Raw genomic sequence first — 57671 nt, 5'->3', positions numbered from 1 at the left:
ATGAAGAACAGCTGGTCCTTCCTGGCCCGCACGGCGAGACGGGAGTAGGCCCAGGCTGCCGGGACTCCCAGCACGGTGGCCAGCACCGTGGAGACTCCGGCGACCACGGCGGAGTTGAGGAACGCGACGGACAGCGCCGAGCGACCCCCGTCGGGGCCGACGAACACGTCCTTGAAGTGGTCCATGGTGACCGTGAAGCCGAAGAACTCGGCCGGGACGGCGTAAACGTCCCGGTTCTCCTTGATGGACGTCTCGATCATCCACAGCACGGGGAAGAGCATCACCACGGCCAGCACGGTCAGCAGCGCGACCTCCACCGCGGCGCGGCCCCGGCCGCCGAGGCGGCGCGCGGGACGCGGGCGGTCCCGGGCGGGACCTGTGGACACGGCCTCGTCGACGGAGACGGCCATCAGCCCTCCTTGAGCTTGTTCAGGTAGCGCAGGTAGAGCTGCGTGAGGACGATGACGACGAGGACCATGAGGATCCCGTACGCCGACGCGGTTCCGGTGTTGAAGCCCAGGAACGCGACCTTGTAGACGTGGAACGACAACGTCTCGGTGGAGACCCCCGGGCCGCCGTTGGTGAGGATGTAGACGAGGTCGAACAGGCGGAAGGCCTCGATGGCCCGGAACAGCACGGCGATGAGCAGCAGCGGCCACACCAGCGGAAGTGTGATGGTGCGGAACCGGAACCACTCGGACGCCCGGTCGATCGAGGCGGCCTCGTACAGGTACTTGGGCACGGCGGTGAGGCCGGCGAGGGCGATGAGCATGATGAACGGCGTCCACTGCCAGGTGTCGACCACGATCAGGGAGATCAACGCCGTGCGCTGCCGGGTGAGCCACTCCACCTGTCCCAGGCCGAGCGAGCCGAGCATGCTGTTGATCACGCCGAACTGCGCGTCGAGCATGAATCGCCAGAACAGCCCGACCACCACCGGCGACAGCATCATCGGCACCAGGAACAGGGTGGTCAGCATTCCTCGCCCGTGTGTGCGCCGCGAGATCAGGTAGGCGATGCCGAAACCGAGCACGGTCTGCAGGGTGACCGCGCCGACCACGTAGATCAATGTCGTCAGGGCCCGCTGGTGGACCTGCGCCGATGTCAGGATGGCGGTGTAGTTCCCGAACCCGACGGAACGGGCGGGCCCGCCACGGGTGGCCGAGTAGTCGGTGAAGGACAGGTACAACGCCCACAGCAGCGGAAACACCGACATCGCGAGCAACAGCAGCAGCGCCGGGGAGATGAAGGCCACGGCGAGCCAGCGGTCGCTCAGCCGGCGGGACCGACCCGGTGCAGGTGGCGTCGCGGACGCCACCTGCCCGGGGTGGTCGGTCGTCACAGGTACGGCGTCACTCACAGTCCGCCGCCGCCCCTGCGGCTGCTGGAGTCGAGCACGGCCTGCTGCTCCTTGGCGATGTCGTCGAGCGCATCCTTCGGTGCCTTCGCGCCGTTGAGAGCCGCGTTCACGTTGGTGTTCTCGATGTCGACGAGGCGGGCGTACTCCGGCACGTTCCACATGTCCCGCATCCGCGGCACCGAGTCGGCGTACACCTGGTTGAACGGACCGGCATTGAGGAACTCGGGCGACTCCAGGGCGTCGGTACGCGACGGCACACCACCGGCCGCGGCCCACTTCTTCTGGATGTCCGCCCGCTGGAACCACTTCATGAAGTTCAGGGCCTCAACCTGGTTCGCCTCGGCCGAGTAGGCCGACACGTGCATCCCCATGCCGCCGAGCGGGACCAGGTTGGTCTTCTGGCTCGGCAGGGTGGCGAAACCCAGCTTGTCGAGAATCTGCTCGCGGGTGGAGCCGAGCGTCGACTGCTTCGGATCGAGCAGGCCGCCGCTCGCCGCGATCCAGTTGAACGCGATGCACGCCTTGCCCTGGGCGACCGCCGCGTTCACCTCGTCGATGAACCAGTTGCCGGATCCCCTGGCGGTCAGCGGCTTCATCCTGTTGACCAGGACGTCCATCGCCTCCTGGCCCGCGGCGTCGTTGAGGACACCCTCGATCTTGCGCGTCTTGGGGTCCCAGAGGTTGCCGCCGTAGACGCCGTTGACCGTGTTGTAGGTGACGGCCGCGGCGTCGGAGCCGTTGGCCTGGTGGAAGGCCAGCCCGCTGACGCCGGGGTTGTCCGCCTGGCACTTCTCGGCGACTGAGATCATTTCATCCCAGGTCTGCGGTGGCTGGTCGCCGATCAGGTCCTTGCGATAGATCATCGTCCAGGTGTCGCCGAGCAGCGGCAGCCCGTACAGGCTGGCGTTCTCGTCGCGCTTGCCGGTCTCCGCCTGGGGGAACTGGCCGTACGCGGCCAGGAGGTACGGGTTGTAGGCCGCGACGTCGATGTTGCTCTTGACGAAGTCGGTGATGTCGAGGATGTTGCCGTTCGTCACGGCCTCGCCGATGTGCTGCGAGTCCAGGATCGCGATGTCGAAGTCGGTCTTGCGGGCGGCGAACTGGGTGAACATCGCGTCGTGCCAGTTCGCGTTCGGCACGGTGTTGACCTTGATCGTCGCGTTCGGCCGCTCCTTCTTGTACTCCGCGTTCGCGAAGTCCTCAAGTGCCTGGGCGGGCGGCCAGTCGAACCAGATGAAGCTGAGGGTCAGCGGGTCGTTGGTGAGCTCCGGGATGGTCGCCGGTGCCTTGGGGGCGCTCGCCTGGCCGTCGTCGTCCTGGCCATCGCCGCAGGCCACCATGGTCGTGGCCACCAGCAGCATGGCCGCCGTCGCCAGCTGCACCCTTCGACCGGGAACGGATGGTCGTCCTATTCGCTGTTGAAAGCGCATCTTCTCGCCTGCTTTCCGGATGAGAGCTTCGGGACCGTCGCCCTGTGCTTCGCCGAGCAGTTGCTGGGTTCTTTCCGGCGGTTCGGCGGGCTGTCGCGGGACCGACCCGCGGACCGGCGTCACGAGTACGTCGTGATGTACTGGATCTTCGTGCCGTCGAGCGGCCCTCCGGTCCAGCTGCGGCCCGGAGGCGGACCGAGCAGGACGTCGAGCACGCTCATGGGCGCTCCAGGTGATCGGAGTAGAGCGATCGCGGGTGGCTCCGCGACGGTGGTGGATGGCGGTGGTTCGCCATTTTTCCTATACGATCCGGCTGGGGCGTCAGCATGTCGCAGAGTTGTGACTGATGTCAACAGGTTCCGGAAGACGCAAAGAAGGGCCGCACGTCACGATGGACGACGAAGGAACGATCGGGCGGGGCCGTCGAGTCGTGGCGGGCGGAACGTCGTCGGGAAGATCTGGCGGGCGGCTCGCCGACGAGGTGTACGACACGCTGCTCGGCCAGCTGATGTCGCTCCGGATCGAGCCCGGCTCCCGCGTCACGATCGACGTTCTGGCGCGCGAGCTGGGGGTCTCGCAGACGCCGATCCGGGACGCCCTGAACCGGATGGAGGCCGAGGGCCTGGTCGTGCGGGTGCCCCACGCCGGTTACCGCATACCGCCGCAGATCACCCGTCGCCGCTTCGAGGACATGCTGGAGGTCCGCCTGCTCCTCGAGCCGGCGGCGGCGCGCAGGTCGGCCGAACGCGCGTCCCTGGCCCAGGTGGCCGGTCTGCGGGCGATGCTGGGAGAGATGGCGGAGTTGGAGGGGGGCAGCGGGCCTGCGGCCTACGGCGCCTTCGGTCTGCGCGACGCCGCCTTCCACGATCTCGTCGCCCTGAGCGCCGAGAACCAGGTCATCCGGGAGGCGCTGGCGCGTCTGCACAGCCATGTGCACCTCTTCCGGCTGCACCACGACACCCAGGTCACCCACCTGGCCATGGCCGAGCACGAGCAGATCGTGGCCGCGATCGCCGCGCGTGACCCCGACGCCGCCGCGTACGCGATGCGCCGGCACATCCTGCGCTCCGGCGAGCGGTTCCGGCGGTTGTTCGACGAGGCCAAGGACGCCGACGCGGTGGCGCTGGAGGCTTGACGGGCGGGCTGGGCCGGGGAATGCTAACTGAATCGGATCGGATTGGATCTACCTACCCGCCCCCGGACGCGAGGAGAAGCAGGTGCCCAGAGCGCTGCTCCTGACCGGCGACGCCGCCGAGGAACTCGACACCATGTATCCCTACTACCGCGTGCAGGAGGGCGGCTGGGACGTTGACGTCTCGTCACGGACGAGGCGTGACGTGCAACTGGTCATCCACGAGTTCGACCCCAACTCCGACGCCTACGTGGAGAAGAACGGCCGGAAGCTGCCGGTCGACGTGCCCTGGGCCGAGGTCGACGTCGAGCGCTACGACGCCCTGATCATCCCCGGGGGACGCGCTCCCGAGTGGATCCGGGTCGACGCCGACGTCCGGCGCATAACCGAGCACTTCTTCGCACGCAACCTCCCCATCGCCCTGGTGTGCCACGGCGCGCAGGTGCCAGCGGTGTACGGGCTGCTGAAGGGCCGGAAGACGGCGTGCTTCCCACCCATCACCGGGGACATGGAGAACGCGGGCGCGACGGTCATCGACGCCCCCGACGTGGTGGACGGCAACCTCGTCTCCTGCCGGGGCTGGCCGGACATGCCGCAGTTCGGCAGGGCCATGATGGAGCTGTTCTCGAAGTCCGTCGGCTCCGCGTCGGCGTGACCACACCTGGCCCCCCCGGTGACGACGCTTCGCACCGTCACGGTGGACGGCTCGCCCGTCCACGTCCTGGAGAGCGGCACCGGGCCCGCGGTACTGATGCTGCACGGCTCCGGACCCGGCACGACCGGGACCGGAGCCTGGGCACCGACGGCCGAGGCGCTCGGCACGTCCTGGCACCTGGTGGCTCCGGACCAGGCGGGGTTCGGTCGTACGCCGGTCCCGACGGGTTCCCGCAGCCTGCTCCGACTGTGGTCGGAGCAGGCTGCGGACCTGATGGATGCCCTCGGTATCGACCGCTACGCCGTGGTGGGTCACTCCATGGGCGGTGCCGTGGCGTTGGCGTTGGCGGCCGCGCGGCCCCAGCGGGTCACCCGGGTCGTGGCCGTCTCGACGATGGGCGCCCCCGGGGCACCGCTGTCGGCCGGGCTCGATGCGATCTGGGCCGCCCCCGCCGACGCCCTCGGGGCACGGGACATGCTGAGTCGCCTCGTCCACGACCAGGCGCTGGTGACCGACTCGGCCGTCGATGCCCGGGCAGCGGCGATGCGAGCCGGGGCGGCCGCGTACGCGTCGTTGTTCCCGCCACCCAGGGCGCGATGGGTCGACGAGCTCACCCTCTCGGCGCAGGCGTTGGCAGCGGTCCGCGCGCCGGTGCTGCTCGTGCACGGCGCCGAGGACCGGATCACCCCGCTCGAGACGGCAGCCCTTCCCCTCCTGGATCACCTGGCCGATGTCCGTCTGCACGTGCTCGGCCGGTGCGGGCACGTGCCGGCAGTCGAGCATCCGCACGAGTTCAGGAATCTGCTGTCGTGCTTCCTGCGCCGGGACCGCCGTCACTGAATCGCGGCGGCAGGTCCGTGGCCCGTGCCCTGCCGCTGATGGTGGCTCGGACTTCCGCCGACCTGATGCCGCCATCGTCGGAGTCCGGAAAGCTCGTCCCAGGTCTGCTGTCCGGGTAGCCCGGTCGCCGAGCATCCTGGTCGCTGCGCGCCACGAGGATCCCGGACGTAAGGTCTGGGTCATGGCGCCCACGTTCAACGCGATCGGCCTCGCGGTGGCCGACATGGCAGCGTCCCTCGCCTTCTATCGGCGGCTGGGCCTTGAGTTCCCGGCCGGTGCCGAGCAGGAGCCGCACGTCGAGACGACGGTCGCGGGCGGTATCCGCCTCATGTGGGACACGCACGCCTCGTTGCGGTCCTTCGATCCGGGTTACCGGCCGGCACCGCCCTCCGGTGGCTGGGCCTTCCTCTGCTCCGATGCCGCCGAGGTGGACCGATGCCACGCTGACCTGGTCGCCGCCGGCTACTCCTCGGTCAACGCGCCCTGGGACGCACCGTGGGGGCAGCGTTACGCACAGGTGCGCGATCCGGACGGCAACGTCGTCGACCTGTTCGCCTGGACCGGGCCACCGCCAGGGTAGAGGTCAGCGGGTCGGCCCGATCGCGTCATCCTGACCTTCCCGACCGATGTCATCGCCTAGGTCGGCGGCACGGCAGCTGATCGGACGGGACTGTTCTCCGTCGCCCAGGCGCAGATGGCGGCGAGCGGCTCCTGAAGGGTCTTGCCGAGGTCGGTCAAGGCGTACTCGACGTGCTGCGGCGGTGCCTCCCTGAGCACCCGTCGCTGCACCAGCCCGTCGTGCCCCATCTCGCGCAGTGTCTCGGTCAGGACCTTCTGGGTGATCCCCGCGACGCGGCGACGCAGCTCGGCGTGCCGTTGGGGACCGGCGAGCAGCGCGTAGATGATCAGAATCCGCCATTTGGAGGCGAGCCGCTCGATCGCCTGCCGCGTCGTGCAGCCCTCGTCGAGCACGTCCGGAATCACCAGCGACATGAGCACCCCCGGGTGTTGGACCGCGCGTCGAAGGGCACCGGAAAGTGCCTTCTGTTCGGCGAGCACCGTGCGACCTAGCGTCGAGCCAACAGTAGACGCCGAAGGGAACCCCGCCGCCATGTCCGACCGCACGTCCGAGCACCGCACCCACACCTACCCCGGTGGCGGCATGAACTCCGAGCGTGTCACATTCACCGCCGACGGTCTCACGCTGGTCGGCAACCTCGCCGTGGCCGCCGACGGCGCGCCCGCTGTCGTGCTCACCGGGCCGTTCACCGGCGTGAAAGAGCAGGTCGTCGGCACGTACGCCGCTCGGCTGCACGAACACGGTCTGACCACACTCGCCTTCGACCACCGCGGCTTCGGCGAGAGCGGCGGTCGCCGTGCCCACGAGGACAGCCAGGGCAAGCTTGCCGACCTGCGCGCGGCGGTGAGCCTGCTCGCCGCGCACCCGGCCGTGGACGCCGCTCGGGTGGCCGCCGTCGGGATCTGTCTCGGCGGCGGCTACGCGGTCCGCGCGGCCGCCACCGACCCGAGGATCCGCGCGGTCGTGGGCATCGCCGGCGGTTACAACAGCCCCGTGCGCTTCAGTGCGGGCGACCCCGACGGATACCGCCAGGCGCTGGTCTCATTCGTGGAGCGCTACGACGACGAGTTGCCGGCGGTGGCCGCCGACAGCGCACCCGCGGCGATGGGCGGCGACGAGCCGTTCGCCTACTACGGCACCGAGCGGTCGGCGGCGGCGCACTGGGAGAACCGGGTCACCTACGGCTCGCTACACGCGCTGATGACCTTCGACGCGCTTGGCGCGGCGCCGTTGCTCGCCGCCACCCCGCTGCTGGTCGTGCATGGCCGGACCGACGCCTACTGCGCACCAGAACTCGCCGCGGCGCTCCACGCCGAGGCGGCCGGACCGAAGGAGATTCGCTGGCTCGACGCCGAGCAGCACATCGACCTCTACGACGTGGAGCCGTACGTCAGTCAGGCCGCCGACGCCGCCGCGACCTTCCTGCGCCACCACCTCGGCGGCGTGACGTGATGGACGTGCTCTGTCAGGATCGGCGCATGGCGAACGTCTGGTCCGGTGTGACGATCGACTGCCTCGACCCCGAGCGGGTTGCCGGTTTCTGGAGCGCGCTGCTCGGTCGCGAGCCCGGCTCGTCGCAGGAGGGCTGGGTCTACCTGGGCGAGCGAGGTGACCCGCAGCCTCGGTTGGTGTTCCAACCGGTGCCAGAGCGTCGAGTCGGCAAGGTGCGGATCCACCTCGACATCTCCGTTGACGATGTCGACGAGGCCGTGACGGAGGTCATCAAGCTCGGTGGCCGGTCCACCGGTGAGCGGCACGACTACGAACAGGGTGTCGTCGTCGTCATGGCCGATCCGGAGGGCCACGAGTTCTGCCTGGTCGAGTACTACGGCTGACGGCGGCGCACGGACCCACGGCTGGCGTGCCGCGCGTGCGGCTTGCGCTACCGCGTGAAGTACGCGGCGCTCTCCGCGTCCGCGGGGTAGTAGGACTCGATCGCGACTTCGTCGATCGTGATGTCCATCGGCGTACCGAAGGTCGTGATGGTCGAGAACAGTCGCAGTTCTCGTCCGCCGACGTTGAGGATCATCGGGATCACGACATCGCCGTCGATCCGTTTGTCTGACGTCTCGTCGGGTCCGGGCACCAGGAGTTCGTCGTAGAGCGCGGTGAGTTCGGGGTCGGGGGCGGTGGCGAGCTGGCGTGCGATCCGAGTGCGGAACACCGCGCGCACGTCGGCCAGGTTGACGACCAGGCGCCCGAGCCCTCGGGGGTTCAGCCCCAGCCGCACCAGGTTGACCGGTGGCCGCAGCAGGTCGGGAGCCACCTGTGCGAAGAACGGGTCGACGGCGCGATTGGTCATCACGATGTTCCACCGGCGGTCGAACACCACCGCTGGATACGGCTCGTGTGCGCGAAGCACCCGGCTTATCGCGTCGTGGACGGCCGACAGTGCATCGTCGTCGAGTGGACGCTCGGTGTACCGGGGTGCGAAGCCGCCGGCCAGCAGGAGCCGGTTGCGATCACGTAGCGGCACGTGGAGCTGAGCGGCGAGCCGGAGGATCATGTCGGCGCTCGGCCTGGATCTGCCGGTCTCGACCAGGCTGACGTGACGAGCCGATACGTCGGTGGCGATCGCGAGATCCAGTTGGCTGAGCCCTCGGCGTCGCCGCCACTGCCGCAGGAGTTCCCCGACCGTGTGCACGATCATGAAGAGTACTCATCCCCGAGCCGGACGCCATGAAATCCGATGTCATCGACAATGCCCGCGGGCGCGGAAACACTGCGTCCGTGACCATGGAAAACAAGAACATCGTCCAACGTGCGCTGGCCGGGTTGATCGAGACGGGTGACGTCGATGCGCTCGCCCAGTCGCTGAGTGACGACTTCGTACACCACCGGCCGGGTCCGATCAGCTCGACCAAGAGGGAGTGGCTCGCCGCCGTCCGCGCCGCGCTGGTGCCGCTCGCCGGCATGCGGGTGGAGATTCATCAGATACTGGCCGACGGTGATCACGTCGTCGTGTACTCGCGGCGCTGGCTGCCGGACACGGGCCCTGAGATCGCGGTCGTCGACATCTGGCGCGTCGCCGGTGGACTGATCGCCGAGGGCTGGGAGATCATCGAGCCGGTCGCCCAGGTCGCCGCCAACCTGGTGTGGTGGGATCGCGCTCAGCGTTGACCGTGGGGGAGTCACCTGCGAGGAATGTGTACGTGCCCCCGGGCTGTCCGACGACGAGCTGCGCGGTCGCGCGGCACGTCGCGCTTTGTGATCACGCGCTAACGTGACGGAGTCGGGCTGGAGTGGGGAGCCGGGTATGGCGTTGGGTGATCTTGTGCGCCGGGTGTTCGCGCGGCAGTCGGAGGGCATCATCGCTCGACCGGTGCCCACACTGGACGGGCCCACCGACGCCGCGCCGTTCGTGGCCGACGAGGTCTACCTGGTGATCAGGGTCAGCCAGTTGTGGCTGGCCAACGAGCGCGAGTTGTGGCGGGAGTTCCTGCCCTTCGGTGCCGTGGTGACCGAGTTCCTGCGCGATGGCAACCAGGTCGCGGTGCCGTACCTGATCGGTGCGAGCGAGCTGAGTCGCCGGCTGCAGGTCACCGGCGAGCGCGACGCGGTGGAGATCTCGAACCTGCGGGTGGCCGGACCGGTGCCCTACGAGGGCGACGACGTGAGTCTGTTGCTGGCGCTGTTTCGCGCCAAGACATCGGACACGTTGCAGCGGTCGCTGAACCTGATCGAGAACGTGAGCAGCGCAATCGGCTTCGCCGGGCTACTGGGTTCCGCCAGGGTCGCCAAGGCGCTCATCGACGGTATCGAGTCCTTCGTGGACTCGGCGGCACTGGAGTTGCGCGTGGGCGTACACCAGTCGTGGTCCGCTCCGACCGGTCCGGCCGGCACGGCCCGTGGTCCGACGGAGCTGGCGCCCACCCACTTCGTGATCATCCGCCGGCCGGCAGGGGAGGCGACCCAGGCGGAGTTGGCGTCGCTCGGGGTGGCCGGTGGTCGGCTCTGCCGGGTGGCCGCGGACGGCACGACCGTGCCCTACACGGAGCACGACTTCATCCTGGTCCGGGTCGAGGCGACCCGGCACCGCGACGACTACCGCCAGCTGGCCTTCTTCCAGCTCTGGCGGCGGACCCGCCAGCACCTCGCGGACGGTGACCTGGGGGCGGCCCAGGTGCTGTGGCGGCAGACCGCCGGGGCGCTCTGCACCGACGAGTTGATCCGCCCGCAGCAGGAGGCCCTGTTCGAGGAGTACCAACGCCAGTACGTCGCGCTGGTGGAGCGTGCCTCCGCCCCGGCCGGCACGGTGCGCGGTGGGGAACACCGCGACGACGACGGGCCCGGCGGCGACGGCGCGACGGAGTTCGAAGACGACCCGGAGATCCTGCTGCGACGATTGGGGCGTTGAGGCCATGCCGATCTTCCGTCGACGCCGATCCGGCTCCGATGCCCCGGTCGACACGGGCCGGTCGACCGGGCCGGGCGAAGGCGACGAGGTCACCGAGGAGATGTTGCTGGGCGCCGCCAACTGGGCGCACGAACTCGTCAGCACCGGCCAGCTGGCGGAGGCGGACCGGGTGTTGCGGGGACTGGTCGGGCATGCCCAGGCCCTTTCGCCCAGTTCCGCCAGCTTCCTGGTCTTCCGGCTGCTCGGCCAGTGCGCGCGGGTCGCCGGTCGGCTCGACGACGCCCGGCGGGCCTACGTGATGGCCTTCGAGGTGGCCGCCGCGATGCCGGAGAGCAACGGGGAGCGGGCGGTGGATCTGCGGGTCGCGGCGATCACGGGTCTGGCCACCGTGGAGATCGCCGACGATCGTCTGGAGCAGGCGGTCAAGCTCTTCGGCATGGCGACCCAGCTCGCGGAGCTGGTCACCGACAAGACCGGCCTGGTCTCCGTCCTCTCCGGGCACGCGGAGGTGTTGCACCGGCAGGGCAAGACCGGTGCCGAGGGGCTCTACCGGCGGGCGCTGGCCCAGCCTGGCGTGGCCGGGCCCCGACGGGGGATCCTGTTGGACAACATGGCCCGGGAGTTCTTCCGGCAGGGCCGGCACGACGAGGCGATCGAGGCAGCGGCTGAGGGCGTTCGGTTGCTGGCCGACTCGCCGGCCCGGTACGACGCCTACAAGGCGATGATCAACCTGGCGACGATACGCCGGGAGGCGAACCGCGGCTCCACCGGTGAGGCGTTCACCGCCGCCCACGACCTCATCCACGACCTGCACTCCGAGGTGGACGCCGCGCACTACACGACCGGCTTCCGGGCCCGGGTCGAGCGCATCGAGGCGGCGACCCGGGAGCGGATGGGCGATGACCCGCTGGCCCTGGCCCACCCGGCCTTCCGGGAGATGGTCGCGAAGCTGGGCGACCCACGGATACGCCAGGACCTCACGATCGGTGCGCCGGCGTATTTCGCCAAGCGCGCGAGTGAGGAAGGTCAGCGGCATCTGATGGAGCACCGCTACGGCGAGGCGGAGCGCTCCCTGCGCACGGCCGAGGACCTGTGGAACCAGCTCGGCGCCGCACACGCGCTGCCGGCGGTCTGGTCGTCCCTCGGCCTGCTCTACGCCATTGTCGGTCGCCACGACGAGGCGCTGGCACTGCTGGAGCAGGCCCGACGGACGGCACACGAGATCGGCGACGCCCGCGCCGAGTTCACCGCTTTGATCAACCTGTGTACGCTGCTCTCCCGCGACCCGGCCCGTACCGGATTGAACCTGTTGGAGCTGGCAGCGCAGGCTCGGGCGCTCTTCACCTTCCTGAACGGGCAGTTCCCCGTCGAGACCACCGGCGACCTGGGCATCCTGGACTCCATCATGGCGGGGGTGGCCCGCGACCACGGCGCGACGGCGCTCGCCGATCGCTACCTGCTGGCCTCGATCGAGACGGTGCAGCGCGCACACGACCGGCACGGTGCGGAGCTGCCCTTCGCCGGCCTGGACCGGCTGGCGCTTCGACTCGGCACGCTGGTGCTCGACTGGACGCGCTCGGGTAGGGCGGAGCAGGCCGCGCCCTTCCGGGCCCGACTTGTCGCGTTGCGCGGCGCGGCGACAGCCGCGGCCGTGCGCTACCCGGCGGACGCGGCGCTGGGTCTCGCCGCGCTGGCCGCCGGTGAGCGCACCGAACAGACGCTGCGGGTGCTCCGCGACGCCTGCGACGGTTACGACGAGCTGCGCCAGGGCATCGCCGACCTGAGCGGGGCGGCGGGCTACGGTGCGATCTTCACGCCGCCTTTTGTCGAGGCCGCGGACCTGGCGGTGGAGCTGGGCCGGGTCGAGGAGGCGTTCGCGCTGCTGGAACGGGCGAAGTCGCGGGCGCTGCTGGAGGCGATGCGGGACCGGGAGACCGGCGTCGACCCGGCTGACCCGCTGGTGGCCCGGGAGGCCGCGCTCTGGGCCGAGCTGCGGCGGCTGCGCGCCTCGGGCATGGACGTCGACAGGTCCGTCGACACCGAGGAGCGTCGGCGGCTGTTGGTGCGTCGGATGTCGGCCTCCGAGGAGCAGTCGAGGGTACGCGGTGAGCTGCATGACCTGTGGCAGCAGATGGCCGCGACCCACCCGACGATGCGCGCCCACCGGATGGCCGAGCCGATCACTGCCGACGAAGTGGCCCCGTTACTGGCCGACGCGGGAGACGCCGTCCTGGTGGAGTACCTGACCGGCCCGTTCGGCGTGTGGGCGTTCACGTTGAGCGGCACCGATCTCACCGCGCGACGTCTGCTGGGGCCGCACGGCCCCGGCGCGGTGGCCGCCACCGACGTCGACGGCTGGGCGGACCTGCTCGCCTCGGCCGACGACGACCGGCTTCGTGAGCTGGTCGAGCATCCGGTGCACGCCGCGCTCACCGCGCCCATCGCCGACGTGCCGCCCAGCCGGCCCGTCTACGTGGTGCCGCACGGCACCCTGCACCTGGTTCCCCTGCACGTGCTGCCACCGGCCAGGACCGCCGACGATGCCGGTGGAGCCGCCCCGTCCGACATCGCGGAGATCAGGGTCCGGCCCAGGACGTACCTGCTGCCGAGCGCCTCGCTGCTGCGGGCACACCGGTCAGTCCCGGCACGCACCAACCCGCGCGGCGGCGAACCCGACCGGCGCTCCGCACCGGCCGGCCGCGTCCTCGTGTGCGGCGATACCCTCGGTGACCTGCCGTACGCGCGTGCCGAGTGCGCCTACGTGGCGGCCCGGCTCGGCGGCACGGAGCGGACCGGCGCGGCGGTCACCTCGGCCTGGCTCGCCGACGCCCTCGCCGGGCCCGAACGCCCCCGGTTGGTGCATCTGGCCTGCCACGCGGTCTTCGATCGGCGGCGTCCCGAGCGCAGCGGACTGGTGCTGGCCGCCGCGCCGACACCCGGTGCGCCGCGGAACCTGGATGAGGTCGTGCGAGGACGGCATCTCGACGGCGACATCCGACGCGGCGAACCGCTGGATCCGCGCGCCGCCGAGCCGGACTCGGGCGCCGATCTGGTGAGCCTGGCCCGACTGGCGCAGTGGAACTGGAGCGGCGTGCTTGTCGTACTGAGCGCCTGCGACAGCGGTCGGCATGAGGTGCGCGACGGAGACGAACTCGTCGGGCTGGGCCGGACCCTGCTGGCGGCTGGCGCCAGCGGCCTGGTGACGGCGATCCGGCCGGTCCCCGACCTGGCGACGGCGCTGCTGATGGGTTGGTTCTACGACGGGCTGGACCCGGCGGATCAGCTCGGCCTGGCGCAGGTCGGCCCGGTCCTCGGCCAGGCGCAGCGACAGTTGCGCGAGGCGAGTGCGGCCGACCTGGTGGAGCGGGGCGTCCACCTGGTGGCGGCGGGGGGCGACCAGGCCGTGCTGGGGTGCCGCACCATCGCGGTGGCGCACCGGACGGCGGGCGAGATGGAGGCGTTCGTGACCTGGCAGCGCCATCTGAGCAGGCTCGCGGAGGGTCAGCCACTACCGGCGGGGGCGACGTCCCGACACGTGTCCACGGGCGCGCCGGCGTACCGGACGGTCCGTCCGTTCGCCGGACTGGCCGACTGGGTCTCGTTCACCGTCTACGGCGCCGCGCCGGTCGGAAGTTAGGTTTCTGCCGACCGTCCGGCGCGGGCGACGATGACGACCGGCGGCCGTCTACGGTTTGCGGGCAAGTAGCCCGACGAAGGTGTGGTAGGTGTCGGTCTGCTTCGGCGCGGGCGTGTCCGGATCCGGACGCCACTCGGCCAGCGGCACCAGCCCCGGCTCCAGCAGCGTCAGCCCGTCGGCGAAGGAGAGGATCTCCTCGTCGGTACGCCAGCGACCGGTACCCAGCGACTCGTTGAAGACCCGCTCGACCTCGCGGGCCTTACGGGAGCCTTCCGGATCCCGCTCACCCGGATCACGGAAGTGTGAGATCGCCACGTAGCTGCCCGACGGCAGCGCGTCGATCAGCTCGGCCGACACCGCCCGCGGCTGCTCGTCGTCGCCGAGATGGTGCAGGATCGCGAAGAGCAGCAGCCCGATCGGCCGGTCGAGGTCGAGGAACCGACCGACGTCCGGATGGCCGAGGATCTCCTGCGGTCGACGGATGTCGGCCTGGATCACCGTGGCCCGGCCTTCCGCGGCGAGCAGCGCCCGCCCGTGCGTCAGCACGATCGGGTCGTTGTCCACGTAGACCACCCGGGCGCTCGGGTTGTGCTCGGCGGCGACCTCGTGCACGTTACCCTGGGTGGGCAGTCCCGACCCGATGTCGAGGAACTGGTCGATGCCGGCCTCGGTGGCGAGGAAGCGGATCACCCGGCGCAGGAAGGCCCGGTTCGCCTGGCCGGCGGCGGGTCCGTCGGGAGTGATCCGCAAGGCGTGCTCGGCGACCTTCCGGTCGACCTCGAAGTTGTCCTTACCGCCCAGAAAGTAGTCGTAGACCCGGGCCACGCTGGGAACGGTGAGGTCGATTCCGGGGGGTGCGGCCTCGTCGCGGGTCACCATGGCATCTCCATCCGAATCTGATCGACGCACCGGTTTCCGTGGGCGGCGTCGGACCTTGGTGGGAAGTGTAGCGATCGGACGGTGCGGATCGTCGCCCCGCTGGTATCGCTCCCACCAGACCGGCCCCGCGACCAGGCAGCATGCCGAACGGCGGAGCCCGGCACCCACTGTCAGCCGGTCAGCACCAGGGCGTGTGGCGTGACGGCGATCGTGGCGGCCACGGCGCTGCCGACCCGTACCGTCGCCTGTGGTGCCTCGACGAGGGTCAACGCCGAGCGTGCCACGCCCTTCGAGGCGGTCAGGATCTGTTTGCCGCCCACCTCGACACCGCCGGTGGCCTCGCCCGTGGCGGTCACGGTCACCAGCGCCGCGGCGATGCGGTCCACCGGAACGTCCGCGAGCGAATCCGTGGTGCCCAGGGTGACCTCGACGTCGGACCGTGCACCGACGCGTACCGGCTCGGGCGCCTGTGGCGCAACGGGCACCACCAGGCCCTCGGTGGACTCGGGTGCGCCCGCGCCGGTGACGTAGCCGACCAGGTCGGCCCGCAGCTCCGTACCCGCTTCGTACCGCAGGTGAACGGACCCGTCACGCACCGGAACGACCATGAGCCCGCTGCGGGTGCGGTCGCTGCCGCTGGTGGCCGACCAGTAGACGGTCTGGTTCAGGTCGCCGGCGCGTGTCCCCGCGGCGACGTACCCGCCGTGCGATCCGACGTCGGCGGAGACCTGCAGGATCACCGCCGAGATCGGGCCCGCGTCGGCGAGTGGTCGAATCTTGGCGAGCGGGATTCTGGCTTTCTTCCCGTCGGTCCGCGGCACCAGGGTCACCACCCGGGTGGGGGGCACCGCCACGATGCGTCCGGCGTCGGAGCGTTGTGCCGGTTCGAACACACCGACCAGACGTACCAGCAGATCGCCGCCGCCGGAGGTGCTGGCCCGCAGGTCGCCGTCGGGGGCGAGGTGCGCGACCACGGTGGCGGACAGTTGCGCGCCGGCCTTCGGTGCCCGCAACACGACCGTCCGGTCGGTGCCCTGGCCGACGGTGACCTCGCCCGGGCCCTTGGCGTTCAGGATCGAGACCTCGACAAGCACCACACGGGTGTCGGCGGCCGCCTCGGGCATCGGCACCGTCACGTCCACACCGGCGGGCAGCGAGCCGACCTCGCGCGAGTCGAGCAGCACCCGGGGCCGCACCGGGACCAGGCGCGCGGAGCCGGCGACCGTCCGGTCCGTGGGAGCTGCCGAGGCGTCGCCGAACGAACGGGCGTCGAGTGCGGTCGCCGGGACGGTCCCGGGCTCGCCGACCCAGGCGCTCACCGCGTACCTCGAGCCCACCAGCACGGTAGCGGAGGTGAGGACCCAGGCCAGCGCGATGATGAGCCATCGGGCCACCGGTGACAGGGGCCGCCGCTCGCCGGTGGCGACGGTGACCTTCACACCTTTCGTCGGGATACGCATGGCGTCTCCTCCGTCTGCTGCTCGCGCTCACCGGACGCGCTCACGCGCTGCACCGCCCACCCGGTCTCCGCTGTGCTGCTGTCCCATTGTCCGGCATCACTGCCGGCGTCGTCACGGTCTGTCGGCCGGTCCCCGCGTCCGGGACTGTCCAGCTCGGCGAAGGTGCTGAGGGCCGCGGCCGTCGCCCACCCGGGCGCCTCCTGCGCGATCGCTCCGACGAGTCGTCGGTCGACGGTTATCCCGACCCGCAGACCGACGTCGCTCCGCAGGCGGGCGAGCTGCGCCGGTGCCCGCACCGCGGTCGGTAGGAATCCCGCGCGGGCGAGCAGCGCGGCGAACTCCGGCCGCGACGTCGTCGGTCCGTCCGGAGCGTGCCGACCGCCGGCTCCACCCGGATCGCCGGGCTGACCGGGTACGTCCACGATGGCCGTCGGGCACCAGCGGGGCAGGCCGAGTTGCCGCCGTGCCCGGGTCAGCCGCCGCGACAGCGGCCTCGCCCTCGTCGGGCTGCCGGCGACCTCGGCGACCGCGGCCAGCCGCACCGGATCGTCGCGGACCACCGCGACCACGACACCGTGCGCGGTCAGGCACACCCCCACCCCGTACGCCGATCGACTGCTCATCGTGCCTCCCCGGCGAACACCCCGACCGGCACGGCCAGCGGTGCGCCCGGTGACGGCGGGGCCACGAAGGCGACCTGGACCTGGGCGAGCCCGCCGGCCTCCACCAGATAGCCGCGTCCCGGCAGCGGCCGGGGCGGGGCCTCGCGCGGCAGCCGCACCCGGAGCACCTCGCCGTCGTCCGGCGCCGGGCGTAGCAGCAGTCCGGTCCGCGACATGGTGACCGCCCGCTGCCAGGGTTGCATGCCGCGGAAGGCGTCGGGCCGGCCGGCGACGACAACGTGGACGCCGGCCGGTAGGCCCGGCAGCAGCCGGTCCAGGGCCGGCCCGGCGTCGGGCAGCGACTCGATCCCGTCGACCAGCAGAAGTGCCCGTCCCGTGCTCGGCTGGCTGGTCAACCCGCTGAAGGAGCCGCTCACCTCGGTGCCCTGGGTGCCGGTCCAGGCGTCCGGGTCGGCGGCCACCACGAGTACGCGGGCGTCGGGTGCGCTGGCGCGGGCGGCGGTGGCGAGCAGCCGGAGCGTACCCGTGCGACCGCTGCCGGCGGGACCAGCCACCACCGCGTGCATGCCCGGGCCGAGCGCGAGCGTGGCGACGCTGAGGTCGCGGTAGTGCCGGCCGATGCCGAGCCGCCAGACCGGCCCGCCCGCCGCGGACGAGGACAGCACCTCACCGGCGGGCACCAGTTCGGGCAGCACCGTGACGGTGGGCGCGGGAACCGCGTCCGGGTAGTCGGCGACGACCCGGGCCACCGCGTCGGCGAGCGCCCCCGGCCGGGCGTCGCAGTGCCGCCCGATCTGGACCTCGCGCCGGGTCTGCAGGTCGATGGCCCGCAGGCCGGTCAGCTCGGGCACATCCCGGGCACGCAGACCCAGCCCCGTGTACGAGTTGGCGTCGGCCAGGCGTAGACACAGCTTCGTGGGCAGTTGGGCGAGCACCCGACCGGGTACGCCGCGGTCGTGCGACGCCGAGATGAGCAGCCGGATCCCGACGGGTGCGCCGTCGCGCAGCAGCCGCTCCAGTCGTGCGCCGACCTCACCGACGCCGGTCCGTTCGGCCCCTTCGACAAGCGCGTCCCAGCCGGCCACCACGAGCAGGACGTCGGGTGAGGCCGCCCGGCTCACCCGCCGGCGGGCGATCTCGGCATCCATTTGGTCGAGTACCCGGGCGAGGCGCTCGCTGTCGTCGACGCCGACTGCCGCGCTCACGTGCGGCAGGCCGGCCAGCGCCCCCAGGCCGGTGCCGAGTCCCTCCAGCACGAAGATCCGCTGCCGGTCGGGGGCGCGGTGGCGGGCGAGGGAGAGGCAGGCGGTGGCGAGCACCGCGCCGGTGGCGGTCGCGTCGGCACCGAGCACCAACGTCCCACCCGCCTCGGGCGCCCAGCACCACACGTCGGAGCGTTGTTCGTCGGGCAGGTCCACCAGGCCGAGCGGAACCGGAAGCGGACCATCCGCGGTGGCGCCGATGTCGGCGGCCAGGCTCCAGGCGTCCACCTGCTGCGGCAGCGGTGGCGGGCAGGGCACCCGCGGCCGGGGGTAACCACCCCGCTCGGCGGCCTGCGTCAGCACGCTCACCAACCTTTCGAGATCTGTCGGTACGCCGTCGGGCTGGTCCTCCCGCACGTCCGTCACCTGCTCGGTCAGCAGTGCGAACGGGGCGACCTCGATGCGTGCGCGTGGTCCTCGTCGAGTCGCTGCGGAGACCAACGCGGTCTGCACCCCGACCACCTCGCCGGCGCCGAGCCGGACGTAGGCGCGGCCCGGCCGGTGCCGGTCGATGTCGGCCGCCTGCCGGGTGCCCAGCACGTCACGGGAGTCCGCCTCGTCCTGGACGCGCAACGCCACCCGCAGGTTCGTGTTGGCCCGGATCTTGCCGTCCACCACGCCCTGCGGTCGCTGGGTCGCGAGCAGCAGGTGGATGCCGAGACTGCGACCCCGCTGCGCCACGTCGACCAGCGCGCCGAGGAAGCCGGGCAGTTCCACCGCGAGCGTGGCGAACTCGTCGATCACGATGAGCAGCCGCGGCAGCGGCGGGTCCGGAGCCACCAGGTCATCGATGTCGCTGACGCCGGCTTCGCGCAGGCGTCGCTCCCGGTGCCGCAGCTCGGCCCGTAGGCAGCGCAGCGCCCGCGCGGCGAGGTGTTCGTCGAGATCGGTGACCAGCCCGACGGTGTGCGGCAGCGCGGCGCAGGCGTCGAAGGCGCCGCCGCCCTTGAAGTCGACGAGCAGGAAGGTGAGCGCGTCCGGCGAGTGCGCGCACGCCAGCGAGGCCACCACCGTACGCAGGAACTCGCTCTTGCCCGCGCCCGTGGTGCCCACCACCAGACCGTGCGGTCCGTCGCGGTGCAGGTCCACCGTCAGCGGACCGTGTTCGGTGAGCCCGATGGTGGCCTGCATCCCGCAGGTGCCGCGTCGCCACCACTCACCCACCGACAGCGGGTCGAGGTCCTCGACCGGCTGTCCCAGCCCGTCGGGGCCCGACATCACGGTCCGCAGCAGGTCCACCAGGCGGGCGTGGGACGGCAGCATGGCCGCCGCGACCGCCTGCTCCGGGTCGGTCCAGCGGGCCAGCGCCCGGGACGCCGGAGCGCAGACCTGGTCGGCGGCCCGCACCGCGAGCAGGCCCGGCGTCCGCTCGCCGGTGACCGCGTCGGTCAGGTCGGCGGTGCCGTCCTGCGTCAGTTCGAGGAAGCACTGGCACACCGAGGGCAGGCGTTCGGTGTGTCCGCTCACCACGAGTGTCCGGCCGCTGCCGCGGGCGAGCCGGCCCAGCATCGACGCGACGCGCCCGGTCACCAGGTCGTCGCCGTCGACCACGACGACGGTGTGCGTGGCACCGGTCCGCTCCGTGCCGGCCCCACCCGCGATGAGTGCGGTGCGCGACGGCGGTGCGGTGTCGGCGGCCAGCCGGGTGAGTAGTTGTTCGGTGGTGGCCGGGTCGGCGGCGACCCGCAGCGTCCCGTCGTCACCGCTGAGGTGCGGCAGCCACTTCAGCCAGTCCCAGCGGGCCAGCCGGTCCGGCTGCACGACCAGAGCCACCGCCAGGTCGGCCGGTCCGTGCCGGGTGACCAGATCCAGCACGACCGCGGCGGCGGCGCGGTGCGCGGCGGTGCCCACGACGCCCAGTCCGGTGCGGTCACGCAGGTTGACGTGGATCGGTACGTCCGGCAACCGGGACCGTTCGGCGAGCGCCTCGCCCAGCTCCGGTCGGCCGGTCAGTTCCTCGGTGCCGCGGCGGCCCAGCTCCGGAAACCAGGGTCGGGCACCCACGCCGATGACCACCCGCAGCTCGTCCGCGTCGCCCGGGCGCACCTCCCACAGCCCTCGACCCGACACCGCCCGGCGCACCAGGCCGGCCAGCCCCGGGTAGGCCGCGCGGGCCGCTGCCGCCACGGCGGTGCGGGTGGCGTCCAGGTCGGTGCCGAACCGCTGGACGGCCGCCGCCGACTCCCGGGCCAACCGGATCGTGTCCTTCTTGGCGCGATGCCGGGACTCGACCCAGCGGGCCAGCGCCATCAACGGAGTCATGGCGACCATGACCAGGAAGAACGGACTGAACACGAAGGCCATCACCACGCCGATGGGCAGCGGCGCGATGAGCAGCAGCCAGGACAGCGGCGCGGGGGTGGCGACCGGTGCCGGCGCGGCCGGCACCGGTACCTGCTCGGCCGGCGCGGTGGTGGCCACTCGGGGCGTACGAATCAGCGGCTCGCGACCCCCCGGGGCCTCGCCGGTCCACGGTGCGGGCCACGGTGGGGGCGAGGGCACCTCGGCCGGGGGCGCCACCCGGAAGGCGGTGTCGCCGAGCCGGAGGTAGCTGCCGTCGTGCAGATCGGCGTCGGACTCGTCGTCGGTGAGGTCGCGTCCGTCGACCCGTACGGGGCAGCCGTCGTCGACGGCGGCGACCCGCACCTGATCGGTCGTCTCGATGTGCACCAACGCTCGGGTCACGGTGCCGAAATCCAGCCCGGCCGGTCGGCGGCGTCCGATCGCGAACGTGCCGTGGTCGAGTGCGATGCTCTGGCCACTGTCGGGCCCGGCCACCCGGCTCAGCTCGACGACCGGCCGCCCAACCGGCCCGCCGCCCGACGGGCCGGCCGGCGTACCCGGTGCCGCCGGCCGCACGCTCAGCTCCGAACCGGCCCACAGCGGCAGGTCCGCGAGCCGGGTGGCACCGGGAACCTCCGTGCCGTCCACCTCGATGGTCAGCTCACCGGCGGCGACCCGGGCGGTGAGCGGTCCGGCCAGGTGGTCGAGCAGGTCGCCGACGGTGACGTCCGGGGCGGCCGTGACCAGGCGGACGTCCCGGGTGCGCGACCCTGGGCCGGCCGGGTCGTGGGCCGGCTGCTCTTCGATGCGGACGCTGAGCCTCATGACCATCGTTCGCCGCCGGACCCGCCGACGGTTCCCGTCGGCGCGAGATTCGGCAGATTCACGTGGCGCGATCGGTTGCGTATCGTGGATCGGTGGCCGAGAGATCTGCGCCGGGTGCGACAGCCGTGTCCGGCTCGTCGGCGGAACCACCGGAATCGGGGGACGGGCGGCGCGAGCTGCCGCCCGCCGTACTCGTGCGGTTCCGGGCGGGGGATGCCGATGCGCTCGGCGAGGTCTACGACCGCTATTCGCGTTCGGTGTGGGCGGTCGCCATGACGGTCACCCGCGCCGACCACCTCGCGCAGGAAGCACTCCAGGAGACGTTCATCCGGGCGTGGAAATCGGCGTCGACGTACGACCCGGAGCGGGAGCTCGGTCCGTGGCTGTTGACCATCGCGCGGTACACGGCGCTCGACCTGATCCGCCGCGAGCTGCGTCCCACCCGGGGTGGCCACGAGGCCGAGCAGGACGCGGTGGTGGAGGCACCCGACCTGGACGTGGCATGGTTGTCCTGGACGGTGCAGGAGGCGTTGCGTCAGCTCGCCGAGCACGAGCGGGAGATCATCCGGCTGTCGTTCTTCGACGACCTGACCCACGCGCAGATCGCCCAACGGCTGGACCTACCACTGGGCACGGTCAAGTCGCGCTCGCACCGGGCGCACCGGCGGCTGGCCGAACTGCTCGCCCACGTCAGGGATCCACCGCAGCTGGACGACGGAGCGAACCAGACCGGCACCGGGGGACGAACAACAATCGGTAGAGCGGGCAGCGAGGGGAGGAGCGACGGGTGAGCACCGCACCACAGACCGACGGGGGCGCAGACGATCAGCTCGTGGACCTGCTGACCGGGCACCTCGACCGGCACGCGAGGCGCACCCCGGGGCGGAAGAAGGCGGCGGCGCAGAGCGCCGACCCCGCCCTGCTGGCCGCCGTGGCCACCGAGTTGCGCGCCGAGACCACCTGGGCGTCCGGTCCACCGCCGGCACTCCGGGACAGCATCCTCAGCCGGGTACGGGCGCACGCCGCCGAGCAGCCCGTCGCCGAACCGGTGCCCGAGCCGCGTTCCGCGCCGGAGCCGCGGGCCGTGCCCGAGGCGGTGCCCGCGCCGGAGCCGCCGGCCGCGACCGGGCCTCCGACGGGCGGCGCGGCCACCCCGGTAGCCCCGGCGGACCCCGGCCCGCGGTGGTGGCAACCGGCGTGGTGGCGTCCCCGGATGGGCCGGCTCACCTGGGCGCTGCCCGCCGCCGCCCTCGGTGCCGCGGTGTTCACCGCTGGTGTGCTGGCGGTCGACCGGATGCTCGACCCGCAGCCGCACGCCGACGTCTACGCCGCCGCCGGTACGGACCTGGCCCCGGCGGCGCGGGGCAAGGTGTCCGTCGTGGACACCCCGTCGGGGGCATCCATCGTGCTGGAGCCGGTGGGTCTGCCCGCGGCGGCCCCGGGCTCCTACTACGCGGCGTGGCTCAAGGGACCGCGCGGCACCGTACCGATCGGTTCCTTCCACGAGCGCCGCAGCGGCGTGCCCATCGAGCTGTGGAGTGGGGTGGACATCGCCGACTACACCACCTTCAGCGTCACCCTCCAGACGGAGGGAGCGCCGCCGACCCCGTCCGGCCTGGTGGTGCTGACGGCGGCACTGGACTCCTGACCCCAGCAGGCTGGCGCGGTCCACCGCTACCGGTGACCGCGCCAGCAGGACAGCTCCGCCGCTCGTTCAAATGTTGGCCCACACCGGTGGTGCCGGCGGCGGCTGGGGTGCCGGGGGCGGGTCGCCCGGCTCCGGCAGCCCCTGCCGGTCCCGCAACTCGGCGCGGTACTCCTCGTACGCGGCGGTGTAGTCACGTTCGGCCGCCGTGGCCTCGCGACAGGTCTCCGCACGCTCCCGGCAGGTGACGGCGAGCTGGGTCAGCTCCGTGGCGACCTGGTCGAGGATGGTGGCCGCGGCGTCCAGCTCGTCGGTCACGATGTCGGTCAACTGACCACCGATCATGGAGCCCGCGCCGATCGCCGCCCGCGCCGGCTCCATGAGCGTGCCGGCCATCTGGGCTGCCGCGTCCAGGACGCTCGCCGCGGCCTCGTAGTCCTCCGCGAATGGCACTTCGACGCTCCCTTCCGGTGCCGGTCACTGCGCGGGGCCGGGGCGTCAAGACCAACCCCGGCCCCCGGCACGGCGACCCACCACTCAGACCCGGGTGATCCCGGTGTTCATGATCTCGTCGAGCTGGACGGCCTGCGCGTCCATCGCCTGGCCCAGCGATCCGGCCGACTCGCCGGCCGCCACCGCGACGGCGTTGAACTGGGTGGCCACCTCGTTCAGTTCGCCACCGAGGCGGGCGAGGTCGGCCCGGAAGGTCTCGAAGATCTCCTGGACGCGTACCGTCGTCTCGTTGACCCGTGCGTCGAGCTCCACGCCGACCTCCTCGGCCTGGGCCCGGTTGGCGCCGGTCCACTGGACGCCGCCGAAGCTCGTGGTAACCGAGCGGGACTCCTGGCTGACCGCCATCAGCGCCGAGACCACGGCGGTCTGGGCGTTGGTGATCTGCTCCTGGAGGCCGGCGACCGCACTGTCCGTCGTCGAGACGACGTTGCCACCACAGGCGGCGAGGTTGTCACCGAGGCTGCGGTACGCGATGGCGTGCTGCTGGATCTGGGCGACGTCGCCGCCGAGCATTCCGACGTTCATGGCTGCTTCCTCCCGATGTGTTCTTCCCGGGCGACCGGTGTCGCCTCGGTCGTCTGCATTCGCCGCCGGGCACCGTTTCGGTTCCCTGGCTCACCAGTCCGACCAGCCGTCGTCGGCATCCAGGTCCAGCGGCGCGAACTCGTCGTCGCTGATGGCGATCCCAGGCACCGACTCCAGCTGCGGATCCCAGGTCAACGTGTCGAACGCCGGTCCCAGCAGCGTCGGCGCACCGTCGTCGTACGTTGTCGAGGGCTGGGTCTGGGCCCAGAAGTCGTCGTCGAGCCCGAAGTCCACGGTGGTGCCCTCGGGTGCCCCCAGTCCGATCATGGTGTCGTAGGCGGTGTGGTACAGGTCGGGCAGTTCGTGCTCGGAGATGTCGTCCCAGCCGGCCCGGTCCGTCGCTGTCACGGTGCCGTAGCGGTAGAGGTCGTCCGGTGGCGGCACGTACGCCCGGCCGGAGTCGACGGAGAAGCCGTCCGGCAGGCCACTGTGGAGATCGAGGTCGAGGTCGCTCCCGGGCCGGACGTCCGGGGCCGGGAAACCGGGCCGGTCGGCGAACGCGGGGTCGAACGGTGACCGGAACTCGTCGCGTACGTCGAAGGCCAGCAGGCTGCCTGGCGGCGCCTGCTGTGCGACGAGCACGTCCGCGGTGGACACACCGGCGAGTTCGGCGATGCGTTCCACCGCGAGGTCGCCGCTGACCGGGTACTTGACGCTGACCAGCGCGCCCGCGCCGGTGGCCAAGCCGTCGGCGAAATCGCTCTGCTCGGCGAGCCGGAACCCGTCGCTGTTGGCCCGGAACCCGACGGCGCCGATGAAGGGGATGTTCACCGCGGCCATCCCGTCGAGGGCGACGGTGGGTAGCCGCAGATCCAGGATCGGGCCGAGATTCACCTCGCCGGCGATCGAGGTGACCAGGCCGTGGTGGCCGGCCTGGTAGGAGATGCCGGCGATGCCGCCGATGGTGAGACCGTCCACCGGGGCCGTGTCATTGTCGATCAGGAGCACACCGTTGCGGACCCCCACGTAGACCGACTCGGACGCCCGGTGAGGCCCCTGCGCGGAGGCGCCCCAGCCCACGATGTTGAGGATCGACTCCTTGGTCCGCGCGCCGCCGTCGAGGACGTGGTTGGCGACGAACGCCGGGTTCTGCGGCGCCGCCCAGACGAAGGACGGGTCGCCGGCCGGCGGCACGAACAACTGCCCGATGGGATGCAACGGTGGCTCGACCGGCAGCGGGACGTGGAACGGCGATTCCGCGCCACGACCGAGATCCTCGGGAAGGTTGATCCGACCCGGCTCCTCCGACGTGCTGGCGGTGGCGGTGAGGAGCAGGTCGCCGGTGGGACCGCCGAGCAGCGACGCACCGGCCAGACTGGCCAGGCGCGTCCCACCACCGATGGCCGAGTCGTCCAGTTCGTCCAACCGGCTCTGCGGCATGTCCTCGGGACGGTCGAGGAAGAAGAGCAGGTAACCGCCGGGGAGCTGCTTGAGCCGTCCCGGGGCTGGGGCCATGCCACCCGGGACGCTCATCGCGCCGGGTGTCGAATCCGGCCCCAGTCCACTGTCGCCGCCGTACACGGTGCCATCGGGACCCACGACCGTCGCACCTGGCGGAATGAACTGCATTCCCGGCTGCAGCGGTATCGGAGTCGTCGAGCCGGGCAACGTCATGGTCGGCTGCCCGGCGGCGGGACCACCGGTGGCCTGTGCCAGGACGAACCCACCGCCGAGCGTGTCTGCTCCGGCCCCGCCCGCCAGGGTGCTCTCCCCGGCCCCGCCCGCCAGGGTGCTCTCCCCGGCCCCGCCCGCCAGGGTGCTGATTGCCGGGGCGCCGCTCGGTGGAGTCGTCCCAGCCGATCCTGGCAGTGCGCCGAACCTCGTGGGCGCCGCGGACGTCGTGGTCGCGCCGGCAGACAGGACGAGCGACTCTCCCCCGGTGGCGGGACCGCCGGCTACGCCGGTCGGTCTCAGCGCGTCGAGCACGTCGCGGAGCCGCTGCAGCACGACCGGGGCGGCCAGCCTCGGGTCGACGCCCCGGAACACGCCTTCCAGCACCACACCCACCTCGGCGACGCGTTGCGCGATCACGGCCGCGTCCGGCCCGGCCGGCGGCGCGGTGCGGATGATCCGCAGTGCCTGGGCGAGTGCCTGGCCGGCGGCGAACGGACGCCCCGCGTCGACCGCGGCGACGGCCTGTGCCAGGTTCGCCGCGATCCCGGTGCCTTTCGCCAGGTCGGCCAGGTCGGTACGGGTCTTGAGGTCGAAGTCGAACGCCGTTCCGGCGACGGTTTTCGGGTCACCGAGGACACCCCTGGGGTTCAGCAGTGCCGCGGCCCCGGCGGAGACCACCGAGAGGCCGTTGCCGAACGCGGCCAGCGCGTCGCCTCGGTCGAGAGCCTGGATCACGCCGGCTGCCGGGGTCACGAGACGGGCGACGTCCCGTACGGACGTACCGAGCCGCACCAGGTCGAATGCGAGGTTCCGGTCGATCAGGTCGAGGCTCGCCAGCAGTGGTCCGCCGTTGCCCAGGACGCTGCCGGCGGCGCCGAGCCCCGCGGTTATCGCACCGACCACCGTCTTCGCCTGGGACGCCTGGAACACCGAGGCACCGATGTCGAAGGCGCGTTTGGCGTTGCGCAGCACGTCGAGGGTGGTGCCGGCGTCGAAGAGACCGCCTGCGATGCTGCTCTGCCCCACCAGCTTCGCCGCCCCGGCCGCCGTACCCAGCAGGTCGGCGCCGGCGGTGAAGGCGGACAGGCCCGCGCCGATGGCGCCCAGCCAGTTGCCGTCGATGGCGTGGCTCACCGCCTCCACCGCGTTGGCCGCCAGGGTGGCGATCCCGACGGCCTGTAGGCCGGGTACGACGAGACTGGCGACCCCGAGCGCGATCTTGCCGATCTGGAAGATCGCCTTGAACGGGTTGTCCTTCCAGGCGGTCACGATGGCCTTGCCGATCGACTTGACGGTGTCGAAGACCCGGGACAGGAAACCCTTCTTCTTCTTTTTCCGCCGGCTGATGTCGGTCAGCACCCCGAGGTCGTCGAAGGTGATGGAGAGCTTGTGTTTGCCGAGGTCCTGACCGCGGCCACCGGGGATGCCCCACTGGCGGGCGAGGATCAGGAACTCGGGGCTGCGCTCGACGGCGTCCCGGCTGCGCATCCGGAGCCGACCCCGGCCGAGTGCGTCCACGACGTTGCCACCCACCACGGCGGTCAGCTCACGTTCGGTGAGCGCCGGTGCTCCGACGACGGCCAGCGACCGGAAGGCCGCGACCACCCGGTTGACGCGTTCGCGCAACCGCGGCCCGTCGGCCGCGCCGCGCAGGTAGCTCAGCGCGCCCACGAACTGGGCCTGGACGGTCGGCGACTGGGCCATCGAGCGGGGGATCTGACTCGCGACCAGCGCGAAGAGCTGCTGCTGGACCGGCTGGGTCAGCTCGATGGGTGTCGCGCTGCCCAGATCGACCCCGGCGGCGGTCATCGCCTGGTCCACGAGCCCGGCCAGGCCGACGGTGAACGACTCGTCGATGGCCCCTGCCGTGCGGCCGAACCGCAGGACGACGTCGATGCCCGCCTCGTTGAAGAACGCCGTCGGTTCGGTGTCGCCCTCGAACCCGGTGGGCAGCAGCGCGCTCTGCACCATCCGGTTGGCGCGCAGGAACGCCACCGCGGCCGCGAACCGGGCCGCCGGGGTCGCCGCCGCGGCACCGGGGTCGGTCCAGCCGACCCGTGCGGCGAAGGTCAGGGTCTGCTCGAGTTGCGTGTCATCGGGCGCGGTGGTGTCCCGGCCCACGAGGTGGGCGGGCAGCCAGTCGGCGATCGCCGCGAACTCGATCTCGGCGGCGGTGATCTTCGCGGCCAGCTCTGCCGGTGCGGTCTCGGCGGTGGCGAAGTCGTGCGTGGCCAGCACGTCGCCCAGTCGCGGCAGGTCGGCCGCGCGGGCGAGACGGTGGTCCAGCTCGACGGTGCCGGCGACCCAGTCCAGCAGTCGCTGCGGGTCGGCCAACACGTCGTCGACAGTTCGTCCGTCGGACCAGAAGTCCTGCCAGAACACCTCGGTGGTGCGTTGCTCGGCCCGACGCCGGAACAGGCCGAGGAAGCCGCGACCGGCCTGCTCCCCGTCCGGCGGCGGCACCGGCGGTCCGACGTGTTCGATGCCCAGCGCGAGGGCCAGCACTCGCAGGTCGGGAAGCAGCTCGGCGGGAAGGTCGGGTCGCTGCCCGGCCAGCAGCGCCGGCACCAGGACCGGCGACAGGCGAGCGAGCGCCGCGTCCAGCGCCGCGTTCCTGCCGGTCGGGGCGAGGCCGACGAGGAAGGCTCGTAGATCCCGGGGGCCGGCGAATCCGAGCAGCGCACCGAGCACACTGCCGAGTTCGGCGGTGGTCGCACCGAGGCCGGTGGCCACCCCCCGGGGGTCTGTCGCGAACTGCTCGGCGAGGTCGGCCTTGTCGATGACCCCGGCGCCGAGGGTGGCGAACCCGTCCTGGACGAGGGCGAGCTGCAGAGGTGCCTGGCTGGTCAACTCGGCGAGGTTGAGCGCGCCGACGACCTGGCGCCGTACCGCTTCCGCGCGGGTCGCGGTGTCGCGTAGCACCCCGCCCAGCGTCCGTGCGCCCTGACTGTCGATACCGACGTACGCCATCGTCCGGCTCCTTCCCCCAACGCGTCCCCAGGCGAGGGTCACGACAGCCGGGGTTCGCCGTGGCGGCACGGACCGGTTCCCCCATCCGCGCCGGGAACCGCGCAGCGGGTGGCCGGCGAATGCGGGATGTGCGGGCCGTCCGGTCCGGCACATCCCACCTCACCGGCCTTCGGAGGTCACCATGTCCACCCAGGTCAGCGCCGCGCCCGCAGGTGGCGCGACACCGATGTTCGACGCCGAGCAGGCCCGCGGTGACGCCGCCCGCCGGTGGGCCGGCACCCCACTGGCCACCGAGCACTGGCTGGAGCAGGCGAGCGGTTTTCCGGGTGGCGACGTGTCGCTCGATTCCACGGAGGCGGCCACGGTCGTCGCGGCTGCTCGGGGCTACCGGCTGACCCGTGGCCACCTGGCGGAGACGGTCGCGTTCGCCGAGTTCCTCGCCGGCGAGGCGCTCACCGCCGAGGAGCGCGCCGAGCTGGAGCAGGATGTGGTGGATGCGTTCGAGGACTCGCCCAAGCGGGCGTTGCGGTCCCTGCGTCCACTGTCCGGGGGAGTGCGGCGGGTGGCCGCCCTCAACCCGGTGCAGCGTGCGCAACGCCGGCTCCAGGCACTAACCGCCAGCTACCTGCTCGAACTGCGCCGTCAGGCCGACGGGCACGAGCTGAGCCCACTGATGGTAGCGGTGAGCCGGCACAACCCGGTGGTACGGCACTGGGCGTCAGCGGGAGTGGTGCTGGTCGCCGACGCGCTGGCCGCGCGGATGGAACAGCACCGGCTGGTGCTGTGCCTCGTCGACCGCGAAATCGACGCGCCGGCTCTGCTCGCCGAGCGCCTGCTGGCCCGCGCGGAGCAGGCAGGCCGGCTGGAGGTGGCCGAACTGGCCGCCTCGGAACTTCGTCTGCTGTTGCTGCGCGCCTGGTTGACCGACCTCGGCACCAAGGCGCTCGCGACGGTCCGGCAGGACGTCGCCCGGGCGGTGCAGTCCGCGCTCGACGTGGACATCGTCGTGCAGCACGTCGGCTACCGGGCGGCACTGGAGGTGGCGGATCAGGCCGACTGAGCCGGTGGCGTTCCGCGCCCGGATCCCCGTCGCCGCACCAGCCGGTCGCGGCCAGGTACCCGCGCCGCGTCAGGTCCCGCCGCCGACGGTCGACGTCGACCTGGCCCGACCGCCGGAAATCCGGATCCCGGGTCACCCTTCGGGGCGACCCGGGATCGGCGTTGCCGGTCAGCGCACCTGGTCGCCCTCGCCGGTACGCGCCTGGGCCTGGTCCACGCCCTTGTCGATGTGCTGGTCGTACTTGCCGCCGGTGCGCTTGTTGGCCATGTCACCGGCCCGCTCCAGCCCCTGGTCGACCTGCTTGTCGTGCTTGTCCGCGAAGTCCTTGGCCTTGTTCATGAAGTCACCCACGATGGTCCTCCTGTTCCGGGGATACCTTCGTCGGGTTCCCTCGGCGCGGCGCCGCAAACGCCGGCAGACCGGACGTGACGTCCGGGCCGCGCCAGCATCGGAGTGGTCACCACCGCCTTGCCTGTGCTGGACGACCGGCACGCCGGCCGGCCGTCCAGCACGGGTCGTGCTCAGGCGGCGGTGCACACCGGGGTCAGGCCGGTGGCGGTCCCGACGCCCTGGAAGCCGAACTCGGTGGACTGGCCGGCGTTCACCGAGCCGTTGTAGCTGACGTTGCTGAACTGCACGGTGCCGCTGCTGCCGGAGCGGTTGGCGTTCCAGGCGTTGGTGACGCTGGCTCCGGAGGGCAGGGTGAGTTGGACGCTCCATCCGCTGATCGGCGCGGTGCCGGCGGTGACCCTGACGGTGGCGACGAAGCCACCGGTCCAGGAGTTCAGCGAGACCGTCGCGGAGCACCCGGTGGCCGGCGGCGGCGTGGTCGGCGGGGGTGGGGTGGTCGGCGGCGGTGGCGTGGTCGGATCGACCGGCGGCGTGGTCGGTGGGACGGACGGCGTCACCGGCGGCGTGGTCGACGGCGGGGTGGGGTTGCGGCCCTTGTTCAGCTCGTCGAGGACCGCGTGGTAGGCGGCCTTCTTCTGGTAGCTGCCGTTGCCGCCGGTGAACAGCAGGCCCCGCTCCGAGGAGCGCCACGACTCGCTGTCGGAGATGCCCCAGACCGTGATGCCGGTGCACTGTGCGACGTTCAGGCAGGCCCGGACGACCTTGCGGTAGTTCTCCGCCTGCCCCGCGCCGATGTCGTTGTTGCTCAGGTCGTCGTCGATGTCCAGCTCGGTGATGTGCACCTCGACGCCGAGGTCGGCGAAGCGCTGGATGTTGGCCTGGAGATCGTTTGTGATGATGCTGTTCGGGTTGTCGTTGAAGTGTGCCTGGAACCCGACGCAGTCGATGTACTGCCGGTAGTTGCGGACGATGTCGTACAGGGCGTCGGCCTTGCGGTTCGGGGTGCCGCCCTGGACCGTCAGGCCGTCGACGTCGTAGTCGTTGATGCAGAGCTTGGTGGTCAGCCCGCCGGCCTGCACGACCTGCTTGGCCCGGATGAACGAGTCCCGGATGACGTCGGTGTCGCCGGCGTCGAAGAAGTCACCGTCGCCGTTGGCGTCCCGGTTCATGGTGTGCGGCCACTGGTTGCGCCGCCGGCCGGTGTTGTTGTCCTCCAACGCCTCGTTGACGACGTCCCAGTAGGCGATCCTGCTGCCCCAGCGGTTGATGGCGTTGCCGATGAAGGTGTTCAACGTCGCCTGGCTGGCACCCTGCAACGCGCCGGCCTGCGAGTGCCAGACCAGCGTGTGGCCGCGGACCAGCATGTTGTTGCTCTGGGCGTGGTTGACCAAGGTGTCCGCGCCGCTGGTGTTCTGCAGCCCGCCGCTGGAGGTGGCGATCCGGTCCGGCTTCATGTCGTTCTCGGGCGTCAGTTGGCTGAACTCCTGCCCGACGATCGGGTAGAGCCGGTTGGGTGAGGCGGCGACGCCGAAGAACAGCCCGGCCTTGGCGGCTGCGGCCCGCAGCGTGGTCTCGGCGGCCACGGCCGGGGCGCTGGACTGAACCACCACAGCGCTGCCCATCAGCAACAGCACCGCCGTCGGCAGAGCTGTTCGAGCAACCTTTCTACGGTGCCGCAGGTCGCTGTGCACGGGTCCCTCCTTGGTGCCGGACGTCATCGATCGACGTGGGTGCATGCCCCGGACGGTCAGTCTCGATATCGACCGGCCGCACTGTCAACAACTTCCGGAAACGTTCCGGAAATCTTCTCAGCGTGGGCCGCTCGGCTGCACCAGGCCCGTTTCGTAGGCGACGATGACCAGTTGCGCCCGATCACGTACCGCCAGTTTGGTCAACAGCCGGCCGACGTGCGTCTTCACGGTGGCCGGGCTGAGATTGAGGTAGGTGGCCAGTTCCGCGTTGGACAGGCCGCGGGCGATGAGCGTGAGCACTTCCCGTTCCCGCTCGGTCACCGCCTCCAGCCGTCGCGGCAGCGGCCGGGCCGGCTCGGGTCGACGCGCGAACTCGTCGATCAGCCGGCGGGTCACCGTCGGCGCGAGCAGCCCTTCGCCGGCGGCCACCACCCGGATGCCGGCCAGCAGATCCGTCGGCGGGGTGTCCTTGAGCAGGAACCCGCTGGCTCCGGCGCGCAGTGCCCCGTAGACGTACTCGTCCAGGTCGAAGGTGGTGAGGATGACGACCCGGGTGCCGACGCCCGTCGGGTCGCCGCAGATCCGTCGGGTCGCCTCGATGCCGTCCATCTCCGGCATCCGTACGTCCATCAGCACCACGTCCGGCCGGTGCTCGGCAGACAGCGCCACGGCCGCTGCGCCGGTGTCCGCCTCAGCGACGGTGACGAGGTCCGGTGTCGAATCGACCAACAGCCGGAAACTGCCACGCAGCAGCGCCTGGTCGTCGGCGATCAGCACCCGGATCACGCGGTCACCCGGTAGGGCAGCCCGGCCGTCACCACGAAGCCGCCGCCGGAGCGTGGACCGGCGTGGAACTCGCCGCCGTGCATTGCCACCCGTTCCCGCATGCCGATGATCCCGTGCCCCTCACCGACGGTGGCGACCGGCCGGCGGCCGTCATCGGTCACCTCGACCCTGACCTCGCCAGGGGTGACGATCACCGTCGCCCGGCAGGTGGCCGGCGCCGCGTGCTTCACCACGTTCGTCACCGCCTCCTGCACGATCCGGTACACGGCCAGACCCACCGACTCCGGCACCGCTTCGGCTGATTCGTCCCGTCGCACGTCGAGACGGACGTCGACACCGCCGATCGCGGCCTGCCGGGCGAGCGCGGGCAACTCGTCCAGTCCGGGTTGCGGGGCGTACGGGGTGTCCTCGCGCAGGACACCGAGCACCCGGCGGACGTCGGTCAACGCGTTGCGACCGGTCTCCTCGATCACCTTCAGGGCGGCTCCCGCCTCGCGCGGGTCGGTCTCGGCGACGTGGTTGGCGACGGCCGCCTTCACCACGATGAGGCTGAGCGTGTGCGCGACCACGTCGTGCAGTTCCCTGGCCACCCGTAACCGCTCCTCGGCGGCGGCCTGGCGGACCAGGTGCTCGCCCTGACGGACGGCGAGGGCACGGCGCTCCCGGACCAGCCAGCCGATCATCCCGGCAGGCACGACCATGACGGCGGCGTAGCCGACCGCGCCGGTCCGCGACCAGAGATCACTCTCGGTGAATATCAGCGCGATGCTCACCAGCGCGAGACAACCGGCGGCGCAGAGCACCGACCGGTGCGTGCTCGTCGACACGGCCACCGAGTAGACGGACAGTCCGACGGCGAGCCCGGGCGCGGCGGCGGCGTAGTTGGGAACCACGCCGCTGACCAGGGCAACGGCGGCGACACAGCTGATCACGACGGCGACCGTGATCGGCCATCGGCGCCGGACGCCCAGCGGCAGCCCGAGGGCCATCCCGACGAGCACCGACACCCACAGCGGTTCGTGCACGCCACCGCGCAGCGGCGATTCCAACGCCGCGTACGGGCCGAGCAGCCCGCCGACCGCCACGGCGAGTACCACGTCCACGGTGGCCAGTTCCGCCGGCCGGAGCCGCCGGGTCAGCAGGAAGGCGGTCACCTGCCCGAGCGTATCGGCCGCCTGGACCGGGCGCGTCCACCCGCGGGTGGTCATCCTCAGGCAGGACGTCGGGTGCGTTCCGGGATCCCGGATCCGCTCCGGGGCGGACCGGAAAGTGTCCGCTCCGGCACGACGCCCGGCACCCGCCGGAGCCGGCACCCTGGCGGTCATGACCACACAGACGGTGATCCTGACCGGGTTGAGCGCCAGGTACGGCACCGGCGCGCGCCGGGTGACCGCGCTCGACGACGTGACGACCAGCTTCGCCAGCGGCACGTTCACCGCGGTGATGGGCCCGTCGGGCTCGGGCAAGTCCACCCTGTTGCACTGCGCCGCCGGGTTGGACAGGCCCACCGAGGGGACCGTGATCATCGACGGCAGGCGCCTGGACGAACTGGGCGAGGACGAGGTGACTCGGCTGCGCCGCGAGCGGATCGGCTTCGTGTTCCAGGCGTTCAACCTGGTGTCCACGCTGACCGCGGCGCAGAACGTCGAGTTGCCGCTGCGTCTGGCCGGGCGGCGTCCCTCGGCCCGGGACGTCACCGCCGCGCTCGACGCCGTCGGACTGACCGGTCGGGCCGGGCACCGGCCGAGCGAACTGTCCGGCGGCGAGCAGCAACGCGTCGCCGTGGCCCGGGCGTTGATCACCCGTCCGGCGGTGGTCTTCGCCGACGAACCGACCGGGGCACTGGACAGCGCCGCGTCCCGGCAGATCCTTCGGCTGCTGCGCGCACTCGTCGACGACCACCGGCAGACCGTGGTGATGGTGACCCACGATCCGATCGCCGCCGCGTACGCCGATCGGGTGCTGCTGCTCGCCGATGGCCGCATCGTCGACGAGCTGACCGGCGGGATCACCGCCGCGGTCGTCGCCGCGCGGATCGCCGAACAGGAGACGGCTCCGGCGGGAACCACCGGGGAGCGGTCGTGCTGAGCGTCCGACGGCCGGTGAGCGCGTTCGTGGTCGTCGCCGTCGGCGTGGCACTTGTCGCGGCGGCCACCCTGCTGCTCGCCTCCGGACGCCCGCAGGTGCCCGACCGGCTGGCGTACGCGGCAGTCGTCGTCCAGAGCCCGGAGGCCGGTGCGCCGGCCGAATCGTTCGCGCCGACCAGGCCCTGGTCGGCCGCCCGGGCGGCGGAACTCACCAGCATGCTGGCCAAGGTGCCGGGCGTCACCGCCGCGGTACCGGACCGGACCTTCTACGCCCAGGCGCTTGTCGACGGCCGGCCCCCGCCCACCGCTGGCCAGCGAGAGGACGCCCACCAGGGGCACGGCTGGTCCAGCACCCGGCTGGGTGGATCCCGTCTCACCGCCGGCGAGCCACCCCGGCAGGCCGGCGAGGTGGTCGTCGACCGTGCGCTCGGGCTGCCTCCCGGCGGGCCGGTCACCCTGCTCACCGCGGCAGGGCCGCAGTCGTACACCGTCACCGGTCTGGTCGACGCGCCCGGCGTCTACGTCGCGGACGAGGTCGCCGCCGCGCTCGCGCCCGGCGTCCGGGCCATCGGTCTGCTGGTCGCGCCGGGCGCCGATGCCGAGGACGTCGCCGCGGCGGCTCGCGGCGTCGTCGGTGGCGACGGCCGGGCGCTGACCGGCGACGAACGTGGCGCGTTGGAGCCTCGGGATGACGCCCGCACCCGCTGGATCGGCATGCAGGTGCTCACCGCCACGGCGGCTCTCGCCGGGTTCGTCACGGTCTTCGTGGTCGCCTCCGCCTTCGCCTTCACGGTCGCGCAACGCCGCCGTGAGCTGGGTCTGTTGCGCGCCGTCGGGGCCACGGGTCGTCAGGTCCGCCGCATCCTGTACGTCGAGGCGCTCGGCGTCGGTGTCACGGCCGGGCTCGCCGGGCTGCTGGTCGGCGCGGCGCTCGCGCCGGTGCTGGGTCGACTGCTTGTCGACGTCGGGTTCCAGCCGGCGACCTTCCGGGTCCGCTACGAGTCCTGGCCGGTCGCGGTGTCGCTCGCCGCCGGGCCGGTGATCGCGCTGCTGGCCGTCTGGTCGGCGTCGCGTCGAGCGGCACGCGTTCGCCCGCTGGAGGCGTTGCGTGCGGCGGCCGTGGAGCAGCGGCCGATCGGACGGCTACGGATCGCCACCGGGGCACTGCTCGTCGCGGTGGGGGTCGCCCTCAGCCTCGGCACCGCCACGTCCGACGACGCCCGCAGCGCCGCCACGTTCGCCCTCTACGCGGTGATGGCCCTGGTGGCCGGTGTCGCGGTGCTCGCCCCGGCGGTCGTCGGCCCGGTGGTGCGGATGCTGCGGGTGCCGGTGCGTCCACGTGGCGGTGCGATCGGCATGCTGGTCCGGGCCGGGGCGTTGACCGCGACCCGGCGGACGGCCTCGATCGCCGCTCCGGTACTGCTCACGGTGGCGTTCGCGGTGCTGGTCTCCGGCATGGTGCGCACCACGACGGCCGCCTACGCGGCGGGCCGGGCCGACAACGTGAACGCCGGCTGGATCGTCGTGCCCGACCGTACACCCGGCCTGTCGGACCAGGCCGTCGCGGCGACCGGGGGAACCGCCCTGCTACCGACCACGGTCTTTGTGAGCGACCCGAGCACGCCGCCGGAGAACCGGCCACTGACCGCACTAGGCGTGGACCCGGCGGGTTTCGCCGCCGCGAACCGCGCGCTCACCGTCGTCGCCGGCTCCCTCGGCGGCCTCGGCGGCGACGACACGGTGGTGCTCACCGCCTCGGCGAACCGACAGCCGACCGAACCGTACGCGCTGGTCTTCGCCGACGGGGAGCTGGTGTCGTTGCGCGTGGTCGCGGTCGTCACCGACGACTCGATCCCGGGCGACCTGCTGCTGCCCCGGTCCGTGGTGCGGGAGCACGACCCCTCGGCGCTCTCCTCCGTGGTGTACGTCCGGGAGCGGATCGATCCTCCGGCCGGAGCACGGATTCTCGACGTTCCCGGGTGGGCGGCCGAGGCGGACCGTGCGGAGGATCGTCTCGTCTGGCTCGCCACGCTGCTGCTGATCGGTGTCTCGGCCGGCTACGGAGCCGTCGCGGTGGCGAACACGCTGCTGATGGCCGCTGCTGGTCGGGTGCCCGACCTGCGGCTGATCCGGCTGGCCGGAGCGACCCGCAGGCAGGTCATCTGGCTGGTCACGGCGGAATCCGCCCTGGTGGTGCTGATCGGCGCGCTGCTCGGCGGTGCTGTCGCGTTCGTCGGCCTGCTGAGCATCCGTGCCGGGCTCGCCGAGCAGGCCGGTGTACCGGTCGACCTGGTGGTGCCGTGGTCGGTGGTAGGCGGGGTGGTGGGCCTCTGCCTGCTGCTGGCGGCGCTGGCGAGCGCGCTGCCGACCTGGCGGTCACTGCGTCATCGGGCCGCGCGGCCGCCCGTCGACGTCGTGGGGTGAAAGTGGTGGTTCGTCGTACGGGCAGGGCTAGGCCGTCGCGTTGAGAGTGGGGCCGGCAGCGTGCCTGTCCGTTCCGCAGGGGTGGGTGTCGGTGGGCGCTGAGCGGGTCGCGTACAACGATGCCAGGAGGTGTAACCGGTCCGCGTCGGCGCTGCCGGGCTCGGCGGTGAAGACGAGCATGACGGGGCCGGGGTTTCCCGGTAGGGGATAGGTGTCCCAGTCCAGGACGATGTCGCCCACCTCGGGAATCCGGAAGGTCTTGCTGCCGCTCACCGACTCGCGTACGTCGTGCTGCGCCCACAGCCGCCGGAACTCGGCGCTGCGGATGCTCAGTTCGCCGACGATCGCGGTGGCGCGTGGGTGGCTGGGGTCGGTGGCGACGGCGGTACGCATCATGCCGATGTAGTCCAGCGCCTGCCGCTCCCAGTCCGGGCAGCTGCGCTCGCCGGTCAGCGTGTCGTCGAACAGCAGCAGGAGCATGTTGAGCCGGTCGGCCGGGTAGGCGTCCGGGTCGCCGAGGAGCGCCTGCGCCATCGGGTTCCAGTCGAGCAGGTCGAGATGCCGGCCGAGGATGACCGCAGGGGTGTCCATCACCCGCAGCAGGCGTCGGGTGCCCTCCGGTACCCGCTCCGGATCGCGGTGCACGCGGGCGGGCGTGGGTCGGCGGGCGGCGTGGGCCAGGGTGAACAGGTGCCGGCGTTCCTCGTGGTCGAGACTGAGCGCGCCGGCGAGGGCGTCCAGGACGTCGTCGGACGGGTGTACCTCCCGGCCTTGCTCGATCCGCTGGTAGTAGTCGGTGCTCAGCCCGGCCAGCAGGGCCAGCTCCTCGCGCCGCAGCCCGGTGACCTTGCGCCGGCTGCCCGGCTCCAGGCCGACGTCGTGTGGACGCAGCCGGCCACGCCGAGCGCGTAGGAAGTCGCCGAGCTCCCGAGCGTACGGACGGGGACCTGTCATGCCGCAAGTGTGCCGTGGCCCGGACCGCCGAAGGTAGGTCCGGCAGACCCAGGCAACCGAGAACGATCGAACCGTCCCGGATCGCTCCTAACGTCGATGGCCCCAGCGCGCCGACACCGCCAGGAGCAGCAGATGACCGGATGGAGCACCGACCGCATCCCCGACCAGCACGGTCGGGTCGCCGTCGTGACCGGCGCGAACTCGGGTCTCGGCCTGGTCACCGCCACCGAACTGGCCCGTCACGGCGCCCACGTCGTGCTCGCCGTACGCAACACCCGCGCCGGCGAGGAGGCCGCCCGCCGGATCGGCGGCGACGTCGAGGTCCGCGAGCTGGACCTGGCCTGCCTCGCCTCCGTGCGAGCCTTCGCGGCGAAGCTGGCCGGCGACCACCCGGCGATCGACCTGCTGGTCAACAACGCCGGAGTGGTGCTGCTCGGTCCGCGCCGCACCTCCGCCGACGGATTCGAGCTGCACCTCGCCACCAACATGCTGGGCCACTTCGCGCTGACCGGTCTGCTGCTCGGCAACCTGGCCGCGGCGCGGGCAGCCCGCGTGGTCAGTCTCAGCTCCATCACCCACAAGAACGCGCACCTGGACTTCGCTGACCTGATGTTCGAACGCGATTACCGGGCAGCCACCGCCTACGGCCGGTCCAAGCTCGCCACCACGATCTTCGGCGTCGAACTGGACCGCCGCCTGCGCGCCGTCGGAGCGCCGATCGTCAGCGCGCTGGCCCACCCCGGTCTGACCCGCACCAACCTGACTCCGCGTGCCTGGGAGCACCGTGGCCGGTTCGGGCGGATGATCGCCTGGGGCGGGCTGTTGGCAACCCAGCCGGTGCAGCGCGGCGCGCTGCCGCAGTTGCGCGCCGCGACCGAGCCCGGTGTACGCGGCGGCCAGTTCTTCGGCCCGTCCGGGCTCTGGGAGACGCGGGGCCGGGTCACCGAGGCCCGACTCAGCCGGGAGGCCGCCGACCCGGCCGTCGGCAAGCGGCTGTGGGCGGCCGCCGAGGACCTGACCGGGGTCACCTACCGCTGACGACGCGGTGGTGGGCGTTAGAGTCGCCGGTCATGGGACTTCTCACCTTCAGCCTCAATGTGACCCTGGATGGTTGCGTCGACCATCAGGAGGGCATCGCCGACGACGAGACGCACGCCTTCTTCACCCGGCTGATGGACGAGAGCGGGGCGATGCTGTGGGGTCGCGTCACCTACGAGCTGATGGAGGGCTCCTGGCCGGCCATCGCCCGCGGCGACGAGGAGGCGCCGCCGGCCATCCGAGAGTGGGCGGTCAAGCTGGAGGCCAAGCCGAAGTACGTGGTTTCGTCGACGCGTCAGGACTTCCCGTGGGCGAACAGCCACCACATCGCCGGTGATCTGGGTGAGGGCGTGCGGAAGCTCAAGGACGCGACCCCGAACGGGGTCCTGCTCGGAAGTGGCAAACTCGCGACCGAACTCGACCGGCTGGACCTGATCGACGAGTACCGACTGCTCGTCCAGCCCATGATCGTCGGGCACGGCCCGACGCTGTACCAGGGCGGGCTGCCCGGCACGCGTCGCCTCCAACTGCTCTCCGCGCAGCCGATGCGCAACGGTGCGGTGGCCATGCACTACCGCCGCGCACGCTGAACCACAGCACTCCGTCGCCGGCCGGCTCACCGGGCAACCCGGCCTCCTCCTGTCACAGGCCGAGACCGCCCACGACGGTGACCTCCTGCCCGGTGAACTCGCCGGTGAGCATGGGCATGGCTTTGTCGATCGCAGCCCTGGTCTCGGGAAGCTGGAGGGACGCGTCGTGCTGCTCCTTGCTCTCCCACACCTCGCTCACCCAGATCGTGACGTCATCGGTGTCCGAGACGCTCACGACGTACAACTGGCAGCCGATCGGTCGCAGCCCCTCGACGCCGCGTAGCAGGATGTCCACCACCTCGTCGCGGTGGCCCGGCGTGCACTTCATCGATGCGATGTATCCGTACGGCACAACCGCTCCCTGTCGGTCGAGGGGCCGCGTTCACGTGTGAGCGCGATCGACCCTCGGAGATTACGTGTTCGTGGTCGTCGGGTGGGGGCTGGTGCTGTCGTGGCGTCTGGTCGGTGTGGCACCGGCCGGAGGCCGCGCCACCGGCCGGTGCCCCCCGGGTCAGCAGCCCAGGCCCTCCTGGTACCCACTGGGAACATCGCCGTCGGCGACCTGGTCGGCGATCTCCCAGACGACCTCCGGGTAGTCGCCCTCGTCGTTCATGTCGTGCAGCACCTTCCACCGGTGGCTGCTGCGCAACGCGGCCGCCGCCTGCTCGACCGCCTGGGTGTCGCCGGCCGAGTCGGCCCGGATCCACTCGGCGATCCAGTCGCAGGTGACCCTGCCGGCCACCGCGGCGCCGAACTGGTACGGATCGTTGGCCCCGGCGTTGTCCAGTACCGACACGTCGAAGCCCGGCGGGGACGGCAGGTCGGCGAGAATCCTGGCGGCTTCCTCCCGGACGTCGCCGGGCGTGACGATCTCCGGCGGCAGCGCCTCGAGGAACGACTCGGCATCCACCTTGATCACGTGGGTGAGGACCCCGTCGAAGCTGGCCCGCGTCCAGTTGCCCCCGGTGCGCACCTCGACGAACGTGCCGTCCCGCGGTTCGAGCATGGCCGACATGTCGTTCTCGCGGTAGGTGAAGACGTTCGCCGGTCGGTCCGCCACGGTGGTCGCCTCCGGTCTGCTGACCTGCAGCCGGTCGTCGTAGTAGTCCTGGTACTGCTCGTCCGGGTACCAGTTCATCTCCAGGCTGCGGTCGCCGTTGCGAAACTCGATGGTGCCGCTCTCCTCGGCGAACCCGTAGACGCTCGTGGCGTTCCAGCCCGGCTCGTCGATCAGCAGACGCGGGTGCTGGTGCGCGGCCTTCAGGTCGAGTTCCCGCCCGCTGATCGCGGCCGCGCCCACGTCGGGCAGGCCGGTCGGTCCGGCGTACCGATCGTCGGGCGGTGTGGACCAGACCGCCGAGGCGACGATGATGCCGGCCACGGTCGCCGCGGCGGCCGCGGGGCCGGCGAGTCGACGGACGAGGGTACGGCGTGGCGGTCTCACCGGCACCGTGTCGGGTTTCGGGGTGGACATGATCTCCTCCAGGAGATGCTCATCCGCCCCGGCGAGGCGCTGGATGATCTCAGGTCGATAGGGGTCGACGTCGCGGACCAGGCGGTCGAGGTGTTCGTCGGTCATCTGCCCTCCTCCGGGACGGGTACGGCCAGGACATCGAGTACATGTCCGGGCGCGTCAGGGTCGTCACCGACGAGTTCGCGCAGCCGGGCCCGCGCCCGCGACAGTCGGGTCCGGGCTGCGGTCGCGCTCACCCCGACCACCTTCGCCGCCTCCCGGGGCCGCAGGCCCTCCCAGGCGACGAGCAGCAACATCTCCCGGTCCGTGTCGTTCAGTCGACTCAGCGCGGCCCGCACCGCGAGTCGCTGCGGCACCTCGTCGCCGGGATCGGCTGTGGCGAACGCGGCCAGGCACTGCCGGAGCCGCTCACCCAACCGCTCCCGGCGGATCCCGCTGCGGTGGTGGTTCGCCAACACCCGGCGGGCCACTCCGTACAACCACAGCCGGACCTCGTCGTCGTGGGGCAGGTCGGCGCTGCGCCGCCACGCCACCAGGAAGGTCTCCGCGACCACGTCGGCGGCGTCCGCCGGCTGCTGGACCCGACGTGCGGCGTACGCGAGAAGCGCTTCGAAGTTGCCGGCGTAGACGCGCCGGAACCGGTCCTCAGAGCTCACGTTCTCTGTATGTCCGGCACCAGGCTCATCGTGACACCACGATGTCGTCGGTCATGCGGACCGCTGTGACCTCGGTGTCACGGGCGCATCGGCACGCCGCCCAACTGGCCCCGAGGGCGCGGGCGCACCCCGATGGCGGACATCGCGTCGGCGTAGCGCCGGTACGCCTGGTCGGCCTCACCGTGCCGACCTGCTGCCACCAACGTACCGACGAACTCACCGTGCACCCGCTCGTCATGGGGCTCCACCTCCAGGGCACGGCTGAGCAGCCGCACGGTCTCGTCGAGCTGACACCGCTGTCGCGCCAGCGACGCCAGCGTGCGCACCACCCTGAGGTAGACGCGACGCGCCTCGTCCCGGGTCGGCGTCGCCCAGTCCTCGTAGGCGGTGTCCTCCAGGAAATCACCCCGGTAGAGCTGCTCGGCGAGCAGCAGCACGGTGCGGGCGTCCTCGACCGCTCCCTGTTCGGCGAGTCGGAGGCCGTGCGCGGCATCGGTCACGAACTGCTCGATGTCGAGTTCCACGTGATCGAGATCGAGGGTCAGGCTGGCGTGCGCCGCGACGACGAAATGGTCCGTCGGGGCGCGACGGTCGGGATCGAGCACCGAGCGGAGGGTGGACAGGGCCACGGACAGCCGGTGGCTGACCCGGCCCGGATCCTGGTCGGGCCAGAGCAACTCGCCGAGTTGCTCGCGCGGCACCGGTCGGCCGCGTCGAGCGGCGAGGATCCGCAGCAGGTCCTGCGCCTTACGCGACTGCCACGCCGTGGCCGGCACCGGCTCCCCGTTCACCCACAGCTCGAATCCGCCGAGGGTGCGGATGCGGACCCGGATGCCATGGCACCGGCTGGCGATGCCCGGCTGCGGCACGCCGACCGCCGCCAGCCGCGCGGCGGCCAGGTGACCGGCGGCACGCTCCTGCGGACCCGTGCTGGGCAGCCGACCGAGCAGCACCGCCAGCCGGTCCGCCGCCACCTGCGCCTGGATGTCTCGCAGGATCACCGCCGCCTCCCGCCACGCCCGGCGCGTATCGTCGAGATCGACGGTGGCGGCACCGCGAAGCTCCAATGCCTCGGCCAACGCGGCATGGTCACGGTGCCGACGGGCCGCCTCGGCGGCTGTCGACGCGACCGTGACCGCCCGATCCCGGTCGCCCGTCTCCAGTGCCACCCAGCCGAGGGCCAGCCGGGCGGCGGCGGAATCCGGTCCGCGTTCCAGGGCCACCGCCCGTTGCGCCATGGTGATCGCCGTGGCGCCGTCCTCGGCGGCCAGGACCCGGGCGAGCCCGGCGAAGGCCGGCACCAGAGCCTGGTGATCGTCGACCGGCTCGCTGGCCCGCAGCGCCTCCTCGAAGGCCGCTCGCGCCAGGCTCCCGCGTCCCCGCAGGGCGTGGATCTCACCGATTCCCACCAGGGCGTACGCGACCTTGTGCGACCCCATCCGCTGCAGGATCGGCACGGCCCGCTCGTAGCAGGCGAGAGCCTGTGCCAGTTGTCCGAGATGGAAGTACGCGGTGCCCTCGTTGCACAGGGCCAGTGCGAGCATCGCCGCGTAACCGTTGGACTCGGCCAGTTCCACCGCCGGTCGCAGCTGGGCCAGTGCCTCGGCGTAGCGGCTCTCGCCCACGAGCGCCGAAGCGCGATTGGCGCGGATCCGGGTCACCTGCACGGTGTCGCGGGCCGCCTCGGCGGACCGCAGCGCCTTCTCGTGGTGCTCGTCCGCGGCGCAGCGGTCTCCGCTCAGCTTCGCCGCCAACGCCAGCGCCGCGTGCGCGGCGGCGAGCGCGTCGTCGGCACCGACCGCGACCGCCGCGGTCAGGGCCCGACGGGCGTGATCCCGGCAGGCGGCGGCATCTCCGGTCGTCCAGTACGCCGCCGCGGTCCAGGCGAGCAGGCGTACGTTGTCGGTGGTCGGGAGCGGATCGAGTCGGCCGCGCCGGAAGATGTCGAGGGCGCGGCCCGGCTCGCCGCGCAGGTAGTGAACGAGCGCGTACCGCCAGGCGAGTGCCGCGATCAGCGATGACTGTCCCGCCGCGAGCGTGTCGTACGCGGCGAGAGCGGCGTCGAAGTCGCCCTGGATCTGCAGGGCCTCGCCATGCAGCAGCCGCAGCGACGGCGTGAGCGCCCGCCCGGGCAGTGACCGGCAGGCTTCGGCGATCGTCGCGGCCCCGCCCGAGGCGAGCATCGTCGCGCCGTGCTCGGCGAGCAGCCGAACGGTGGCCTCGACGGCACCACAGCGACCGGACGACCGCAGTGCCGGCACGAGGTGTCCACTGTCGGCGTACCACGTCGCCGAACACGCGTACAGTCGGGTGCGCCGCGCTACGGTCAGCGGCAGACAGCGTCGGACGACGTCGGCGACGACCGGGACCACCCGGTATTCCTGGCCGCCGACGGCCGTCGGCGCGACGATGCCGGCGCGGGTCAGCCAGGTCAGCAGATGGCAGGCCCGCCGGTGCCCGAGGTGTCGACACAGGTCGGGTAGGACAGGGTCCAGGTGAGCGGCGTCCCGCAGCAGCCGGTCAGCCTCGGCCGGCAGGCCAGCGAGCACCTCCCGCAACAGGTAGGACTCCAGCGCCGTACCCGGCCCGGCCAGATCGTCGAGGTCGACGCCGCTGACGCCGGCCGACTCGCCCGCCAGCGCGACCAGCACCGGCCAGCCGGCGGTGGCGGCGTGCACCCGTGCCGCGAGCGTCGGGTCGGCCGTGCCGTGGTCGGCGACGAGGACGGCCGCCACCTGTTCGGCGGTGAGCGCCAGGTCGGCCGGGCCGAGTTCGGCCGGCATCCCCGTCGGGCGCCGGAGCATCGCCGGGGGATGGCGGGTCAGCACCGCGACTCGGAGTCGGTCCGGCAGCACGTCCACGGTGTCCACGAGAGCGCGTAGCTGCCGGTGGGACAGCTGAGGCACGTCGTCGAGGACAAGCCAGACCGGATCACGACCGGACGGGTCTTCCGCACACCGGGCACCGAGGTCGGCGAGCCGCTGGGGGCAACCGGTGACCAGCGGGCCGGCGTCCGCACCGTCGAACCAGTGCACCGTCCGGCCGCGCAGCCGCGCCCGGATCGAGCTGGTCTTGCCGTAGCCGGCGGCGGCCACGACGAGGGTGCACCTGTGCTGCTGCAGCCGACCTTGTCTGCTCATCCGACGCCTTCCGGTGAGACTGGTCCACCTCCATTTGGCGCCTGCCGGGGCACGGTGGGTACGTCAGCGTCGCCGTTGCGACAGCACCGATTGACGTCACCTTGACGGCGCTGTGAACCCCGCCTCCGACCATGGGTGCCGCAGCGGGCCGTCCGGTCCGCGTACCGATCAACGCAGAACGAGGAGGTGCCATGAGGAGTTCGCTGTCGGGCCGTGCGGTGCTCGCCGTGCTGGTCGTCCTGCCGACCGTGGTGGCGGTGACCGCTCCGGCCGCGCCGGCTGCCGCCGCTGACCCGAAACCGGGGGCGCACGCCGAGGAGCCGGTGGACCGGGAGGTCGAGGTGGCCCGGCTGACCTACCGCAACGGGGTACGGGTCACGTTCTCCCAGGACGAGGAGTCCGGTGACTGGGGACTGCGGGAGGACGGCCAGATCGGCCGCAACGCTCCGCTGGTCCGCGACGACGCGACGACGATGCTGGCGGCGTACCTGAGCATCACCCCGAAGGACACGCCGGTGCCGCGCGAGTTGTTGTCGGAGCCACCGCCGGGCACGCCGATCCCGCCGGAACTGGGTGACCGGACCATCGTGGCCTCGCCGGTGGCCGCGGACGACCTCGTCGTGCCGTCACCGGGTGGTGCGGCCACGACGGCGGTGTCGAGCTGCTGGGATCTGTACTGGAACTCCTACCACTGGGCCGAGCTGCCCGGTTACCCCCAACCGGACTCGGTGTCGCATCCGCACCGGACCTACTACTCGTCCGACTTCGGCGGCATGGCCAGGTACTCCCACAGCTACCTGGCCAACTGCGGTGGCTACGCCCGCCACCGGATCTACTACAAGGCGGGTTCGTACCACAAGCACCACGACTACGCGGTGCCGTTGTGGCACTGGCAGAAGGTGAAGAAGGGCTCGGTGCACCGCTACCGCAAGGTGATCTACGACGCCACCTCGGGTGACACCCGTAACGGCAAGTACACCGGGTAGCGGACGGGTGCCGGCGGTGGCCGTGCCTCGGCCGCCGCCGGCACCTGGATCGCCTCGTCAGCGCTCGACCGGGTCCCGGGTGAGGCAGAGCAGGGCGATGTCGTCGCGCCGCGGCCACGGACCGACGCCGCCGGCCAGAATGTGCTCCAGGATCTCGGCCGGGTCGAGGCGGGGCGCGCCGCGCACTGCCGCGCACAGCTCCGCCAAGCCCCGGTCGAGTGGATGGCTGCGGTCCTCGACGAGTCCGTCGGTGTACAGCACCAAGGTGGCGGCGGGCGGGAAGTCGAAGCGGTCCTCGCGGTAGACGACCGAGTCCGAAACGCCCAGGGCAGGGTGCGTGACGAGGCGGACCAGGCCGGTGGCGTGTGCGTCGCGCAGGATCGGGGCCGGATGTCCGGCAAGCACTGCGGTGACGGCCCCCTCGGCGACGTCCAGTTGCAGGTAGCAGCAGGTGGCCATGGTGTTCAGCCGCAGCGCGCGGACGAGGTGGTTGACGTTGTTCATGACCACGGCCGGCCGCTGCCCGGTGATGGCGTACGCGCGCAGGGCGTCCCGGACCTGACCCATCGTGGCTGCGGCGGCGGTGTTGTGGCCAGCGACATCGCCGATCACGACGGCGACGACGCCGTCACTGATGGGAATGATGTCGTACCAGTCGCCGCCCACCTCGGCGCCGCGGGTCCACGGCAGGTACCGGGCCGCGTGCCGCAGCCCCGCCGTCTGCGGCAGCGCCGCCGGCAGCAGCGCGTGCTGCAGCTCGGAGGCGATCGACACGCTGGTTTCGAACAGCATCGCCCGCTGTAGTGCCTGGGCTCCCAGCGCCGCCAGGGCCGTCAGCGTCGACCTGGTGTCGGGATCGAAGTCACGCGGTTCCCGATAGCCGACGACGAGCGCACCCAGCACCTCGCCGGCCACGGTCAGCGGAAGGAAGGCCCACGCCTGGCGGGACCCGGGCGGGACCGCTGTCTCCGGGTCGGGCTGAGCGGCGTGGAACTGCGCCAGTGAGGTCAGGTAACGGGGCTGTCCGGTGTGGGCGACGGCCGCCGCCGGGTAGGGATGCTCGATCGACAGGTCATGCAGCCGCGCGATGATCTCTGGTTCGTACCCGGCGTGGTAAGCAAGGCGCAGGGACCGTTCCTGGTGCAGGAGCAGTGCCAGGGACTGTCCGCCTGCCGAGGGTCGCAGCACCGATCCGATGGCGGCGTACACCTGTTCTGTCGTGCTCGCCGCCACCAGCGCCGCGGTCACGCTTTCCAGGCTGCGGGCGCGGGCGGCGGCCTTTTCGGCGCGGGCCACGCTCTCGGCCAGCTGTCGCTGTTTGTCGACCTGCTCAGTGATCTCCCGGAACGACACCGCGACATGCCCGCCGCTGGTACGTCCCACCTTGATCTCCCACACCTGGTTGATCTCGGGATAGGTCAACTCCTGCCGCCACGGCTCTCCGGTCTCGGCCACCGTGCGGTAGCGATCGAACAGCCCGTTGTCCCAGCTGTGGGCAGAGACATCGCTGAGTCGGTGACCGATCACGTCCTCGACGCTGCGGCCGGTCATCTTGGCCCCGACCTGGTTGACGTACTCGCAGACGAAGTCCACGATCTCCGCACCGGCATCCCGCACCGGGCGCAGCACCGTGAACCCGTCGAACGCGGTGTCGAGCATGTCGTACAGCCGTACCGCACCGGCCGACTGCGGAGACACCGTCACCTGACGCAGGTCCACGCACCGCACCATGATCCCGTCGCGGTACGGACCCACCCGGAACTCGAAATGTCCGGTGATGGACTGCCGCTCGTAGTACACCGTGCGTAGGGCCGGCTTCCCCGTCTCCACGACCGACCGGTAGAACGGGAGCGTCCCGTCGTGCACGGTCTCCGGCCACAGGTGCCGGTAGCGGCGCCCGACCAAGTCGGCGCGCGACCGTCCGACCAGGCCGCACCCCGCGTCGTTGATGTAGGCAAGTTCGAAATCAACGATCAGGCGACCCTCGTGCACCGCCCGGGCCAGTATCCAGCCCTGCGGTTCCAGGTCCAGCATGGCGAGCACCTGAGCGTCAGGCAGCCAGTCGTCCACCTCGCCACCTCCCTCACGCGCCATCGCCGCGCGCAGAGGCATCATCGCCTGCCGACATCACCTTCACCTAATGTCGTGGTCCCTCCGACGCGGAGCACCTCACTCAGCCGGTCGCGTCGCCGCAGCGCCGACTCGACAGGTACGACCACGGCGGCCGTCACCAGCAGCGCCGCGCTCACCAGGCCGAGCAGGCACCACGGCAGGACCGCCGCCGGGTCGTCGGCCTGCCCGGTGAGCAGCCGTAGCTCGAGCGGGCCGAGGGTCAGGTGGGCGAGCAGGGCCCCGAGCGGCGGGCCGCAGCACGCGGCGACCACGACCGGCGGCAGCAGTTCGCCCGCGGCGACCCAGCGAGCGTCGCGTGGCCGCAGGCCGAGGGTCCGCAGTCGGGTCAGGGTCTGCCACCGCTCCGACGCACCGGCGGCGGCGGCGAGCGTGAGGCCGAGCAGCCCCAGCGCCACCAGCACCGCGGCGACCGTCCACGCCAGCCGGGAGATCCCCGCGGTCAGCGGAGCCACCCGCTGCGCCCGTAGCACGTCCGTGCGGAGCACCACGTCGGCGGAGACGCCGCTGCTCGACACGGCCCGCGCCGCGCCGGGGCCGGTCACCCAGACGGTGTTGGGCACGGCGGGCAGCCCCGCGTCGGCGAGAGCCGAGGCGTCCACGATGACGACGTCGGCGGCGCCGCCGACGTCGGGAGCGGCGCCGACCGCGGCGAGACCGACCGCCGGGGCGTCGTCCCGGGCCAGCCGCAGCCGCATCCCGGTCCGCAGGTCGCCGCTGCTCGAACGAACCAGAGCCGGGACGTCCAGGAGGCCGGGACCGGATGCCGTGAGCCGGGCCAGCGCCGGCGCGTCGGGCAGCGGGGTGGTGGCCAGCAGGCGCTGGAACGCGGCGGCGTCCACCACGACCAGGCGTGGGGTGAGCAGGGCGGATTCGGTGAAGACGGGTGCCGAGTCGGTCACCTGCGCGACGACGACCTGCTCCACCCCGGGTGCGGTGGCGATGCCCTCGGCGAGCGCGGGCGTCGCGGCCGCGGCGTCGGTGTCGACGTCGAGGCGGGCGTCGGCGCCGACGGTGCTCCACGCGCCGTCGGTCAGACCACGGGCGACGGTGGTGCCGACGACGAGCGCGAACGACGCGAGCGCCGTGGCGCTGACGAGTGCCAGCAACGGCAGCGCGCGTCCGGCCGTGGTGGCCGCCCGGGCGGCGCCGAACACGGCCAGCGGGCGGCGCGAGCGCAGGGCCAGTCGGAGCGCGAGCCGCACTCCGGCGGGCAGCAGCCGCAGCAGGACGAGCGTGCCGGCGAACACGCCCAGCGCGACCGCGCTGACCGGTAGGACCAGGTCGCCGGTCAGCTCACCGGTGTCGCCGTCGGCGACGACGGGCAGCAGCCCGCGCTGGTGCAGGGTGACGACGGCGGCGACCGCGGCGGTCAGCACAGCGACCTCCACGGCGGCGCGGCGCAACCGGCCGATGGCCAGGATCCGGCGGCGCGCGGCACGGTTGGCAGGTTGGCGCCGGTCGCGGCTGGCGCGGGCGGCGGCGAGGGTGCCGAAGATCGGCCCGGCGACAGCACCGGCCAGCACCACGGGAACGGTCCAGGTCCAGGAGACGCCGGGCGCGACCGCACGGGCGAGCGCGAGCCCGACGGCGGCGGCCGACAGGGACACCAGGGTGGACTCGATGAGCAGTTCGGCACCGAGGTCGGGTAGCGCCGCCCCCCGCTGCCGGGCGGCGCTCAGCACGGCGGTACGCCGGCGGACCAGCAGATCGGCGGCGAGCAGCAGCACCAGCACCGTGCCGGTGAGGAGCCCGGCGAGCAGGACGGCGGCCTGCGCCGAGGCGGCACTGATCTGGTTACGGGCGTCGCGCAGGACGGTGTCGAGCCGTGATTCCCATTTCAGGGACTGGTCGCGGACGCCGGACGAGCCGGAGGTCGCCTTGAGCGTGACCACCTGCCTGGCGAGCGTCGCGGTGGCGTCCCAGGCGAGCGCCTCGGGCTCGGGGGCGAAGTGGACGGTGCGCCGCAGCTGGTCCTCGTCGAAGGCGAGCCGGGCGTCCGGCAGCGACTCGCGCGACAGCAGTCCGGCGATCCGGGTGGTGCCCACGCCATCGGCGCCGGGCACCGGCCGCAGCAGGGCCGGGGCGAGTCGCCAGGCGGGGTCGGCGCTGTCCACGGGTCGGTAGATCCCGCTGATCCGGACGTCCTTGTCGCGGCCCTGACCGTCCCGGACCGGAATCCGATCGCCGGGGCCGAGGTGCAGGGCGGCGGCGTCCGCCTCGGAGAGGCCGACCTGTATCGGCCAGGGCGGTCCGTCGTGGGGGATCTCGACGGACCGTCCGGGTGCGGCGGGGCCGGGCGCGCCGCCGGCGATCCAGGTCACGTCCGGGCCGCCGAGGTCACCGGCCAGATAGGTGACCTGGAGGGTACGCGGTTGGTCGCCGTCGGTGATGGTGAGGCTCTGGCTGGTGACAACGGCGGTGGGCGGAAGCAGCGCCGCGTCCAGGTCGGTCCCGAGCGCGTACGTGGCCCGGGCGCGGAAGTTGTCGACGTCGTCGGCCAGGCGGGGCATCCGGATCCGCCCGCCGGTCGGACCGTCGTCGCGTTCCCAGTTGGCGTGGACGAGGACGTTCGAGTCGTGGCTGGCGCGGCGGACCGTGTCCTGGACGGCGTCGTCGGCGGCGATCCGGAGCAGCGCCGGCACCGCCCCGGCGAGCAGCGCGACGGCCGCGACGACGGTGGCGGTGAGCAGCAGCGGCCCGGCGTCGGCACGGCCCCGGCCGCGGACGCTGGGCCAGTGCGGCGCCGGCCACCGGCGGGTCAGCCACCGGTTCACGGCACCACCCGCAGGTGCGCGGCGTCGGCTCGGCGGACCTGGACGACCACCACCACGGCGACCGCCAGCAGGGATCCGACCAGCAGTACGGCCAGCAGCGCGGCCTCGGCCGGCCACGGCCAGTGTGGCTGGGCGGCCGGCACGGGCGCGGCACCGGAGTCGGAGCGTACGAGCAGGGGAGCGACGACGCGGGTGGCGAGCGCGCCGACGGCCGCGCCCGCCGCGAGCAGGGGCAGCAGAACGCCGACGTGCTGGCCCAGCAGCACGGCCCGGATGCCGCGTCGGGACATCCCCAGGCCGCGTAGCCGCGCCACCTCCACGGCGCGGGCCTGCAGGTCGCAGGTGACGTGCAGGACGACGCCGGTGAGCAGCAGCAGGGCCGCGGCCGGCACGACGAGCCGCAGCGCGGCCGGCAGCCCGGCGTGCAGCGGGCCACCGGTCAGCCGGGCGGTCTCCGCCTCGCGGGTCGCGACGGTGCCCAGGTGCAGGGCGGCGGCCCGGTCGGCGGCACCGGGTCCGGCCGGGTCACCGACCCACCAGGCGTCGACCGGGAACGTCAGATCGCCGGCGACCGCGCGGGCGCGGGACAGCAGGTCCAGGTCGGCCAGGACGGCCACGGCACCGGGGGCGGACGGCACGGTCGGCACGACGTCGGTGACGACGATCGGGACGGCCGTGGTGCCGACCGTGAGGCTGAGCTGGCTGCCGATGTCGGCACCGACCTCGCTGGCGAAGCGGGCGGAGACGGCGACGGGCACCGGGCCGGGGGCCGGGAAGGCGGTGGCGACGAGGTTGGGGGCGGCGTACGCGACGCTGCCGAGGTCGACGGTCGCCGCCATCCGCAGCGCCGTCCCCGTCGACGTGGCCGAGAGCCCGACGGTCGGGTCGCGCAGCGTGCTCGGCACCGGCGACACCGACATGGCGGTCCAGTCCGATCCCACCGTCGATCCGGCCGACGGCACGGTGAGCGTGACGGCGACGGCGGCGCGGCCACCGACCCCGTACCCGGCATCCGGTCCGGCCTCGACCGGCAGGGACACCGCGACGAGGCGCAGTCCGTCGGCGGTCGCGCACGCGGGCAACCGGTGCGCCCGGCCGTCGAGTGGCACGGCGGGACCGGTGCAGGGTATGCGCAGGCCGGTGGCGTCCTGCAGCAGCAGCCGGGGCGTCACGGCGAGGTTGGTGTCGCCGGTCGCGGTTCCGGTCAGCACGAGCGAGGCTCCGGCCGGAACGGGTACGCCGGTGACGCGGGTCGGTGGGGCGAGCAACGCTGCCACGTCCGGCCAGGTGCGGTCACCGTCGAGCCGCCCGCGCAGCAGCGCGTCGGCGCGGCTGGTGTCGACGGCGACCAGGCGCGGCGCGTCGCCGGCGGTGCCGAGCCACTGACCGACCGCGGTACCCCGGTCGAGGGCCGGACTCACCGTCCCCTCGGTGACCGCGCCGACGACCGCGCCCTCTCCGGGCGCCGGCGCCGTGCTGAGGGCGAGGGCCAGGTCGGTGCCGACGGAGAGCGCGGCCTGGTCGCGCTGCGACTGCTGCCACGTGGTGTCGAAGGCGAGGCCGAAGGTGCCGGCCGCGCAGGCCAGCCCGACGAGCAGCCCGGCGGCGACCGCCTGGGGCCGGCGGGCGGCCTCGGCGACCGCCAGCGGGAGCGCCAGCCCGCGGGCTCGGTACGCCAACCGGTCGACGCCGCGCAGGGCGGGCAGCACCACCCGCAGCGCCAGCGCGGCGCCCGCGGTGAGCAGCAGCGCCGGCGCGAGTACCCGGACCACGTCGGCGCGCGGGCTCGCGGCGGTGGGTTGCGCGTACAGCTGCCACCAGCCGGCGGCGGCGAACACCGCGAGCAGCAGGTCGGTGCCGGACCGGGCCAGCAGGTCGCGGCGGGTGCGTCGGGCGTCGGGCGCCGGGCCGGGCCGGATCGCGAGCACGGTGAGGACGGCGGCGAGGACCAGCGCGCCGCCGGCCACCGCGAGGACCTGGACACCGGTCACGGCCGGCCGGGCGGTCAGGCCGGCGCCGTCCAGCGGCGGCAGGTGGGTCAGGCCGGCGTGTACGGCCGACGAGGCCGGTATCGCGAGCGCGGCGGCGACGGCGGCGACGACGACGGCATCGAGCGTCGCGGTGGCGGCGAGTTGGCGGCGACTGGTGCCGAGGGCGGACCGCAGCGCGGTCTCGTCGGCGCGCACGCCTGCGGTCAGTCGGCCGGCGAGGACGAGTGCCGTCGCGGTCAGGACACCGCCGAGGACGGCGACGGCGAGCACGACGGCGGCGGTGACGTGCCGCTGGTCGTCGGCGGACCGCAGGGTCAGCGGCAGGTCGGAGGCGACCCGGGCGAGCCGGACGCGGTCGCCGAGGGCGGCGGCCAACCGACGGTCGGCGCCGCGGACGGACCCGGCCACGGTCTCCAGATCGCGGCGGTTGGCCTGGGACAGGTCCGGGTGGGCGGTGACCTCCATCCGGTCGACGGTGGCGCCCGTGGTGATCAGGTCGGCGAGGTCGACGAGGAACGGGCCGTAGGCGTTCACCGGCTGCCGGAAGCGACCGTCCTGGTGGCCGGTGGCGGAACCGGCCGCGGCCAGCGGGTCGCGGTCCCAGCCGCGTCCCGGCAGCGGGCGGACCACACCGACGACCGTCACGTCGATGGCCGGGACGGGCGCGTGCGCCAGCTCGGCGCCGAGGCGCACCCGCCGACCGGTGGTGAGGTCGAGCAGCTGGGCGGTGGACTCCAGCAGCACGGCGTCACCACGGTCGCGTGGCCAACGCCCGGTGACCAACTCGGCTCGGGTCGGCAGGTCGTCCAGCCCCGACAGGTACGCCTGCGCCGGGACGGTGGTGCCGGGGGCGAGCGTGGGCGGCAGCGCCCGCAGCACCGTCGACGCCCGCGTGGTGGTGGTCACCGGGAACGGGGCGAGCGCGGCGGCCACCGCGGTACGGGTGTCGGCGGCGACGGACCAGGTGTCCCGGCCCTCGACGGTGCCGGTGTAGACGGTCACGTCGACGGCGGCCGGCGCGGCGCGGGCCATGGCGACCTCCAGCGCCCGCTCGGTGGTGCGGGTGCTCAGCAGGGTGCAGGTGCCCAGCAGGGTCGCGCCGACCGTGACGATGCCGACGAGGGCCGCCAGCAACGGCCACTGCGCGCGGGCGCGCCGGATGACCAGCCTCAGCATCGACGCGTCACCTGGCGTCCGGCACGGGCTCGGGCGGTCGTCCGGCTGTCTCGTCGGTGAGCTGCCCGTCGTCGATGCGGATCACCCGGTCGGCCAGTGCCATCATCACCGGGTCGTGGGTGGACACGAGTGCGGTGACGCCTTCGGATTCGACCACTGCGCGCAGCAGGGCCATCACCGACAGTCCGGTCTCGGCGTCCAGTTGCCCGGTGGGCTCGTCGGCGACCAGGAGCCGGGGCGAGGCGGCCAGCGCACGGGCGATCGCCACTCGCTGCTGCTGGCCGCCGGACAGCTCGGCCGGCCGCTGCCGGGCGTGGTCGGCCAGGCCGACCAGGTCCAGCAGCAACTCGACCCGGCGCTCACGCTCGGCCGGGGCGACGCGGGCCAGCCGCAGCGGGGCGGCGACGTTCTCCGCGGCCGACAGCACCGGGATCAACCCGAAGCTCTGGAAGACGTAGGACACCTTCTCCCGTCGTAACCGGGACAGGCCGTCCTCGTCGAGGTCGGTGACGTCGGTGCCGTCGACGTGCACCGTGCCGGCGTCCGGGCGGTCGAGGCCGCCGACGGTGTTGAGCAGGGTGGTCTTGCCCGAGCCGGAGCGGCCGACGAGCGCCACCATGGAGCCGGCGGCCACGTCGAACGACACGCCGCGCAGGGCGTGTACGACGGTCGGCCCGGTGCGGAAGCGCCGGTGCACGTCGCGCACGCGCAGCAGCGGCTCGCCGCTCATTCGTCGCTTCCCGAATCGGGGCGGATCGTGATGTGGTCGGGTTCCAGGGCCAGCCGGACCCGCCGGGTCAGCGCCAGCGCCTGACGGAAGTCACGGGGCACCTGCACCCGCCCGGCCCGGTCCATCACGGCGTACTCCTCGGCGATCACCTGGGTGTCGCCCTGCTCGTTGGTGGTGGTGCGGCGCAGCACCTCGCTGCTGGTGCGTCCGTCCCGGATCGCGACGGTCCGTTCGACCTGGCCGCTGACCGCCGGGTCATGGGTCACCACCACGACGGTGACGCCGTACCGCCGGTTGACCTCCCGGAGTACGCCGAAGACCTCCGCGGACGTGGCGGCGTCCAACTCGCCGGTCGGCTCGTCGGCGAGCAGGATCCGCGGCTGGTTGGCCAGCGCCACCGCGATCGCGACCCGCATCTGCTGCCCCCCGGACAGTTGCCCGGGGCGCCGCTCGGCGCAGTCGGCGACACCGAGGCTGTCCAGCAGTTCGGCGGCGCGCTCCCGGCGCTCCCGCTTCGCGGTACGGGCCGCCGTCATCGGCAGGTCCACCATCTCCCGCGCGGTGAGGTACGGGATCAGGTTGCTCGCCGTCTGCTGCCGCACGAACCCGACGGTGTGCCGCCGGTACGCCACCCGATCCGCGCGGGACATCGTCAGCAGGTTCCACCGGTCGACCCGGACCCGCCCGGCGGTGGGGGCGTCGATGCCGGCCAGGATGGAGAGCAACGTCGACTTGCCCGACCCGGAGGCACCGACGACGGCGACCAGCTCACCGCCGGCCACGGTCAGGTCCAGTCCCTGCAGTGCCTGCACCTCGATCGAACCGGTCTGGTAGATCCGCACCAGGTTCTCGCAGACGATGAGCGCGTCCCGGCCGAACTCGGGGGCGCGCGCGGACGACTGCGGCAGGGACAGCGGTGTGCTGGCCATTCCTTCCCTCCGTCCGGGTCGGGCCGGCGTCGAGCCAGCCTGGGCTGGCGGTCCGGCGCACCGAACCGGCCCTTGGGGTCGTCGGGCCGGCCCGCCTGGTTGCCGGAGGGGTCGAGGGTCCGATCGCCCCCACCGACGCAGATTGAAGCAGTTTCGCAACCGGCGGCTCCGTTGACCATGCCCCCGGCTGGCTTTCCTGCGCCCCTGGCAGCCACACGTCGCGGCGCGGGCGGCGGCGCAGCGTGTGGTGGCACCGCGACCTCGCCGCTCGCGGGCTCGGCACCGGGCAGGTTGCGATCGTGCTCGGCGAGCTTCCGGGCGCACGCCGACGCTGGCACGCTGAGGCGGACGGAACGGAATCCCACGCCACCCCGACCGGGACCGCTTCAGGAAGGCTCACGATGTCCACGACCACCTTCACCGCCGCCGCGGCAGGTCCGGTGCGCCGCACCGGCCAGGCTCGGGCCGCGTACCTGCTGCTCTGGACGTTTGTCCTGGTCAACCTGGTGATCCTCCAGGTCATGTTCGCTCATCCGAGCCGGCCGACGCCCAACACCCTGACCGCGATCGGCCGTTTCCTCGGCCTGCATCTGGCTTTCGTGATGGCACTGCAACTGCTGCTGATCGGCCGGATGCCGTTCCTGGAACGGCGGATCGGCATGGACAAGCTCACCAACTGGCACCGCTGGACCGGGTTCGCGGTCTTCTGGCTGGTCGTGCTGCACCCGACGTTCGTGCTGCTCGGCTACGCACAGATCGACCGGATCTCCTTCTTCGCCGAGATCCCGAACCTGGCCCGGCAGATGCCGGTGCTACTGGGCATGATCGCCGCAGTCCTGATCGGCGTGCTGGCGTCCACCTCGGTACGGATCGCCCGCCGCCGCATGTCGTACGAGCTCTGGCACGCCATCCACCTGGTGGTGTACGTGGTGATCGTGCTGTCGGTGATCCACCAGATCTACGAGGGCGCCTCGTTCGCCGGCAGCGCCGTCGCCAAGGCCTACTGGTGGGGGTTGTGGGCCTTCGCGGTCGGCTCGTTGCTGACCAACCGCCTGGTCGTGCCGCTGGTGCGCAACGTCCGGCACCGGCTGCGGGTCGTCGCGGTGGTGCCGGAGACCGACAACGTCGTGTCCGTCCACGTTGCCGGCAACCGCCTCGACCGGCTGCGCGCCCGTCCCGGCCAGTTCTTCTGGTGGCGTTTCCCGGGGCACAACTCCTGGTGGCAGGTCAACCCGTGGTCGCTGTCGGCGGCGCCCGACGGTCGCACGCTGCGGCTGACGGCGAAGGCGATCGGCTCCACCAGCGCCGGGCTGCGGCAGTTGCCGGTGGGCACCCGGGTCTACGCCGAGGGTCCGTACGGCGCCCTCACCACCGCCGCCCGCACCCGGGAGAACAGCCTGCTGATCGCCGGTGGCATCGGCATCACTCCGATCCGGGCGCTGCTGGAGGACCCGGAGTTGACCGGAGACGTCGTGGTGCTCTACCGGGCCCGCACGCCCGCCGACGCGGTACTGATCGATGAGCTGCGCGATCTGGCACAGGCCAGGGGCGCCCGCCTGCACCTGCTGACCGGTCGCACCGCCGACGGCAGCCAGCCGTTCAGTCCGGAGAGTCTGCGCGGCCTGGTCCCCGACATCGCCGAGCGCGACGTCTACCTGTGCGGTCCCGCGGCGATGGCCGGCACCGTGCGACGCAGCCTGCGCGCCCTGCGGGTTCCGTCCCGCCAACAGCATGTCGAGGCGTTCCGGTTGGGGGTGTGAACCTCACCGGCCGACAGTGCGCGAGGCGAGCGGAAGCGGCGCGGGAAACCCCGTGGCGGACCGGGACGGCCCGCTGCTAGTTTGCCCGAAGGCCGTGCGAGAGACCGAGGAGGTGGTACCCGTGAACGTTTCGACATGGGTGCTCCCCTCCGGGGTCACGGTCGGGCGGTAGGTCGCCCGGGAGCGCCGTTCACACGCACTCCCGAAAGGCACGACCATGCGATTCACCTCCGAACGACACCTCGACGACGGCGTCTTCGAACGCGGGTTCACGCTCGGCGACATCCCCGG

The 57671-nt window shown here is 72.4% G+C and carries 45 protein-coding genes (2 of these 45 only partly in view); 19 read left to right on the top strand and 26 right to left on the bottom strand.

All coding sequences use genetic code 11. The annotated features are described in order from the left end of the window. The 3 genes in view from O7597_RS30595 to O7597_RS30585 are tightly spaced (at most 14 nt apart) and all read right to left on the bottom strand, a layout consistent with a single transcriptional unit that may run on beyond the window. A protein-coding gene (locus O7597_RS30595) for a carbohydrate ABC transporter permease (protein ID WP_269742159.1) crosses the window boundary here: on the bottom strand, nt 1-410 show its beginning. Its footprint begins 502 nt before the window's first position; 410 of the gene's 912 nt are visible here — the first part of the coding sequence; its start codon is at nt 408-410; its stop codon lies beyond the left edge, outside the window. Then, nucleotides 410-1342, bottom strand: a complete 933-nt coding sequence (locus O7597_RS30590) for a sugar ABC transporter permease (RefSeq protein ID WP_281581515.1) — start codon at nt 1340-1342, stop codon at nt 410-412. The genes O7597_RS30595 and O7597_RS30590 overlap by 1 nt, the downstream gene beginning before the upstream one ends. Before the next feature lie 14 nt (nt 1343-1356). After that, nucleotides 1357-2913: an extracellular solute-binding protein gene (locus O7597_RS30585; RefSeq protein WP_281581514.1), complete on the bottom strand. Its 1557-nt coding sequence runs from the start codon at nt 2911-2913 to the stop codon at nt 1357-1359. Between the two features lie 268 nt (nt 2914-3181). Between O7597_RS30585 and O7597_RS30580 the strand changes: the two genes are divergently transcribed. The 4 genes from O7597_RS30580 to O7597_RS30565 all read left to right on the top strand — a co-directional run bounded on the left by O7597_RS30580 (nt 3182) and on the right by O7597_RS30565 (nt 5997). Continuing rightward, complete coding sequence (locus O7597_RS30580) at nt 3182-3925, top strand: GntR family transcriptional regulator (protein ID WP_281581513.1); 744 nt, start codon at nt 3182-3184, stop codon at nt 3923-3925. A gap of 82 nt (nt 3926-4007) precedes the next feature. Then, a complete protein-coding gene (locus O7597_RS30575; RefSeq protein ID WP_269742155.1) occupies nt 4008-4577 on the top strand; it encodes a DJ-1/PfpI family protein in 570 nt (189 codons plus the stop codon). 18 nt (nt 4578-4595) lie between these two features. Next, nucleotides 4596-5417 carry an alpha/beta hydrolase gene (locus O7597_RS30570; RefSeq protein ID WP_269742154.1) on the top strand — a complete coding sequence of 274 codons (822 nt, stop codon included), beginning with the start codon at nt 4596-4598 and terminating at the stop codon, nt 5415-5417. A gap of 181 nt (nt 5418-5598) precedes the next feature. Further along, nucleotides 5599-5997, top strand: coding sequence for a VOC family protein (locus O7597_RS30565; RefSeq protein ID WP_281581512.1), 399 nt, complete (start codon nt 5599-5601; stop codon nt 5995-5997). Between the two features lie 56 nt (nt 5998-6053). Here O7597_RS30565 and O7597_RS30560 read toward each other — a convergent pair whose 3' ends face one another. Continuing rightward, nucleotides 6054-6476, bottom strand: coding sequence for a helix-turn-helix domain-containing protein (locus tag O7597_RS30560; RefSeq protein WP_269742152.1), 423 nt, complete (start codon nt 6474-6476; stop codon nt 6054-6056). A gap of 52 nt (nt 6477-6528) precedes the next feature. On the opposite strand from O7597_RS30560, the gene O7597_RS30555 reads away from it, so the two are divergent. Together O7597_RS30555 and O7597_RS30550 are read left to right on the top strand one after the other, a co-directional pair. Next, on the top strand, nt 6529-7449 hold the full coding sequence (locus tag O7597_RS30555; RefSeq protein ID WP_281581511.1) for an alpha/beta hydrolase: 921 nt from the start codon (nt 6529-6531) through the stop codon (nt 7447-7449). A 26-nt stretch (nt 7450-7475) separates the two neighbouring features. Beyond that, the gene (locus O7597_RS30550; protein ID WP_269742150.1) at nt 7476-7832 is read left to right on the top strand and encodes a VOC family protein; all 357 of its coding nucleotides are present in this window, start codon (nt 7476-7478) and stop codon (nt 7830-7832) included. A 47-nt stretch (nt 7833-7879) separates the two neighbouring features. Here the strand turns inward: O7597_RS30550 and O7597_RS30545 are convergent, their stop codons facing one another. Next, entirely contained in the window at nt 7880-8647 is a 768-nt protein-coding gene (locus tag O7597_RS30545; RefSeq protein WP_269742149.1) for a helix-turn-helix transcriptional regulator, read from the bottom strand. A 29-nt stretch (nt 8648-8676) separates the two neighbouring features. On the opposite strand from O7597_RS30545, the gene O7597_RS30540 reads away from it, so the two are divergent. The 3 genes from O7597_RS30540 (at nt 8677) to O7597_RS30530 (ending at nt 13991) form a co-directional block, all read left to right on the top strand. Beyond that, nucleotides 8677-9117, top strand: a complete 441-nt coding sequence (locus tag O7597_RS30540; RefSeq protein ID WP_269742148.1) for a nuclear transport factor 2 family protein — start codon at nt 8677-8679, stop codon at nt 9115-9117. A gap of 136 nt (nt 9118-9253) precedes the next feature. Beyond that, nucleotides 9254-10354: a hypothetical protein gene (locus O7597_RS30535; protein WP_269742147.1), complete on the top strand. Its 1101-nt coding sequence runs from the start codon at nt 9254-9256 to the stop codon at nt 10352-10354. 4 nt (nt 10355-10358) lie between these two features. Continuing rightward, nucleotides 10359-13991, top strand: coding sequence for a CHAT domain-containing protein (locus tag O7597_RS30530; RefSeq protein WP_281581510.1), 3633 nt, complete (start codon nt 10359-10361; stop codon nt 13989-13991). Between the two features lie 48 nt (nt 13992-14039). Here O7597_RS30530 and O7597_RS30525 read toward each other — a convergent pair whose 3' ends face one another. The 4 genes from O7597_RS30525 to O7597_RS30510 form a co-directional block, all read right to left on the bottom strand. Continuing rightward, on the bottom strand, nt 14040-14870 hold the full coding sequence (locus O7597_RS30525) for an SAM-dependent methyltransferase (RefSeq protein ID WP_269742145.1): 831 nt from the start codon (nt 14868-14870) through the stop codon (nt 14040-14042). Between the two features lie 170 nt (nt 14871-15040). Then, nucleotides 15041-16330, bottom strand: a complete 1290-nt coding sequence (locus O7597_RS30520; protein WP_281581509.1) for a hypothetical protein — start codon at nt 16328-16330, stop codon at nt 15041-15043. Next, entirely contained in the window at nt 16306-16953 is a 648-nt protein-coding gene (locus tag O7597_RS30515) for a hypothetical protein (RefSeq protein ID WP_269742143.1), read from the bottom strand. The genes O7597_RS30520 and O7597_RS30515 overlap by 25 nt, the downstream gene beginning before the upstream one ends. Further along, complete coding sequence (locus O7597_RS30510) at nt 16950-21323, bottom strand: FtsK/SpoIIIE domain-containing protein (RefSeq protein WP_281581508.1); 4374 nt, start codon at nt 21321-21323, stop codon at nt 16950-16952. Before O7597_RS30510 ends, O7597_RS30515 begins: the two co-directional genes overlap by 4 nt. Before the next feature lie 92 nt (nt 21324-21415). Here O7597_RS30510 and O7597_RS30505 point away from each other — a divergent pair, with 92 nt between their 5' ends. Together O7597_RS30505 and O7597_RS30500 are read left to right on the top strand one after the other, a co-directional pair. Beyond that, complete coding sequence (locus O7597_RS30505; RefSeq protein ID WP_281581507.1) at nt 21416-22114, top strand: sigma-70 family RNA polymerase sigma factor; 699 nt, start codon at nt 21416-21418, stop codon at nt 22112-22114. Then, nucleotides 22111-22971 (top strand): anti-sigma factor, encoded by an 861-nt coding sequence (locus O7597_RS30500; protein ID WP_281581506.1) that lies wholly within the window; start codon nt 22111-22113, stop codon nt 22969-22971. Before O7597_RS30505 ends, O7597_RS30500 begins: the two co-directional genes overlap by 4 nt. 66 nt (nt 22972-23037) lie before the next feature. On the opposite strand, the gene O7597_RS30495 is transcribed toward O7597_RS30500, so the two are convergent. The 3 genes from O7597_RS30495 to O7597_RS30485 form a co-directional block, all read right to left on the bottom strand. Then, nucleotides 23038-23421 carry a hypothetical protein gene (locus tag O7597_RS30495; protein ID WP_269742139.1) on the bottom strand — a complete coding sequence of 128 codons (384 nt, stop codon included), beginning with the start codon at nt 23419-23421 and terminating at the stop codon, nt 23038-23040. A gap of 84 nt (nt 23422-23505) precedes the next feature. After that, entirely contained in the window at nt 23506-24006 is a 501-nt protein-coding gene (locus tag O7597_RS30490; RefSeq protein WP_281581505.1) for a hypothetical protein, read from the bottom strand. Nucleotides 24007-24096: 90 nt separating this feature from the next. Beyond that, complete coding sequence (locus tag O7597_RS30485) at nt 24097-28650, bottom strand: hypothetical protein (protein ID WP_281581504.1); 4554 nt, start codon at nt 28648-28650, stop codon at nt 24097-24099. 181 nt (nt 28651-28831) lie between these two features. On the opposite strand from O7597_RS30485, the gene O7597_RS30480 reads away from it, so the two are divergent. After that, on the top strand, nt 28832-29710 hold the full coding sequence (locus O7597_RS30480; protein WP_269742136.1) for a hypothetical protein: 879 nt from the start codon (nt 28832-28834) through the stop codon (nt 29708-29710). Between the two features lie 168 nt (nt 29711-29878). On the opposite strand, the gene O7597_RS30475 is transcribed toward O7597_RS30480, so the two are convergent. The 4 genes from O7597_RS30475 to O7597_RS30460 form a co-directional block, all read right to left on the bottom strand. Continuing rightward, nucleotides 29879-30061, bottom strand: a complete 183-nt coding sequence (locus O7597_RS30475; protein ID WP_281581503.1) for an antitoxin — start codon at nt 30059-30061, stop codon at nt 29879-29881. 170 nt (nt 30062-30231) lie between these two features. Then, nucleotides 30232-31752, bottom strand: coding sequence for an endo-1,4-beta-xylanase (locus tag O7597_RS30470; protein ID WP_269742135.1), 1521 nt, complete (start codon nt 31750-31752; stop codon nt 30232-30234). A 117-nt stretch (nt 31753-31869) separates the two neighbouring features. Then, a complete protein-coding gene (locus O7597_RS30465) occupies nt 31870-32538 on the bottom strand; it encodes a response regulator transcription factor (protein WP_269742134.1) in 669 nt (222 codons plus the stop codon). After that, nucleotides 32535-33692, bottom strand: coding sequence for a sensor histidine kinase (locus O7597_RS30460; RefSeq protein WP_269742133.1), 1158 nt, complete (start codon nt 33690-33692; stop codon nt 32535-32537). Before O7597_RS30460 ends, O7597_RS30465 begins: the two co-directional genes overlap by 4 nt. 169 nt (nt 33693-33861) lie before the next feature. Between O7597_RS30460 and O7597_RS30455 the strand changes: the two genes are divergently transcribed. Further along, nucleotides 33862-34626 carry an ABC transporter ATP-binding protein gene (locus O7597_RS30455; RefSeq protein ID WP_269742132.1) on the top strand — a complete coding sequence of 255 codons (765 nt, stop codon included), beginning with the start codon at nt 33862-33864 and terminating at the stop codon, nt 34624-34626. Beyond that, nucleotides 34620-37049 carry an FtsX-like permease family protein gene (locus tag O7597_RS30450; protein WP_281581502.1) on the top strand — a complete coding sequence of 810 codons (2430 nt, stop codon included), beginning with the start codon at nt 34620-34622 and terminating at the stop codon, nt 37047-37049. The genes O7597_RS30455 and O7597_RS30450 overlap by 7 nt, the downstream gene beginning before the upstream one ends. A 27-nt stretch (nt 37050-37076) precedes the next feature. Here the strand turns inward: O7597_RS30450 and O7597_RS30445 are convergent, their stop codons facing one another. After that, nucleotides 37077-38003 (bottom strand): helix-turn-helix transcriptional regulator, encoded by a 927-nt coding sequence (locus O7597_RS30445; RefSeq protein WP_269742130.1) that lies wholly within the window; start codon nt 38001-38003, stop codon nt 37077-37079. A 132-nt stretch (nt 38004-38135) separates the two neighbouring features. On the opposite strand from O7597_RS30445, the gene O7597_RS30440 reads away from it, so the two are divergent. Further along, nucleotides 38136-39041, top strand: coding sequence for an oxidoreductase (locus O7597_RS30440; protein WP_281581501.1), 906 nt, complete (start codon nt 38136-38138; stop codon nt 39039-39041). Between the two features lie 32 nt (nt 39042-39073). Continuing rightward, complete coding sequence (locus O7597_RS30435) at nt 39074-39631, top strand: dihydrofolate reductase family protein (RefSeq protein ID WP_269742128.1); 558 nt, start codon at nt 39074-39076, stop codon at nt 39629-39631. Between the two features lie 52 nt (nt 39632-39683). On the opposite strand, the gene O7597_RS30430 is transcribed toward O7597_RS30435, so the two are convergent. The 4 genes from O7597_RS30430 to O7597_RS30415 all read right to left on the bottom strand — a co-directional run bounded on the left by O7597_RS30430 (nt 39684) and on the right by O7597_RS30415 (nt 44901). Beyond that, a complete protein-coding gene (locus tag O7597_RS30430) occupies nt 39684-39983 on the bottom strand; it encodes a putative quinol monooxygenase (protein ID WP_269742127.1) in 300 nt (99 codons plus the stop codon). A 159-nt stretch (nt 39984-40142) separates the two neighbouring features. Beyond that, entirely contained in the window at nt 40143-41210 is a 1068-nt protein-coding gene (locus O7597_RS30425; protein WP_269742126.1) for a hypothetical protein, read from the bottom strand. Then, nucleotides 41207-41761, bottom strand: a complete 555-nt coding sequence (locus O7597_RS30420; protein WP_269742125.1) for an RNA polymerase sigma factor — start codon at nt 41759-41761, stop codon at nt 41207-41209. The genes O7597_RS30425 and O7597_RS30420 overlap by 4 nt, the downstream gene beginning before the upstream one ends. 77 nt (nt 41762-41838) lie before the next feature. After that, nucleotides 41839-44901, bottom strand: coding sequence for a BTAD domain-containing putative transcriptional regulator (locus O7597_RS30415; RefSeq protein WP_269742124.1), 3063 nt, complete (start codon nt 44899-44901; stop codon nt 41839-41841). Between the two features lie 191 nt (nt 44902-45092). Here O7597_RS30415 and O7597_RS30410 point away from each other — a divergent pair, with 191 nt between their 5' ends. Further along, nucleotides 45093-45887 carry a hypothetical protein gene (locus O7597_RS30410; RefSeq protein ID WP_269742123.1) on the top strand — a complete coding sequence of 265 codons (795 nt, stop codon included), beginning with the start codon at nt 45093-45095 and terminating at the stop codon, nt 45885-45887. Nucleotides 45888-45944: 57 nt separating this feature from the next. Here the strand turns inward: O7597_RS30410 and O7597_RS30405 are convergent, their stop codons facing one another. Genes O7597_RS30405 through O7597_RS30385 form a run of 5 tightly spaced genes read right to left on the bottom strand, consistent with a single transcriptional unit; the run spans nt 45945 to nt 55620 of the window. Next, entirely contained in the window at nt 45945-48002 is a 2058-nt protein-coding gene (locus O7597_RS30405) for a SpoIIE family protein phosphatase (RefSeq protein ID WP_269742122.1), read from the bottom strand. After that, a complete protein-coding gene (locus tag O7597_RS30400; protein WP_269742121.1) occupies nt 47999-50794 on the bottom strand; it encodes an FtsX-like permease family protein in 2796 nt (931 codons plus the stop codon). Before O7597_RS30400 ends, O7597_RS30405 begins: the two co-directional genes overlap by 4 nt. Further along, complete coding sequence (locus O7597_RS30395) at nt 50791-53961, bottom strand: FtsX-like permease family protein (RefSeq protein WP_269742120.1); 3171 nt, start codon at nt 53959-53961, stop codon at nt 50791-50793. The genes O7597_RS30400 and O7597_RS30395 overlap by 4 nt, the downstream gene beginning before the upstream one ends. A 7-nt stretch (nt 53962-53968) precedes the next feature. Beyond that, the gene (locus O7597_RS30390; RefSeq protein ID WP_269742119.1) at nt 53969-54691 is read right to left on the bottom strand and encodes an ABC transporter ATP-binding protein; all 723 of its coding nucleotides are present in this window, start codon (nt 54689-54691) and stop codon (nt 53969-53971) included. Next, on the bottom strand, nt 54688-55620 hold the full coding sequence (locus O7597_RS30385; RefSeq protein ID WP_281581499.1) for an ABC transporter ATP-binding protein: 933 nt from the start codon (nt 55618-55620) through the stop codon (nt 54688-54690). Before O7597_RS30385 ends, O7597_RS30390 begins: the two co-directional genes overlap by 4 nt. A 401-nt stretch (nt 55621-56021) precedes the next feature. Between O7597_RS30385 and O7597_RS30380 the strand changes: the two genes are divergently transcribed. Next, entirely contained in the window at nt 56022-57380 is a 1359-nt protein-coding gene (locus O7597_RS30380) for a ferredoxin reductase family protein (RefSeq protein WP_281581498.1), read from the top strand. Between the two features lie 217 nt (nt 57381-57597). Further along, nucleotides 57598-57671: the 5' end (the start) of an alpha/beta hydrolase gene (locus tag O7597_RS30375; RefSeq protein WP_269742116.1), read on the top strand. 661 nt of this gene lie beyond the right edge of the window; 74 of the gene's 735 nt are visible here — the first part of the coding sequence; its start codon is at nt 57598-57600; its stop codon lies off the right edge, out of view.

It is taken from the genome of Verrucosispora sp. WMMC514 (assembly GCF_027497295.1).
Taxonomy (GTDB): domain Bacteria; phylum Actinomycetota; class Actinomycetes; order Mycobacteriales; family Micromonosporaceae; genus Micromonospora; species Micromonospora palythoicola.
The sequence above is the reverse complement of the archived record's forward strand: the minus strand, read 5'-3'. Positions and strand labels throughout refer to the sequence as shown.

What these genes read in the sequence shown, in the direction of transcription:
- O7597_RS30485 (WP_281581504.1), bottom strand. Translation starts at nt 28,650, where the DNA reads ATGGCGTACGTCGGTATCGACAGTCAGGGCGCACGGACGCTGGGCGGG.
- O7597_RS30390 (WP_269742119.1), bottom strand. Translation starts at nt 54,691, where the DNA reads ATGAGCGGCGAGCCGCTGCTGCGCGTGCGCGACGTGCACCGGCGCTTC.
- O7597_RS30515 (WP_269742143.1), bottom strand. Translation starts at nt 16,953, where the DNA reads ATGAGCAGTCGATCGGCGTACGGGGTGGGGGTGTGCCTGACCGCGCAC.
- O7597_RS30405 (WP_269742122.1), bottom strand. Translation starts at nt 48,002, where the DNA reads ATGATGCCTCTGCGCGCGGCGATGGCGCGTGAGGGAGGTGGCGAGGTG.
- O7597_RS30480 (WP_269742136.1), top strand. Translation starts at nt 28,832, where the DNA reads ATGTCCACCCAGGTCAGCGCCGCGCCCGCAGGTGGCGCGACACCGATG.
- O7597_RS30385 (WP_281581499.1), bottom strand. Translation starts at nt 55,620, where the DNA reads ATGGCCAGCACACCGCTGTCCCTGCCGCAGTCGTCCGCGCGCGCCCCC.
- O7597_RS30435 (WP_269742128.1), top strand. Translation starts at nt 39,074, where the DNA reads ATGGGACTTCTCACCTTCAGCCTCAATGTGACCCTGGATGGTTGCGTC.
- O7597_RS30520 (WP_281581509.1), bottom strand. Translation starts at nt 16,330, where the DNA reads ATGCGTATCCCGACGAAAGGTGTGAAGGTCACCGTCGCCACCGGCGAG.
- O7597_RS30410 (WP_269742123.1), top strand. Translation starts at nt 45,093, where the DNA reads ATGAGGAGTTCGCTGTCGGGCCGTGCGGTGCTCGCCGTGCTGGTCGTC.
- O7597_RS30535 (WP_269742147.1), top strand. Translation starts at nt 9,254, where the DNA reads ATGGCGTTGGGTGATCTTGTGCGCCGGGTGTTCGCGCGGCAGTCGGAG.
- O7597_RS30490 (WP_281581505.1), bottom strand. Translation starts at nt 24,006, where the DNA reads ATGAACGTCGGAATGCTCGGCGGCGACGTCGCCCAGATCCAGCAGCAC.
- O7597_RS30555 (WP_281581511.1), top strand. Translation starts at nt 6,529, where the DNA reads ATGTCCGACCGCACGTCCGAGCACCGCACCCACACCTACCCCGGTGGC.
- O7597_RS30550 (WP_269742150.1), top strand. Translation starts at nt 7,476, where the DNA reads ATGGCGAACGTCTGGTCCGGTGTGACGATCGACTGCCTCGACCCCGAG.
- O7597_RS30565 (WP_281581512.1), top strand. Translation starts at nt 5,599, where the DNA reads ATGGCGCCCACGTTCAACGCGATCGGCCTCGCGGTGGCCGACATGGCA.
- O7597_RS30540 (WP_269742148.1), top strand. Translation starts at nt 8,677, where the DNA reads ATGAAATCCGATGTCATCGACAATGCCCGCGGGCGCGGAAACACTGCG.
- O7597_RS30545 (WP_269742149.1), bottom strand. Translation starts at nt 8,647, where the DNA reads ATGATCGTGCACACGGTCGGGGAACTCCTGCGGCAGTGGCGGCGACGC.
- O7597_RS30425 (WP_269742126.1), bottom strand. Translation starts at nt 41,210, where the DNA reads ATGACCGACGAACACCTCGACCGCCTGGTCCGCGACGTCGACCCCTAT.
- O7597_RS30580 (WP_281581513.1), top strand. Translation starts at nt 3,182, where the DNA reads ATGGACGACGAAGGAACGATCGGGCGGGGCCGTCGAGTCGTGGCGGGC.
- O7597_RS30530 (WP_281581510.1), top strand. Translation starts at nt 10,359, where the DNA reads ATGCCGATCTTCCGTCGACGCCGATCCGGCTCCGATGCCCCGGTCGAC.
- O7597_RS30415 (WP_269742124.1), bottom strand. Translation starts at nt 44,901, where the DNA reads ATGAGCAGACAAGGTCGGCTGCAGCAGCACAGGTGCACCCTCGTCGTG.
- O7597_RS30440 (WP_281581501.1), top strand. Translation starts at nt 38,136, where the DNA reads ATGACCGGATGGAGCACCGACCGCATCCCCGACCAGCACGGTCGGGTC.
- O7597_RS30380 (WP_281581498.1), top strand. Translation starts at nt 56,022, where the DNA reads ATGTCCACGACCACCTTCACCGCCGCCGCGGCAGGTCCGGTGCGCCGC.
- O7597_RS30455 (WP_269742132.1), top strand. Translation starts at nt 33,862, where the DNA reads ATGACCACACAGACGGTGATCCTGACCGGGTTGAGCGCCAGGTACGGC.
- O7597_RS30525 (WP_269742145.1), bottom strand. Translation starts at nt 14,870, where the DNA reads ATGGTGACCCGCGACGAGGCCGCACCCCCCGGAATCGACCTCACCGTT.
- O7597_RS30395 (WP_269742120.1), bottom strand. Translation starts at nt 53,961, where the DNA reads ATGCTGAGGCTGGTCATCCGGCGCGCCCGCGCGCAGTGGCCGTTGCTG.
- O7597_RS30510 (WP_281581508.1), bottom strand. Translation starts at nt 21,323, where the DNA reads ATGAGGCTCAGCGTCCGCATCGAAGAGCAGCCGGCCCACGACCCGGCC.
- O7597_RS30445 (WP_269742130.1), bottom strand. Translation starts at nt 38,003, where the DNA reads ATGACAGGTCCCCGTCCGTACGCTCGGGAGCTCGGCGACTTCCTACGC.